Source organism: Lentzea sp. CC55 (assembly GCF_021056325.1).
Classification (GTDB): domain Bacteria; phylum Actinomycetota; class Actinomycetes; order Mycobacteriales; family Pseudonocardiaceae; genus Lentzea; species Lentzea jiangxiensis.
In genome coordinates this window covers 1-42112 of sequence record NZ_JAJCXE010000025.1, presented here as the reverse complement: position 1 = coordinate 42112, position 42112 = coordinate 1, and the positions used below count along the sequence as shown (strand labels likewise).

At 71.6% G+C, this 42112-nt stretch carries 43 protein-coding genes; 23 read left to right on the top strand and 20 right to left on the bottom strand.

What is annotated here, in order from left to right:
• Positions 1–1243: glycohydrolase toxin TNT-related protein (locus tag L6E10_RS22260; protein WP_236221468.1), on the top strand; the 1243-nt coding region annotated here is incomplete at its 5' end.
• The gene (locus tag L6E10_RS22255) at positions 1240–1500 is read left to right on the top strand and encodes a hypothetical protein (RefSeq protein ID WP_236221467.1); all 261 of its coding nucleotides are present in this window, start codon (positions 1240–1242) and stop codon (positions 1498–1500) included. The genes L6E10_RS22260 and L6E10_RS22255, both read left to right, overlap by 4 nt.
• On the opposite strand, the gene hisN is transcribed toward L6E10_RS22255, so the two are convergent.
• Positions 1481–2260, bottom strand: a complete 780-nt coding sequence (hisN, locus tag L6E10_RS22250; protein WP_236221466.1) for a histidinol-phosphatase — start codon at positions 2258–2260, stop codon at positions 1481–1483. The genes L6E10_RS22255 and hisN overlap by 20 nt on opposite strands.
• Before the next feature lie 31 nt (positions 2261–2291).
• Here hisN and L6E10_RS22245 point away from each other — a divergent pair, with 31 nt between their 5' ends.
• Positions 2292–2966, top strand: a complete 675-nt coding sequence (locus tag L6E10_RS22245; RefSeq protein WP_236221465.1) for a response regulator transcription factor — start codon at positions 2292–2294, stop codon at positions 2964–2966.
• Positions 2966–4240, top strand: a complete 1275-nt coding sequence (locus L6E10_RS22240) for an ATP-binding protein (protein ID WP_236221464.1) — start codon at positions 2966–2968, stop codon at positions 4238–4240. The genes L6E10_RS22245 and L6E10_RS22240 overlap by 1 nt, the downstream gene beginning before the upstream one ends.
• An 18-nt stretch (positions 4241–4258) precedes the next feature.
• Here L6E10_RS22240 and L6E10_RS22235 read toward each other — a convergent pair whose 3' ends face one another.
• From L6E10_RS22235 to L6E10_RS22225, 3 genes are all read right to left on the bottom strand, one after another.
• Complete coding sequence (locus L6E10_RS22235; RefSeq protein ID WP_236221463.1) at positions 4259–4795, bottom strand: GtrA family protein; 537 nt, start codon at positions 4793–4795, stop codon at positions 4259–4261.
• Entirely contained in the window at positions 4725–5324 is a 600-nt protein-coding gene (locus L6E10_RS22230) for a GtrA family protein (RefSeq protein ID WP_374237253.1), read from the bottom strand. The genes L6E10_RS22235 and L6E10_RS22230 overlap by 71 nt, the downstream gene beginning before the upstream one ends.
• A gap of 112 nt (positions 5325–5436) precedes the next feature.
• The gene (locus L6E10_RS22225; RefSeq protein ID WP_236221462.1) at positions 5437–7692 is read right to left on the bottom strand and encodes a sigma-70 family RNA polymerase sigma factor; all 2256 of its coding nucleotides are present in this window, start codon (positions 7690–7692) and stop codon (positions 5437–5439) included.
• A gap of 141 nt (positions 7693–7833) precedes the next feature.
• Between L6E10_RS22225 and L6E10_RS22220 the strand changes: the two genes are divergently transcribed.
• The 7 genes from L6E10_RS22220 to L6E10_RS22190 all read left to right on the top strand — a co-directional run bounded on the left by L6E10_RS22220 (position 7834) and on the right by L6E10_RS22190 (position 13789).
• On the top strand, positions 7834–8601 hold the full coding sequence (locus L6E10_RS22220; protein ID WP_236221461.1) for a GGDEF domain-containing protein: 768 nt from the start codon (positions 7834–7836) through the stop codon (positions 8599–8601).
• A gap of 112 nt (positions 8602–8713) precedes the next feature.
• Entirely contained in the window at positions 8714–9094 is a 381-nt protein-coding gene (locus L6E10_RS22215; protein WP_236221460.1) for a GntR family transcriptional regulator, read from the top strand.
• Positions 9091–9885, top strand: coding sequence for an ABC transporter ATP-binding protein (locus L6E10_RS22210; protein ID WP_236221459.1), 795 nt, complete (start codon positions 9091–9093; stop codon positions 9883–9885). The genes L6E10_RS22215 and L6E10_RS22210 overlap by 4 nt, the downstream gene beginning before the upstream one ends.
• A complete protein-coding gene (locus L6E10_RS22205; RefSeq protein WP_236221458.1) occupies positions 9882–10841 on the top strand; it encodes a hypothetical protein in 960 nt (319 codons plus the stop codon). The genes L6E10_RS22210 and L6E10_RS22205 overlap by 4 nt, the downstream gene beginning before the upstream one ends.
• A 24-nt stretch (positions 10842–10865) precedes the next feature.
• Positions 10866–12062, top strand: a complete 1197-nt coding sequence (locus tag L6E10_RS22200) for a 5-(carboxyamino)imidazole ribonucleotide synthase (protein WP_236221457.1) — start codon at positions 10866–10868, stop codon at positions 12060–12062.
• On the top strand, positions 12059–12547 hold the full coding sequence (gene purE / locus L6E10_RS22195; protein WP_308102846.1) for a 5-(carboxyamino)imidazole ribonucleotide mutase: 489 nt from the start codon (positions 12059–12061) through the stop codon (positions 12545–12547). Before L6E10_RS22200 ends, purE begins: the two co-directional genes overlap by 4 nt.
• Positions 12548–12625: 78 nt before the next feature.
• Entirely contained in the window at positions 12626–13789 is a 1164-nt protein-coding gene (locus tag L6E10_RS22190; protein ID WP_236221456.1) for an acyl-CoA dehydrogenase, read from the top strand.
• Positions 13790–14041: 252 nt separating this feature from the next.
• Here the strand turns inward: L6E10_RS22190 and L6E10_RS22185 are convergent, their stop codons facing one another.
• The 3 genes from L6E10_RS22185 to L6E10_RS22175 all read right to left on the bottom strand — a co-directional run bounded on the left by L6E10_RS22185 (position 14042) and on the right by L6E10_RS22175 (position 15388).
• Positions 14042–14398 carry a hypothetical protein gene (locus L6E10_RS22185; RefSeq protein WP_236221455.1) on the bottom strand — a complete coding sequence of 119 codons (357 nt, stop codon included), beginning with the start codon at positions 14396–14398 and terminating at the stop codon, positions 14042–14044.
• 184 nt (positions 14399–14582) lie between these two features.
• Positions 14583–15065, bottom strand: a complete 483-nt coding sequence (locus L6E10_RS22180) for an SRPBCC domain-containing protein (RefSeq protein WP_236221454.1) — start codon at positions 15063–15065, stop codon at positions 14583–14585.
• Positions 15062–15388 carry a helix-turn-helix transcriptional regulator gene (locus tag L6E10_RS22175; RefSeq protein WP_236221470.1) on the bottom strand — a complete coding sequence of 109 codons (327 nt, stop codon included), beginning with the start codon at positions 15386–15388 and terminating at the stop codon, positions 15062–15064. Before L6E10_RS22175 ends, L6E10_RS22180 begins: the two co-directional genes overlap by 4 nt.
• A gap of 109 nt (positions 15389–15497) precedes the next feature.
• Here L6E10_RS22175 and L6E10_RS22170 point away from each other — a divergent pair, with 109 nt between their 5' ends.
• The 3 genes from L6E10_RS22170 (at position 15498) to L6E10_RS22160 (ending at position 17154) form a co-directional block, all read left to right on the top strand.
• On the top strand, positions 15498–16256 hold the full coding sequence (locus L6E10_RS22170) for an META domain-containing protein (protein WP_236221453.1): 759 nt from the start codon (positions 15498–15500) through the stop codon (positions 16254–16256).
• A gap of 10 nt (positions 16257–16266) precedes the next feature.
• Positions 16267–16608, top strand: coding sequence for an META domain-containing protein (locus L6E10_RS22165; protein WP_236221452.1), 342 nt, complete (start codon positions 16267–16269; stop codon positions 16606–16608).
• 129 nt (positions 16609–16737) lie between these two features.
• Entirely contained in the window at positions 16738–17154 is a 417-nt protein-coding gene (locus L6E10_RS22160; RefSeq protein WP_236221451.1) for a DoxX family protein, read from the top strand.
• Here L6E10_RS22160 and L6E10_RS22155 read toward each other — a convergent pair.
• The 3 genes from L6E10_RS22155 to L6E10_RS22145 all read right to left on the bottom strand — a co-directional run bounded on the left by L6E10_RS22155 (position 17135) and on the right by L6E10_RS22145 (position 20644).
• Positions 17135–17818 carry a TIGR03089 family protein gene (locus tag L6E10_RS22155; RefSeq protein WP_236221450.1) on the bottom strand — a complete coding sequence of 228 codons (684 nt, stop codon included), beginning with the start codon at positions 17816–17818 and terminating at the stop codon, positions 17135–17137. The genes L6E10_RS22160 and L6E10_RS22155 overlap by 20 nt on opposite strands.
• 9 nt (positions 17819–17827) lie before the next feature.
• Complete coding sequence (locus L6E10_RS22150) at positions 17828–19030, bottom strand: LCP family protein (RefSeq protein ID WP_236221449.1); 1203 nt, start codon at positions 19028–19030, stop codon at positions 17828–17830.
• 66 nt (positions 19031–19096) lie between these two features.
• Positions 19097–20644: an LCP family protein gene (locus L6E10_RS22145; protein WP_236221448.1), complete on the bottom strand. Its 1548-nt coding sequence runs from the start codon at positions 20642–20644 to the stop codon at positions 19097–19099.
• 126 nt (positions 20645–20770) lie between these two features.
• On the opposite strand from L6E10_RS22145, the gene rfbB reads away from it, so the two are divergent.
• Positions 20771–21757 carry a dTDP-glucose 4,6-dehydratase gene (gene rfbB / locus L6E10_RS22140; RefSeq protein ID WP_236221447.1) on the top strand — a complete coding sequence of 329 codons (987 nt, stop codon included), beginning with the start codon at positions 20771–20773 and terminating at the stop codon, positions 21755–21757.
• Complete coding sequence (gene rfbD / locus L6E10_RS22135; protein WP_236221446.1) at positions 21715–22611, top strand: dTDP-4-dehydrorhamnose reductase; 897 nt, start codon at positions 21715–21717, stop codon at positions 22609–22611. The genes rfbB and rfbD overlap by 43 nt, the downstream gene beginning before the upstream one ends.
• Before the next feature lie 231 nt (positions 22612–22842).
• Here rfbD and L6E10_RS22130 read toward each other — a convergent pair whose 3' ends face one another.
• Genes L6E10_RS22130 through L6E10_RS22110 form a run of 5 tightly spaced genes read right to left on the bottom strand, consistent with a single transcriptional unit; the run spans position 22843 to position 28450 of the window.
• Positions 22843–23934 (bottom strand): glycosyltransferase family 1 protein, encoded by a 1092-nt coding sequence (locus L6E10_RS22130; RefSeq protein WP_236221445.1) that lies wholly within the window; start codon positions 23932–23934, stop codon positions 22843–22845.
• A complete protein-coding gene (locus L6E10_RS22125; RefSeq protein ID WP_236221444.1) occupies positions 23935–26421 on the bottom strand; it encodes a glycosyltransferase in 2487 nt (828 codons plus the stop codon). It abuts the gene before it with no gap.
• Positions 26422–26424: 3 nt separating this feature from the next.
• On the bottom strand, positions 26425–26976 hold the full coding sequence (locus L6E10_RS22120) for a hypothetical protein (RefSeq protein ID WP_236221443.1): 552 nt from the start codon (positions 26974–26976) through the stop codon (positions 26425–26427).
• Positions 26973–27548 (bottom strand): hypothetical protein, encoded by a 576-nt coding sequence (locus tag L6E10_RS22115; protein ID WP_236221442.1) that lies wholly within the window; start codon positions 27546–27548, stop codon positions 26973–26975. Before L6E10_RS22115 ends, L6E10_RS22120 begins: the two co-directional genes overlap by 4 nt.
• Positions 27548–28450, bottom strand: coding sequence for a glycosyltransferase family 2 protein (locus L6E10_RS22110; protein WP_236221441.1), 903 nt, complete (start codon positions 28448–28450; stop codon positions 27548–27550). The genes L6E10_RS22115 and L6E10_RS22110 overlap by 1 nt, the downstream gene beginning before the upstream one ends.
• Positions 28451–28470: 20 nt before the next feature.
• Between L6E10_RS22110 and L6E10_RS22105 the strand changes: the two genes are divergently transcribed.
• The 3 genes from L6E10_RS22105 (at position 28471) to L6E10_RS22095 (ending at position 31547) form a co-directional block, all read left to right on the top strand.
• The gene (locus L6E10_RS22105; RefSeq protein ID WP_236221440.1) at positions 28471–29457 is read left to right on the top strand and encodes a glycosyltransferase family 1 protein; all 987 of its coding nucleotides are present in this window, start codon (positions 28471–28473) and stop codon (positions 29455–29457) included.
• Positions 29458–29525: 68 nt separating this feature from the next.
• Positions 29526–30653, top strand: a complete 1128-nt coding sequence (locus L6E10_RS22100) for a glycosyltransferase family 1 protein (RefSeq protein WP_236221469.1) — start codon at positions 29526–29528, stop codon at positions 30651–30653.
• 48 nt (positions 30654–30701) lie between these two features.
• Positions 30702–31547 (top strand): glycosyltransferase family 2 protein, encoded by an 846-nt coding sequence (locus tag L6E10_RS22095; protein WP_236221439.1) that lies wholly within the window; start codon positions 30702–30704, stop codon positions 31545–31547.
• A gap of 455 nt (positions 31548–32002) precedes the next feature.
• Here the strand turns inward: L6E10_RS22095 and L6E10_RS22090 are convergent, their stop codons facing one another.
• Positions 32003–32407, bottom strand: coding sequence for a hypothetical protein (locus tag L6E10_RS22090; protein WP_236221438.1), 405 nt, complete (start codon positions 32405–32407; stop codon positions 32003–32005).
• Positions 32408–32508: 101 nt separating this feature from the next.
• On the opposite strand from L6E10_RS22090, the gene L6E10_RS22085 reads away from it, so the two are divergent.
• Positions 32509–33576, top strand: a complete 1068-nt coding sequence (locus tag L6E10_RS22085; RefSeq protein ID WP_236221437.1) for a sugar phosphate nucleotidyltransferase — start codon at positions 32509–32511, stop codon at positions 33574–33576.
• Positions 33569–34450 carry a DNA-3-methyladenine glycosylase gene (locus L6E10_RS22080; protein ID WP_236221436.1) on the top strand — a complete coding sequence of 294 codons (882 nt, stop codon included), beginning with the start codon at positions 33569–33571 and terminating at the stop codon, positions 34448–34450. Before L6E10_RS22085 ends, L6E10_RS22080 begins: the two co-directional genes overlap by 8 nt.
• Here the strand turns inward: L6E10_RS22080 and L6E10_RS22075 are convergent.
• Genes L6E10_RS22075 through L6E10_RS22060 form a run of 4 tightly spaced genes read right to left on the bottom strand, consistent with a single transcriptional unit; the run spans position 34447 to position 38028 of the window.
• Positions 34447–34974 (bottom strand): NUDIX hydrolase, encoded by a 528-nt coding sequence (locus L6E10_RS22075; RefSeq protein WP_236221435.1) that lies wholly within the window; start codon positions 34972–34974, stop codon positions 34447–34449. The two genes, L6E10_RS22080 and L6E10_RS22075, sit on opposite strands and share 4 nt — an antisense overlap.
• A complete protein-coding gene (locus L6E10_RS22070; protein WP_236221434.1) occupies positions 34971–36293 on the bottom strand; it encodes a coenzyme F420-0:L-glutamate ligase in 1323 nt (440 codons plus the stop codon). The genes L6E10_RS22075 and L6E10_RS22070 overlap by 4 nt, the downstream gene beginning before the upstream one ends.
• Positions 36286–37239: a 2-phospho-L-lactate transferase gene (gene cofD / locus L6E10_RS22065; protein WP_236221433.1), complete on the bottom strand. Its 954-nt coding sequence runs from the start codon at positions 37237–37239 to the stop codon at positions 36286–36288. Before cofD ends, L6E10_RS22070 begins: the two co-directional genes overlap by 8 nt.
• Positions 37240–37272: 33 nt before the next feature.
• The gene (locus tag L6E10_RS22060) at positions 37273–38028 is read right to left on the bottom strand and encodes a site-2 protease family protein (RefSeq protein WP_236221432.1); all 756 of its coding nucleotides are present in this window, start codon (positions 38026–38028) and stop codon (positions 37273–37275) included.
• 245 nt (positions 38029–38273) lie between these two features.
• On the opposite strand from L6E10_RS22060, the gene L6E10_RS22055 reads away from it, so the two are divergent.
• Positions 38274–38579, top strand: coding sequence for a WhiB family transcriptional regulator (locus tag L6E10_RS22055; protein WP_051784712.1), 306 nt, complete (start codon positions 38274–38276; stop codon positions 38577–38579).
• A 31-nt stretch (positions 38580–38610) separates the two neighbouring features.
• On the top strand, positions 38611–41781 hold the full coding sequence (locus tag L6E10_RS22050) for a glycosyltransferase family 2 protein (RefSeq protein WP_236221431.1): 3171 nt from the start codon (positions 38611–38613) through the stop codon (positions 41779–41781).
• Positions 41782–42112 lie beyond the last annotated feature (331 nt).

Below are 42112 nucleotides of genomic sequence, written 5' to 3'. Positions count from 1 at the left end.
CGGTCAGCAGGCCGGTGCGCAGCCCGGTCAGACCGCCCAGGGCCAGCAGGCGCAGCAGGCCGCCAAGGCCGCGGAGGCGAAGGCCGGCGAGGTCAAGGCCGGTGAGGCCAAGGCCGGTGAGGCCAAGGCGGGCGAGGCGAAGCCGGGCGCTCCGGCGTCCTCGGCGGCCAAGACGGGCCTGCCCGGTGCCGCACCGGCGCCGGGTGGCCAGGCGGGCGGCGCGCTGCCGGGTCAGACCGCGAGCCAGGTGCAGGCGCCTGCCCAGGGGCAGGGCGGCCAGGCTCCCGGCCAGGCCCAGCACGGTCAGCAGGGCCAGGTGTCCGGCAAGGAAGGCCTCGCCAAGGACGCCCACAAGGACCCGTGGAAGGACGCGCTGCACCGGGACGCCGAAGCGGGCGACTTCGGCACCGGCGGCTCGGCGTCCGCACCGCAGAAGCTCGGCGACACCATCGCCACGCCCGCGGTTCCGCTCGCGGGCGTCGACCTCGGTCCGGCGGGCGCCGACCTCGGCGGTGCGCGGCCGAGCGCCCTCACCGACCGGCTCGAAGGCCAGCAGAACCAGGCGCTGGCCGACGCCGGTCTGGCGGGAGACGTCCTCCGGCACACCTACACCGCCGCGGCCGCGGGCAGCTGGTTCATGGCGATCTTCCTCAGCGCCGGGCAGGCACCGCGCCGCGCGCCGAAGCCCGCCCGCCAGCTCCCGCCCCCGCCGCAGGAGCAGGAGCGGGTCGTGCCGAGGTTCGCGCCCGGCGACCACCCGCGGGCGAACCTGGTCGGCACGTCCGCGCCCCAGCCGTCGGCACCGTCCGAGGGGCTGCGCCGGGACCACCCGGTCGTGCGGGAACTGCTGAAGGACCACGACCCGCTCGCGGGCATGCACGAACGCGACTGGGACAGCCTGTTCCTGAACGAGGACGGCACCCCGCGCTGGCCCGTCGAACGAGAGGGCGGCTACGAGGACAGCCAGCCCGAGGTGCTGAAGGCGGGCGCCGAGATCGACCGGTTCGGCACCCCGGAGGGCCGCGTCCTGAGCACGGCCGGCACGCCGTTCCGGGAGCGCTCGCTGCCCCCGCAGGCGGCGGACGAGGGCTACCGCCGGTACCGGGTCTGCAAGGACCTGCCGGTCCACCGCACGATCAGCGCGCCCTGGTTCGGGCAGCCCGGCGGCGCAAGCCGTTACCGCACCACCCACCCGGTCGCGGACCTCGTCGCGCTCGGCTACCTCACGGAGATCACCGCATGAACGTCGAGTCGCTGCCCGAGTGGCTGACCAGGATCGGCGTGCCGGACGACGTCGTCAGCATCGGCGAGGAGGCGGACCAGCGCTGGTGCCTGCTCACCGACGACGACGGCAAGGGCCACGAGGTCTTCTGGCAGGAGCAGGGCAACCGCTACGACTGGGCCCGGTTCGACGACGAGAGCGTGGCGTGCCACTACCTCTTCGGACGGCTGGCCTGGGCCCAGGTCGCGCGCGGAAGTCTCACCGCGCCAACAGCTTGAGCGCTTCCTCGTGCAGGTGGCCGTTCGACGTCAGCACGCTGCCGCCGTCGTAGCGCTCCTCGCCGTCGAGCGAGGTGAAACGGCCACCTGCCTCCGGGACCAGGACCTGGAACGGGGCGATGTCCCACGGGTTCGCGACGCACTCGGGCGCGAGGTCGACGGCACCCTCGGCGACCAGGCAGTGCTGGTAGAAGTCGCCGAACGCGCGGCTCTCCCACGTCGCGTCCACCAGGCGCAGGTACGCCTCGCGGGAGTGGTGCTCGACCCACGACTTGATGTCCGTTGTGGACACGTAGGCGTCTTCGAGGGAACGCACCCCCGACACGGAGATGGCGCGCTCACCGGAGGCGTCCGACGCGTAGGCGCCGGCGCCGGTGGCAGCCCACCAACGGCGACCCAGCGCGGGCGCGGACACGACGCCCACGACCGGCGTGCCGTCGACGACCAGGGCGATCAGCGTCGCCCAGATCGGCACACCGCGCAGGAAGTTCTTGGTGCCGTCGATCGGGTCGAGCACCCAGACGCGTGCCGCGTCCAGCGTGCCGCCGCGCTCCTCGCCCATGATGACGTCGTCGGGGCGTTCGGAGGCCAGCACGGCCCGGACCGCGTCCTCGACGGCGACATCGGCATCGGTGACGGGTGTGCGGTCCGGCTTGCGCTCGACGGCGAGGTCGTGGGCGCGGAAGCGGGTCGCGGTGATCGCGTCGGCGGCGTCGGCGAGGCGGAGGGCGAGTTCGAGATCAGCATCGTGGCGTGACACGCGGCGATCGTTCCACGAATACGCTGGTGCCGTGAGCGTGGTGTTGCTGGCCGAGGACGACCCGGCCATCGCGGAACCCCTCTCCCGCGCGTTGACGCGGGAGGGGTATTCGGTGCAGGTCGTCGGGGACGGGCCGAGCGCCTTCGAGGCCGCCGTCACCGGGGGCGTCGACCTCCTGGTGCTGGACCTCGGCCTGCCGGAGATGGACGGGCTGGAGGTCTGCCGCAGGCTCCGGCAGAGCGGCAGGGGCATTCCCGTGCTGATGCTCACCGCCCGTGCCGACGAGGTCGACTTCGTGGTCGGGCTCGACGCCGGGGCGGACGACTACGTCGCCAAGCCGTTCCGGCTCGCCGAGCTGATGGCCCGCATCCGCGCCCTGCTGCGCCGCCGGGCGCCCGGCACGCTCGAGGTCAACGGCGTGCGCGTCGACCTGGCCGCCCGCCGCGTCACGGTCGACGGCAGCGAGATCCAGCTGGCGAACAAGGAGTTCGAGCTGCTCAAGGTGCTGATCCAGCGCGCGGGGCAGGTCGTGAGCCGCGACGAGATCCTCTCCGAGGTCTGGAACGACCCGGACCTCAAGGGCAGCAAGACGCTCGACATGCACATGTCGTGGTTGCGCCGGAAGCTCAGCGACGGCACCCCGAACTCCTCCGAGAAGCGCATCGCGACCGTGCGCGGCCGCGGCTTCCGCTTCAACGCCGACTGATGCGCCGCCGGATCCTGCGGGCCATCCTGCTCGCCGTCGCCGTCACGGGCTTCGTGCTCGGCATCCCGCTCGGCTACACCGCGCTGCAGCTCGTCGAGGACACCGCCCGCGGCGACCTCACCGAACGGGCCCAGCGCATCGCGACGACCCTCGACGACCAGATCGCGAACCGGCAGAGCATCGACGTCGAGGCGGTGAAGATCGCCATACCGACGGACGGCCGCCTCACGGTCGTGTCGGGAGGCGTCACCAGCACCACCGGTCCCTCGCCGGGCGACAACCCGCTGACCGTCGAGCTGCCGATAGCGCAGCAGGGCAGCGTCCGGCTGGAGGTCCCCTCCGGGCCGATGCACACCAGCCAGGCTCAGGTGGCGGGCCTCGTGCTGCTCCTGCTCGCGCTCTCGGTGGGCACCGGCACGGTCGTCGCCCTGGTGACGGCGCAAACGCTTGCCCGGCCGCTCGGCCACGTCGCCGCCCGCGCGTCCCGCCTGGGCGCCGGCGACTTCCGCGCGGACGACAAGCGCTACGACATCCCCGAGCTGGACGCGGTCTCCGAGGCGCTCGACACCTCGGCCACCGCGCTCGCCCGCCTGGTGCAGCGCGAACGCGAGCTGGTCGGCGACGTCTCCCACCAGCTCCGCAGCCGGCTCACGGCCCTGCAGCTGCGGTTGGAGGCCCTGGCGGAGCACCCCGAACCCGACACGGCCGCCGAGGCCCGTGCCGCGCTGGAACAGGCCGAACGCCTCGCCGCGGTGCTGGACGAGCTCCTCGCCGCCGCCCGCGCGGCCAGGGCCGTGGGCGCCGAGCCGCTGGAGATGCGGCCCGCGCTGACCGCGATCGCCGAGGAGTGGCGCGAACAGGTCAAGAGCCAGGGCCGGGCGCTGCGCGTGCGGGTGCCGGACGGCCTGCTGGCCCGCGCGACCCCGGCCCGCCTGCGCGAGGCCATCGGCGTGCTGCTCGACAACGCCCTGCGCCACGGCGAGGGCTCGGTCGTCGTCTCCGCCCGCGGCGAGGACGGCACGGTCGTGGTCGAGGTCAGCGACGGCGGTGCCGGCGTGCCGGACGAGCTTGCGGCGCACATCTTCGAGCGCGGCGTCTCCGGCGGCGGCTCGACCGGTGTGGGGCTGGCGCTCGCCCGTGCGCTGGTGGACGCGGACGGCGGCAGGCTCGAACTCTCGACGGCGCGGCCGGCGACGTTCGCCGTGTTCCTGCCGGTGCCGAAGGCCCAGGACGTGGTGGGGATCCCCTGGAAGACGCCGACCACCCCGCGGTAGTGGTGCGGCGACGCGCGACTAGGAGTGGCCGAGTTCCTTCTCGTCCTCGATCGACCGCTTGGCGCCTCGGGCGTTCTCCTCGGGGAACACCCAGTTCTTGTAGCCGTACCAGCGGAAGGCCATCGCGACGAGCGTGCCGACGATCTGCGCGCTCAGGAAGTCCGAGATCTCCTCGGTGAGGCGCGACACGTGCGGCTCCTGCAGGTGGAACGCGTACCGCGCGATGTAGAGCGGCGCCGAGTTCAGCACGATGCCGATGCCGTTGACCAAGAAGAACAGCGCGGCCTCGTGGTGGCGCTCACGGCCACCGCGGGTGCGGAACGACCACTCCCTGTTCAGGACGTACGACACGATCGTGGCGACCAGGGTGGCGATGATCTTCGCCGTCACCGGGTTGTTCGGCAGCACGACCGTCTTGATCCCGAAGAACAGGACCGTGTCGATCACGAAGCACGTGCCCCCGACGAGGGCGAACTTCACCAGCTCACGATGCTTCAGCGCGATCGACCGGATCGGCTCCGGGAACCGGGAGACCACTGTTTCGGCTAGGGACACGGGGCGAGTCTACGGAGATCGGGTGAACGCGCCGGTCAGGTCGGGCTCCGGCGTCCGGGAAGACCCAGCGGCGCATGGCCCAGAACTTGAAGCCGGTGGCGAGCAGCATGCCGATGATCGAGCCCGAGACGAAGTCCGCGATCTCCTCGGTCATGGCCGCGACGAACGGGGCCTGCAGGCCGAACAGGTGCCGCGACAGCCACAGCGGCAGGATGTTGATGCCGACGCCGATGCCGCTGACCAGGAAGAACAGCGCGGCTTCGTGGTGGCGTTCGCGGCCACCGCGGGTGTGGAACGACCACTCGCGCGAGAGCACGTACGAGGCGATGATCGCCACCAGGACGCCGATGACCTTCGCCGTGACGACCTTGTCGGTCAGCACGGTGAGCTTGAGCGCGTACCAGACGCCGTTGTCGATGAGGAACGTCGTGCCGCCGACCAGGGCGAAGCGGATCAGCTCGCGGTGCTTGTGCAACAGGAACTGGAGCGGTTCCGGCAGCCGGCTCATGGCGCGGCGAACGACTGGCAGCACCGCGCCAGCTTACGGATCAAGGTAACGGCGCCTGCCCTCGGGTGTTACCTTCCGCCACTCAGAGGCACGCCACCTGCACGTTCGGTGACGGCCGAAGATCAACAACTGCTCAGTCCCGCGGCGGTGCGCAGTCCGGCCACCCGATGATGCCGCCGATCAGCCCCGGGACCAGGCCGGGCGGCCCGCACGGCTCGGGACCCGGCGGCGTGGTCGTCGGCGGCGGGGTGGAGGGCGGCGGCGTCGGCGTCGGCTCGACCGGCAGCGACGGCAGCGTCGGGACCACCGGCGCCGAGGGCTCGACCGGGTCGACCGGCGCCACCGGCACGGTCGGCGACTCCGGGGCCTTCGGCTCGGCGGGCTTCGTCGGCCTGGTGGGCTCGGTGGGGCGCGTGGGCCGCGTGGTCGTCGGCGGGACCGTGGTCGACGTCGGCGGCTCCGGCTCTTCGGCGACCGGCGGGTGCCACGGCCAGCCCTTCACCGGCACGGTGACGGACTTCGCCGCGGTGCCCAGCGCGGCCCTGACGGTGATCTCGCCGCCGCGGTGCGGCCGCCCGAACACCCACAGCGACATCCGGAACTTGCCGCCCTTGTCGAGGTCGGCGACGCAGCGGATCGAGTTCTTGTCCGTGCGCCGGCATTCCGGGTACGCCGTGAAGAGCACGACGTTCTCCGACGCCGACACGTCGAGCTTCAGCGTGCCGGCGCGCGGGCCCTTGTTGCGGACCTGCACGTCCACGCGCGGGTCCCAGTGGAACTGCTGCCACGTCGACACGGTGAGGTCGATGTCGTCGTTCACCGGCGGCACGTCGACCGCGACGCTGACGTCGACCGAGATCGACGCGCCCGCGCTGATGGTGCCCGTGATCGTGCCGGGAACGGCGGCGTCGGTCGCGCGCAGCCGGAACAGGAACGTGGCCTGGCCGCCGGGCGCGATGCCCCGCGGGGTCGCGCACGTGATCATGCCCGTGCCGGCCGGGCAGGTGACGTTCTGCTCGGCCGAGCCGTCCGGCTGCAGCACCCTGGCGGTGAACGACGACGCCCCGCCGGTCGAGACCACGCCCGGCGGCAGGGTCAGCACCATGCTCGCGGGCGGTGCCGCGGTGCCGCCCGTGTTCCGGACGGTGATCGGGAAGTCCTTGGGGTCCTCGCCCGGCGTCAGCACGTACCCGCTCGGAGTCGTCGGCGTGAGCGACGGCGGAGCGGGTTCGGGCTCCGGTTCCGGCTCGGGTGCCGGCTCGGGCTCGGGAGCGGGAGCGGGAGCGGGGGGAGCCGGTGGTGGCGGCTCCGGCGAGGGTTCCTGGGACGCGGGCGGCGGAGGTGCCGGCGGCTGGGCAGGGGGGACGAGTGCCGGCGGCACCGGTCGCTGGGTCTGGACCTGGGTCTGCGCCGGGGGCGTGGGGACGGCCTGGACGGCGGGAACCTGCTGCTCACCGCCGCTCGCGGCCAGCGCGATCGCCACGGCGGCGGCGACCGCGGCGGCGGAACCGCCGACGGTGACGAGCTGGCGGGGGATCGCGGCACCGGCCGCGCCCGCGCCCCCCGCGGTCGCTCCGGCGCCGACGACGGCCGTGGTCGTGCCGGCCGCCACCAGGTACGTCGTGGCGCCGATGCCCAGCACCAGCGGGGCGACGAAGATCCGCAGCGCGCCGTTGACGTCCGCGAGCTCGGCGGCGAGCGCCCGGCACCGGCCGCACTCGTCGAGGTGCGTCTCGACCTGGGTCGACTCGCGCTTGGACAGGCCGCCGCGGGTCCAGGCGCCGAGCCGGTCGACCGTCGCCCGGCAGCGTTCGGCGTCGCTCTCGGTCAGGTGCATCTGCAGGTACTGCTGCTTGAGGCCCTCACGGGCGCGGTACGCGAGGGCGGACACGCCGTTGGCCGTCATCCCGAGCAGCGGGGCGACCTCGGCGGGCGACTGGCCCTCGATCTCGGTGTGCCACAGCACCATCTGCCAGCGCTCCGGCAGTGCCGCGAACGCGCGGGCGGCCAGCGACCGCTCGAGACCGGCGACGGCCGTGTCGGTGAACGCGACCGGCGGCGCGACCTCGGTCATGTCCTCGGTGAGGTCGACCCTCCGGTCGCGGCGGGTCTTGTCGTACGCGGTGTGGCGCAGGGCCGTGAGCAGGTAGGCGCGGAAGGCCGAGTCGGGGCCGCGGCCGGCGCGGAGCGTGTCCAGCACCTTCGCGAACGCCTCGGACACGAGGTCGTCGGCCTCGGCCTGCGACCGGGCCAGCTGGCGGGCGAGGTTGTAGGCCGCCGCGACGTGGCGTTCGTACAGCCGGCCGTAGGCGTCGATGGTGCCGCCGCGCACGGACTCGATGAGTTCCGCGTCGCTGGGCTCCTGGACGTCTGCAGGAACGATCGCCACAGTCTTCGTTTCCCTCCTCGCGGCGCTCAGTGTGACTTACGGCGCGTTGCGCAGTCATCTCAATCCCCCGCGCGGGTTGCGTCACGAACGGGCGACGGGTGCGTCTCCCACCTGGAATCGGGTGAGCTGAGAGGAGACCGGGTGGGTGTCGCACAAGCGGAACGCCTCCTGAAGTCGAGGTGGCGCACCGCCACCATGGCCGCAGGCTGGGCTTTCCCCGCGGACTGGCCGCTCGCCGAGGTCGACGACGTGTGCGCGGCGGTGCTGGAGGGCGCCGACCCCGGCGACGCGCTGGTCCGCCTGGGCCGGGCGAGAGCCGAGACAGGAGCGGGCCTCGGCGAGACGTTGCTCGACCTGGCCGCGCTGCACGCCGTGCTGACCGACTCGTCGCACGTGGTGTCGCCGGACGTCGACGCGCTCCCTTCGGGGATGCTGCGGATGACGGCGCTGGGCTGGGCGGACGTCGTGACGAGGCAGGCGGGCGACTGCGCGGCCGAGGACCCGCTGACCGGGCTCGCCACCTCCGCCTACCTGCGCACGCGCCTCGGCGAGGTGTACCGGGAGACACCGGTCGCGCCGCTGGACTACGTGCTCGTGCTGCTGCGCCTCGACGTGCACCGCGCCTCCGGCTGGTCGCGCGTCGTCGCCATGACCCTCGTGTCCGACGCGCTGCGCACGGTTTTCGACAACGGGGAGACGGTGGCAACCCTCGGGCCGAGCGTGGCCGCGGTGCTCGTCCGTCGTGACGAACTGCTCTCGCGCAAGGTGTCGAACCTGCGGGTGCTGGCGGCCGACCGCCTCGCCGACGACCCGGACGTCCGGCCGGCCGGACCCGCGAAGGTCTGGATCGAACGCCTTCCGGACTCGCACACCGAGGCGTGTGCGCTGCTCACCTCGCTCGGGCGCTGATCACCCCCTGTCCCGCGCCCGGGGGTTCTCCCCGTGTCCCCACCGGGCCGCTTCCCAACGCCCGCGAAAGTGTTCTATTGTCCTAGTCAACTAGAACAATCTGGGAGCGTGCGTGGTCGAGTTCCACGTTGACCGCGGCAGCGGATTTCCCGCGTACCTGCAGCTCGGGCAGCAGGTCAGGGAGGCACTGAGGCTCGGCTGGCTGAAGCCGGGCGACCGGCTGCCGACGGTCCGCGACGTCGTCGCCACGAGCGGCGTGAACGCGAACACCGTGCTCAAGGCCTACCGCGAGCTGGAGCTCGCCGGCCTCGTCGAGGCCCGCCAGGGCTCCGGCACCTTCGTCAAGGCGTCCCTGGGGTCCGCCGCCCCCGAGGACCTGGACCCGCTGCGCGAGAGCCTCGCCGGGTGGGTCGCGGAGGCACGCTCCGCCGGGTTGGAGGACGAGGACATCCACGCGCTGCTGCGCGAGGTGCTGAGTGGGGGAGCGCAATGAGCGTGGTCGCGGCCGGGCTGTCGAAGTGGGCGGTCCGCAACGTCTCGTTCGAGCTGCCGCCGGGAAGCGTCACGGCGGTGGTGGGGGCCAACGGCTCCGGCAAGTCGACGCTGCTGAACGTGCTGGCAGGGCACCTGCGGCCGGAGTCGGGGCACACCTCGATCGCGGGCAGGGTGGCCCACGTGCCGCAGCACAAGCCGATGTACCGCAGCTTCAAGGTGGCGGACGTGCTGGAGTTCGGGCGTCGCATGAACGACGTCTGGGACCACCGGCGCGCCGACGAGTGGCTCACCAGGTTCAAGGTCCCGCGCAAGCTCCAGGCGGAGGACCTGTCCGGCGGCCAGCGCACGCACGTGACGCTGGCGCTGGCGCTGGGCTCGCGCCCGGACGTGCTGCTGCTGGACGAACCGCTGTCCGAACTGGACCCGCTCGCGCGCCGCAAGGTCATGCGCGAGCTGCTGACCGAGGTCAGCGACAACGGCACGACGCTCGTCTTCTCCACGCACGTCGTCGCGGAGATCAGCGGCGTCGCCGACCGGCTGCTCCTGCTGTCCGGCGGGAAGGTGCTGATCGACGGGGACACCGACGAGCTGCTCGAAGAACACGTTCTCTACACAGGCCCGCACGCCTTGAAACCACCCGTGGAGGGACCCGTGGTCCTCGCGAAGCACGGTGAGTCGCAGTCGTCGTTCCTCGTGCGCTCCGGCGGCACGCCGATCGACGAGCCGTGGACCGCGCGGTTCGTGACGCTGGAGGAGCTCGTCGTGGCACACCTGGAGCGTGCGGCATGAGGCTCGAGTCACTCGCCTGGCTGACCTGGCGCCAGCACCGCTGGTCCGTCATCGGGGTCGTGGCGTTCGGGCTGCTCGCCGCCGCCGCCCTGTTCTCGACGGAGAACGGCCAGGCGGGCTCGCTGCTGATGGCCGGCTTCTACGGCCTCATGGCGCAGCTCGTGTTCGGTGGTGTGGTCGGCGTCTTCTGGGGTGCGCCGCTGATCGCCCGCGAGCTCGAGGAACGCACCTTCTTCGTCGCGTGGGGGCAGGACGTCACCCCGGTGGAGTGGTTGCGCGGCAAGGCTCTCGTGCTCGGATCGCCGGCCGTCGCGCTGGGTGCGCTGGTCGGGGCCGGCAACGGCTTCGGCGGCCGGGGGTGGGGGTGGGCGGGCTTCGAGTCGTCCCCGCTCGTGCAGGCCGGCTACGCGGCCCTCGGGTTCGCGCTCGGAGTGCTGATCGGCCTGCTGTCCCGGCACGTGATGACGGCGATGGCCGCGACGCTGGTGGTCTTCACGCTCGTCCGCGTGCTCCTGGCCGTGTACGCGCGGGACCACTACCTGCCTCCGAAGCGGTTGATCGCCACCTGGGGGGAGACCGCGACGCCGCCCGGCGGCAGCGTCGAGCTCGGCGGCGGCTTCGTCGGTGCCGACGCGGAACCCGTGTCCGTGGCGGAGGTGTGTCTGGGGGTCGACGCGGACACCTGCATGCGCGGCAAGAAGTTCGCGATAGGCACGTACGTCGACTACCAGCCGGTCGACCGGATCGGGCTGTTCCAGTTCTTCGAGTTCGGCGTCTGCGCGCTGCTCGCCGCCGGACTGTTCGCGCTGGCGTTCCGGAGGCTGCGCCGCGTCGGGACCTGGAAGCCCTCCCGTTCGCACCGCCGCATCACGCCCGAGGCGCCGGTCGTGGTGCTCACCGAGCCCGCCGCGGGCGGGGAGGACGCGCAGAAGGCCACCACGACCAAGGCCGAGTGAAGCCGCAGGTAGAATGCCTGAACCGTGGACTCTCGCACCCGTCTCCCCGTCGTCGGAATGATCGGCGGCGGCCAGCTCGCCCGCATGACGCACCAGGCCGCGATCCCGCTCGGGCAGTCGCTGCGCGTGCTCGCCGTCTCCGAGAACGACCCCGCCGCGCTCGTCGCGCGGGACGTGGTGCTCGGCACGCACACCGACCTGGACGCGTTGCGCGCGTTCTCGAAGGGCTGCGAGGTCGTCACGTTCGACCACGAGCACGTGCCCGGCGAGCACCTGCGCGCGCTCGTGGCCGAGGGCGTGAAGGTGCACCCCGGTCCGGATGCGCTGCAGTACGCGCAGGACAAGCTGAAGATGCGCGTGCGGCTCGCGGAGCTGGGGTTGCCGGTGCCGCCGTTCGCCGAGGTCCACGGCGTCCGCGACGTGCTGGAGTTCGGCGCCGAGCACGGCTGGCCGTGCGTGTTGAAGGCGGTCCGCGGCGGCTACGACGGCCGTGGCGTGTGGATGCTGAACACCCCGCAGAGCGCCGAGCGGGTCGTTCCCGAGCTGCTCGAGGCCGGGACGCCGTTGATGGTCGAGCAGTGCGTGCCGATGCGCCGAGAGCTGGCCGCCGTCGTGGCGCGCTCGCCGTTCGGCCAGGGCGCGGCGTGGCCGGTCGTCGAGACCGTGCAGTCCGACGGCATCTGCGTCGAGGTCCTCGCACCCGCTCCGGCGCTGGACGGCGACGAGGCCCAGGCGCTCGCGCTGAAGGTCGCCGACGCGCTGGGCGTCGTCGGCGTGCTGGCCGTCGAGCTGTTCGAGACCGCCGGCGGCGTGGTCGTCAACGAGCTCGCGATGCGCCCCCACAACTCCGGCCACTGGTCGATCGAGGGCGCCCGCACCTCGCAGTTCGAGCAGCACCTGCGGGCCGTCCTCGACTACCCGCTGGGCCGCACCGACCTGATGGCGCCGGCCGTCGTGATGGCGAACGTCCTCGGCGCCTCCGAGCCGCCCGCGATGGGGCCGGACGAGCGCGTGCACCACCTGTTCGCCCGGTTCCCGGACGCGCACGTGCACCTCTACGGCAAGGAGGAACGGCCGGGCCGCAAGGTCGGCCACGTGACGTTCCTCGGCAACGACATGGCCGACGTCCGCCACCGCGCCCGCCTGGCCGCGGACTGGCTCTCCACGGGCGTCTGGTCCGACGGGTACGACATCCACGGCGAAGAGCGGAGCGCGGAGTGACTCAGGTTGGCGTGATCATGGGCAGTGACTCGGACTGGCCGGTGATGAAGGCGGCCACCGAGGCCCTCGCCGAGTTCGACGTGCCGTTCGAGGTGAGCGTCGTCTCCGCCCACCGCACCCCGCAGCGCATGCTCGACTACGCGAACTCGGCCGCGGGCCGGGGCTTGCGCGTGATCATCGCGGGCGCCGGCGGTGCCGCCCACCTCCCCGGCATGGTCGCCTCGGCCACCGTGCTCCCGGTGATCGGCGTCCCCGTGCCGCTGAAGTACCTCGACGGCATGGACTCGTTGCTCTCGATCGTGCAGATGCCCGCGGGCGTCCCGGTGGCGACGGTGTCCGTGGGCGGCGCCCGCAACGCGGGCCTGCTGGCCGTCCGGATGCTGGCGTCCTCCGACGTGGCCCTGCAGCAGCGCATGGCCCGCTTCCAGGCGGAACTCGAGCAGCTCGTACTAGACAAGGACGCGGCTCTGCAGAAGTCCCTCTGAGTGCTCAACAGCACAGCGGCGCTCGACGTGAACGGGCGCTAACATCGTGCCGAGTACTCGCTACTGGGAGGTAACAAGGTGAACCCGAGCTTCGGCACCTATCAGCTCGCCGAGGAGCACGAGGCGCTGCGAGAGGCCGTCCGCTCGCTCGCCGAGAAGGAGATCAAGCCGTACGCGGCCGAGGTCGACGAGAACGAGCGCTTCCCGGTAGAGGCCCACAACGCCCTGGTCAAGGCGGGCTTCGCGGCCGTCCACGTCCCCGAGTCCTACGACGGCCAGGGCGCCGACTCCGTCGCCACCTGCATCGTCATCGAGGAAGTCGCCCGCGTCTGCGCCTCGTCCTCCCTGATCCCGGCCGTGAACAAGCTCGGCACGATGCCGATCCTGCTCTCGGCCTCCGAAGAGCTCAAGCAGCTCGTCATGCCGTCCATCGCCTCGGGCGAGGCCATGGCTTCCTACGCCCTGTCCGAGCGCGAGGCGGGCTCCGACACGGCGTCGATGCGCACGCGCGCGGTGCTGGACGGCGACCACTGGGTGCTCAACGGCACCAAGTGCTGGATCACCAACGCCGGCGAGTCCACCTGGTACACCGTCATGGCCGTGACGGACCCCAACGCAGCGAAGAAGTCCGCCGGCATCTCGGCGTTCGTCGTGCACAAGGACGACCCCGGCTTCTCGGTGGGCCCGAAGGAGCGCAAGCTCGGCATCAAGGGCTCGCCGACCCGCGAGATCTACTTCGAGAACTGCACGATCCCGGAGAACCGGATCATCGGTGAGCCGGGGACGGGTCTGAAGACCGCTCTGAAGACGTTGGACCACACGCGTCCGACGATCGGTGCGCAGGCCGTGGGCATCGCGCAGGGCGCGCTCGAGGCCGCGGTCGCGTACGTCAAGGACCGCAAGCAGTTCGGCAAGTCCATCTCGGACTTCCAGGGCGTGCAGTTCATGCTCGCCGACATGGCCATGAAGATCGAGGCCGCCCGCCACATGGTCTACGTCGCGGCCGCCAAGGCCGAGCGGGGCGAGGCGAACATCGGCTTCATCACCGCCGCCGCCAAGTGCTTCGCGTCGGACGTCGCCATGGAGGTCACGACCGACGCCGTGCAGCTGTTCGGCGGCGCCGGGTACACGCGCGACTTCCCGGTGGAGCGGATGATGCGCGACGCGAAGATCACGCAGATCTACGAGGGCACGAACCAGATCCAGCGCGTCGTGATGTCCCGCGCCGTCCTGAACGGCTGACACCTCCGGTAGCGGAGCGCACCGCGACCCTCTTCACGTCTCCTGAGTGCACGCGGGGGCCTTTCGTTCGCGCCACGCGAACGAAAGGCCCCCGCGTGCATCCGGAAAGCCGGGGGTGGGGAGGCTTTGTGGTGACGGACAAGGCTTCGGCCGGCAGCTCAGCGGAGTCGATCTGCTGACGGAGATCGGTCTCGATGTCCCGGCCCGCGGTTCTGCGTGGCGACCAAGCCCCCGGGAGAGGCGTGGCTTGGACTACGCGGCCACACAGGTGCCGATCGCCTCGCCGATCGCCCCCTTGGCTCCCGGCACGCAGGGCGACTCCGGCGTCAACGACCTGTCGGACGCTTGCTGTGCGAGGGCGATGGCCACGTTCATCATCCGCATGAGGCTGCCGCTGTCGCGGGCCGCCAGCACTGCCGCGTCACGTGCTTCCTCAGTCGTGCAGCTGATGTCCGTGCCGGCCCTGTCCTCGCGCGGCAGCCACAGGGCTTTGGTGCCTGCGGCGCAGGGTGTGATCTCCCACCGGGTGGGCTCCGCCGCGCCGGCGAGGGGAGGGGCGGACACGGTGAAGCCGAGTGCGAGGGCCAAAGCCACCAGGAAGCGTCCCATGCACCTCAACGTAATCACACGACGTGGCCCCTTCCGGGGGAACCGGTTCCCCCGGCCGGTGACTACGCTCCGCCCGGCCCCGGTGGAGGTACACCGGCCACTGTGGACTCACCGGGGATGTGCTCCGCGATCGGCAACCGGCCGCGGAGCACCGGGTCCCAGGTCGACCGTTCCCCCGCGCGGGTCACGACAGCGTGGCCAGGACCTCGCCCAACCGCTCGTACGACCGTCCGGCGCCGTCGGCCATCCCCGTGGCCAGCACCGCGTCACGCGCCTCCTGCGACACGAGCCGCATGGTGGTCGTCATGGTCGTCCGGCCGCCCTCCTCGACGAACTCGACCACGGTCCGCGCCGGCGGGTTGTCCTCGAAGATCTCGGTGTTCGCGATGCGCGAGTGCGGCACCACCTCGGTGTACTCCCCGTGCATCTCGAACGCCTGCGAGCCGTCCGGCAACGCCCAGCCGTAGCGCCACTTGCCGCCGACGCGGAGGTCGATCTCGCAGATCGGCATCTCCCAGCCGTCGGGGCCGAGCAGCCAGCGCCGCAGGAGCTCCGGTTCGGTGTACGCCTTCCACACCAGGGCGGCGGGCGCGTCGAACGTGCGCGTCATCGCGATCTCGGTGTCGGACGGCAGGGTGACCTCGGTGCCGAACTTGGTGGTGCTCATCGTTCGTTCTCCTTCATCTCGGTCAAGAGCGCGTCGAGGCGCGCGTAGCTCGCATCCCAGAAGCGGCGGTAGTTCTCAGCCCACACGGCGACTTCCTCCAGCGGTGTCGCGTCGAGCCGGCAGGGGCGCCACTGGGCCTCCCTGCCGCGGGTGATCAGGCCTGCCTTCTCCAGCACGCGCAGGTGCTTGGAGATCGCCGGGCCGCTGATGTCGAACGGCTCGGAGAGCTCCTTCACCGTCGCCGGGCCCTCGGTCAGCCGCGCGAGGATCGCCCGGCGGGTGGGGTCCGCCAGTGCGGCGAAGGTGGCGCTCAGCTGGTCCATCTCGTACCTAACCACTTGGTTATCTAACCTCTGGGTTAAGTAAGCCGCATCGACGTGCCGATGTCAACCCCCGGGCAACCGCGGAGCGTGCCGGTTCCGTCCTGGAACCATGAGCAGCCGAATCGCCCTCGCCGTCCTGGTGCTGGCCGTCGCCGGATGTGGTGACCGGGCCGCAGGTCAGGGCGCGGACCTGCGGGGCAAGGTCTACGTCTCGTCGTCGGTCACCGAGCAGGGCAAGTCCCGAGCCCTGGTCGAGGGCACGAACGTCGAGCTGAGCTTCACCGGCGACGGCAGGCTGATCGCCCGGGCGGGCTGCAACCAGATGCAGGGGCCGGTGAGCCTCGACGACGGCAAGCTCTCGGTGGCGGAGCTCAGCACCACCACGATGGGCTGCCCGGACCCCGAGCTGCACCGGCAGGACCAGTGGCTGTCGGACCTGCTCGGCGCGAAGCCCGCCTGGAAGCTCGACGGCGCGAACCTCGTGGTCACCGGTTCCGGCACGGAGATCGTCCTCGCGACCGAGCAGCCCGCCACCCTGGAGGGCACCTGGACCGTCGACGGACTCGTCACCCGTGACGCCGTCTCGTCGGTGCCGCAGGGCGCGAAGGCCACGCTCGTCTTCCGCGACGGCGTCATGAAGGTCGACACCGGCTGCAACTTCAACGGCGCCGACCTGCCGTACGAGCTGCGCGGCCAGGTGCTCGAGGTGCAGCTGGGGCCGACGACGCTGAAGTCGTGCGGGCCGGTGGACGAGGTCGAGAACGCCGTCCGGGCGGCGTTCGAGGGCGGGCAGGTCACCCACGAGATCAAGCGCAGCACGCTGACGCTGACGAACGCGTCCGGCGCCGGTTTGACGCTTCAGAAGTAGGAGGAACGGCATGCGGGAACTCGAAGGTGCGTGGACGGTCGACGGGCTCGTCTCGGGCGACGACGTGTCGCCGGTGCCGGCCGGGGTGAAGGCGACGATCTCCTTCGAGGACGGGCGGATCCACGTGCACGGCGGCTGCAACAGCGGTTCGGCCGACGGGTGGGAGGTGGACGGCCGGACGATCACGTTCGGACCCCTGGTCTCGACGTTGATGCTGTGCGGCCCGGACGAGATGGCGGTGGAGCACGCGGTGTTCACGGCGCTCGGACGAGGCGAGGTCACCTACCGGATCGACGGCGGGGCGGTGACGCTGACGAACGCCGAGGGCGCGGGACTGAGGCTCAGGAGGTAGCCCGACCTGCGAACCTGTGGAGTCGCTGTTGGCTTCCTGTCGAAATCATGAGGTCGTTCAAACCTGCACTACTTTTGGTTCGAGGTTGAACGACCTTCAGCGGAACGACAGGATCGGGGAGCAACGGACATGGTCAAGGACATCGCCGCACTCATCGGGCGCATCGCCGTCGGCGTCGTCTTCGTCGCGCACGGCTGGCAGAAGTTCACCGAGTACGGCATGGCCGGCACCGCCGCGTCGTTCGACAAGATGGGGGTGCCGCTGCCGACGCTGTCCGCGTGGTTCGCCGCGGTGGTCGAGCTCGTCGGTGGCCTCGCGCTGATCGCGGGTCTCGCGCTGCCGGTCGCCGGCGTGCTGCTCGCCGTCAACATGCTCGGAGCGTGGCTGATCGTGCACCTGCCGAACGGCCTGCTCGGCGAGGGTGGCGCCGAACTGGTCGTCGTGCTCGGCGCCGCGGCCCTCGCGCTCGGCTTCAACGGCGGCGCCTACGCGCTGGACCGCGTGCTGTTCAAGAACAACAGGGTGCTCAACCCAGCTGCAGCGTGACCTTCTCGCTCTCCCGGCGCGCGGCCACCAGGCCCGCGTCGGGATTGCTCACCTGCACCAGCGATCCACCGGCCGCCAGCACGGCCAGGAACCCTTCCACCACACCGGCGGGCACGTTCCACTCCACAGTGGACAGCACGCGCTGGTCGGCGCCCAGCTTCGCCCCCAGGTCGCGCGCCTCGGCCACCACTTCCTCCACAGTGGACCCGCACAGCGCCGGTGTCGTGCCGGGCGTCGGCTGCCACGGCGTGAAGTCGTCGCCGTGCACCCGCACGTCGTCCATGTAGTCGACGGGTGCGCCGGAGCCCCGGCCCCAGACGTCCAGCGAGGCGACGGCCACGACGTCCGCGTCCGCCGTGCCGCCGGGCGGGACGACGGCGACCTTGGCCTCCTCGCCCGCACCGACCACGTGGGCACCGCACCACCACGCGCCGAGCAGCAGGCCCGCCGTCTGCCAGTGCGCGGGCAGCAGCACCGCCACCGGGTCACCCGGCTCGACGTCGTGCTCGTCGCGCAGCCAGTTCGCGGTCTTCGCCGCCCAGTTCGCCGTCGTGGCGCGGGACAGCTCCATGCGCGTGCCGGCCGCGTCGTCGAAGTGCGTGATCAGCGGACGGCCGGGGTCGGCCTTCAGCAACGGCGTGAAGAGGATCTCGGTCACGCTCACGCGGCACTCCTAGTCGACGCAGGGCACATCCTGTTGGGCCTGGACGGCGTGCGCGCCGTCCAGCGAGAGCAGCTTTTCAGGACCGAACCGCGACGGGGCGGCCGGGGTCGCGGACGACGGTGCCGTGGAGGAGGGGGCGGGCGCCGGGGTCTCGCCGATCTGCTGCGCGACCCACGCCTTCACCGCCTCCCGGTCGACCGTGACCACGCTCTGGCCGCGCTCGTTGCGCGCGTCGATGCTCGTCACCGGGATCGTGGCGAACTCCACGTTGCCCGACGCGAGGCCCTGCGCCTGCGCCGCGAGCGTCGCGAGGTCGAGCTTCTGGTCCACGACGACGGACTTGGACACCGCGTCCAGCAGGCCGTTCATCTTCGCCGGGTCGGCGAACGTGCCCGCGGACAGCAGTTGCTTCATCGCCTGCGACATGAACACCTGCTGCCGCGCGATGCGACCCAGGTCACCGCCGGGCATGTTCCGCTGCCGCACGAACGACAACGCGTCGCCGCCCGAGACCAGCTGTTCGCCCGCGCGGAAGTTCGCGCCGGAGTTCGGGTCGGACGTGCCCGCCTTCAGGCACACCTTCACGCCGCCGATCACCTCGGTCAGCAGGTAGAACCCGTAGAGGTTGATCTCCGCGTAGTGGTCGACGCGCATCCCCGTCAGGTCCTGCACCACCTGCACCAGCGCCTTGCGCCCGGCCTCGTCCGACCGGCGCTCGCGCTCCTGCTGGTCGCTCACCCCTTCGGCCTGCAGCCGCTCGGCGGTGAGGAACTTCACCGCGCCGTACGCCGAGTTGATCTTGTCCTCGCGGAAGCCGGGGATCGGCACGGACGTGTCGCGCGGGATCGAGATCGCGCTCGCCTTGCCGCCGTTGCGCGGCACCCGCATGACGATGATCGTGTCCGTGTTCACCGTGTCCGTGCCCTCGGTGCGCAGCTTGCGCAGCACGTCGGCGGGAAGTGGCCTGCCCTGCGCGTCCGTCCGGCTGTCGCTGCCCACCAGCAGGATGTCGATCGCGCCGTCCTCGGCGGGCGGCGAGTTCGGAATGTCCTCCAGCACTTGGAGGATCTCCGTGGTGTTGGTGTTCTGCTTCACCAGGCGCAGAGCGGTCCAGAAGTAGCCGGAGAACGCCAACGTTGTCACCGCCGCGAGTGCGATGACCGTACGGCCCAGTACCCGTGCGGTCTTCTTCGCGCGTGCGGCAGTGCTCACCGTCGGTCCTCCGTGTGCTGGATTTGCGTGCTCAGCGTAACTATCGGAAGACCGTTACGCGGGGTTTCAGTTCACGCAGACCAGTCCGCCCGCCGTGATCGGCGGGGTGCTGCTCGAGGTCGCGGCGGACGAGGAGCCGGGGACGCCCTGCAGGTCGACGTCCTCGGAGTCGTCGGGCGGGGTGTAGTCGCTGCCGACGAAGACCTGCACCTGTCCCTTTCGGACGGACGCGTCCTCCTCGACCTTCGTGCTCGCGCCGAGCTCGGCCGCCACCCTGCGGGCGGAGCCCTCCTCGCCCGGCGCGTGCCGCACGACGGTGGTGTCGCTCGCCTGTGGCGCCGACGACACGGGTCCGCGCTGGAAGCCCTTGGCCGCCAACGCGTTCATCACCTCGGCCGCCAGGCCCTGCACGCCGGCGGCGTTGAGGACCTGCACGGTGATCGACGAGGCCGGCGGCGCGGGGAGCTGAGAAGTCGTCGTGACCGGGGGCGGGCTGCTCGCCGTCGTCCTGTCCGCGGCCAGGGTGGTGAGGAACTTCTTGACCTCGGCGGCGTTCACCGGCAGCACGTTGCCGTCGCTGTACGTGTCCGTCGGTTCGCCCACCGGGATCGTCTTGAACTCGATGTTGCCGCCCACGAGGCCCTGCATCTGCTCGGCGAACGTGGTGATGTCCCAGCCCGAGCTGAGGATCACCGACCTCTGCACGGCCTCGACCAGCCCGTTGAGCTTGGTCGGGTCCGTCAGCGTGCCGGTCGACAGCACCTTCTTCGCCAGCGCCCCGATGAACACCTGCTGGCGCACGACCCTGTCCAGGTCGCCGCCGGGCAGGCCCTTGCGCTGCCGCACGAACGACAGCGCCGACACGCCCTCGATCGTCTGCGGTCCCGCCTTGAAGTTCGCGCCGGAGTCGCGGTCGGCGGTGTCCTCCTTCAGGCACACCTCGACGCCGCCGATGGCCCTGGTGACCTCGTAGAAGCTCGCCAGGTTGACCTCGGCGTACCGGTCGATCCGCACCTGGTTGCCGGACAGGCCCTCGATGGTCTTGATCAGGGTCTTGCGGCCCGCGGCCATCGACTCGGTGCGGATGCGCGCCTCGTCGGTCACCCCCTGCGCCCGCAGCTCCTGGTCCACCGTGTTGCGCTGGCGGGCGAACGCCGAGTTGATCTTGTGCTTGCCGAAGCCGTCGGCGATCTCGACGTAGGAGTCGCGCGGGAACGAGATGGCGACCGCGCGCGTGCCGTCGACCGGGATGTGCACGAGGATCACCGTGTCGGTGTTCTGCTCGCCGTCGGGGATGCCGCCGTTGAGCAGGGCCAGCGCCTCCTGGGACAGCGGGTTGCCCTGCGCGTCCGTGCGGCTGTCCATGCCGACCAGCAGGATGTCGACCGCGCCGTCGAGCGGCTTGGGACCCTGCTTGGTGAGCTCGTCGGAGATGACCTCGGTCTTGACGATGCCGTCGTTCGCCGTCCGCAGCCTGTTCCAGCCGTAGGACGTGACGACGAGCACAGCCGACGACACGAGCGCCACGAAGATCTTCCCCGCCACCAGGAAAGCGCGGAAAGCCGCCGACGGCCGGGCTCCCGTCACCCCGACCGGCAGACTTCTGCCTTCCACAGCCGTTCCCTCCCCCACAACCACCAGTCTAGTTCTTTATAGGTCAGACGACGTGACGTTGCTGTGGGTTGCAGCGATTGCGTACGTGGAAGACTGCGAGCGGGGAACTCCACGGGAGGAAATGGCATGCGCGTACTGGTGACAGGTGGGGCCGGGTTCATCGGCTCGCACTACGTGCGGGAGTTGGTGAGCGGGTCCTACCCGGCGTTCGCCGGTGCCGAAGTGGTGGTGCTCGACAAGCTCACCTACGCGGGCAGCGAGACGAACCTCGCGCCGGTCGCGGGCAAGTTCGAGTTCGTCCGGGGCGACATCTGCGACGCCGCCGTGGTCGCCGAGCAGATGCGCGGCACCGACGTCGTCGTGCACTTCGCGGCCGAGTCGCACGTCGACAGGTCCATCACGGGGTCGGCCGACTTCGTCCTCACCAACGTCCTCGGCACCCAGACGCTGCTCCAAGGCGCCCTCGACGCGGGCGTCGGCCGGTTCGTGCACGTCTCGACGGACGAGGTCTACGGCTCGATCGAGGAAGGCTCCTGGACCGAGACGCACGTCCTCGAGCCCAACTCGCCGTACTCGGCCTCCAAGGCCTCCTCGGACCTGCTGGCCCGCGCGTTCCACCGCACCCACGGGCTGCCGGTGAGCATCACGCGGTGCTCGAACAACTACGGTCCGTACCAGTTCCCGGAAAAGGTGATCCCGCTCTTCGTCACCAATCTGATCGACGGCGAGAAGGTGCCTCTCTACGGCGACGGTCTGAACGTCCGCGACTGGCTGCACGTCGACGACCACTGCCGCGGCATCCAGCTCGTCGCCGAGGGCGGCCGGCCCGGTGAGATCTACAACATCGGCGGCGGCACCGAACTCACCAACCGCGAGCTGACCGAACGGCTGCTGGCCGCGACGGGCCGCGACTGGTCGGCCGTCGAACCGGTGCAGGACCGCTTGGGCCATGACCGCCGCTACTCGGTCGACATCTCCAAGATCTCCTCCGAGCTGGGCTACGCGCCGCGGGTGGACTTCACCGCGGGCCTCGCGGACACCGTCGAGTGGTACCGCGAGAACCGCGCCTGGTGGGAGCCGCTCAAGCGCCGCGCCGCGCCGGCGAGGGGCTGAGGGCGTTGATCCTCGTTCCCGGAGGTCGTGGCCAGCTCGGCCACGACCTCGCCGCACTGTCCGCCGACGTCCGGGCGGTGTCCTCCGCCGAGCTGGACGTCACCGCGGTGACGGCCGCCGACCTGGCCGGCGCCTCCGCGGTGGTCAACTGCGCCGCCTACACCGCCGTCGACGCCGCCGAGACCGACGAGGAGCGCGCGTTCGCCGTCAACGCCATCGGCGCCGGGCTCCTCGCCGAGGCGTGCGCCACCGCGGGCATCCCGATGGTCCACGTGTCGACGGACTACGTCTTCTCCGGTGACGGCACGCGACCCTACGAGCCGTCCGACCCGGTGGGCCCGAAGTCCGCCTACGGCCGCACGAAGCTCGAAGGCGAACGCCGCGTGCTGGAGGCCGGCGGGTACGTCGTGCGCACCGCGTGGGTGTACGGCGTGCACGGCTCGAACTTCGTGAAGACCATGGCGGCACTGGAGTCCTCGCGACCGACTCTGTCCGTTGTGGACGACCAGGTCGGCTCGCCGACGTGGTCGCGCGACCTCGCGGCCGGTCTCCTCGAACTGGTGTCGGTGCTGCCCTCGGAGCGCCTGCTGCACGCGACGGGCGGCGGTGAGACGACGTGGTTCCGCTTCGCGCAGGCGATCTTCGAGGAGCTGGGCGCCGACCCCTCGCGCATCCGGCCCTGCACCACGGCCGAGTTCCCGCGACCCGCCCCGCGACCCGCCTACTCGGTGCTGTCGGGGAACTCGTGGGCGAAGTCGGGACTGCGCCCGTTGCCGCAGTGGCGCAGCGCCCTTTCGGAGGCGTTCCGGGCCGGCGTCGTAGCTCCTCGTGCCGGTGCTGCGCCATTGGGGTGACCGGTCTGGCACGGCTGTTGCCGGTGCGGCAGCCTGTCGGCATGTTCGATTCCGGGCGCACACCTCAGCGTCCCGCGACAGAGGATTCCGAACGGCAGCGCTTCCTCAAGTGCGTTGCCGTCGTCACGGACTCGCGACAGGTGTCGATGAGCCAGCTCGACAAGCGTTCGCCGAGGCCGCACTCCCGGTGAAGGACGGGGGCGCCGGGGTTTCCGGCGCCCTGCGGCGAGTTCAGGAACGGCTGCGCCGGTACGCCTCGACGGTCTTCTCCGCGCACCGCCGCCAGGTGAACCCGGACGCGTGCGCCCGGCGTCCGGACTGGGCCTCGGGGGTGGCAGGAGCCGCCACGGCCCTGGCGAGCCCGTCGGCGAGCGCCTCGACGTCCCCGACCGGCACGTGCAGCGCGTGCCCACCGGCGACCTCGCGCAGGGCGGGCACGTCCGAGCACACCACGGGAACGTTGCAGGCCAGCGCTTCCAGCACCGGCAGGCCGAAGCCCTCGTCCCGCGACGGCAGCACCAGCGCCGTCGCCCCGGCCACCACCGACCGCAGGTGCACGTCCGAGAGGTACCCGGTGCGCAGCACCCGTCCGTCCACACCGGACCGGCCGGGTCCGACGATCACCAGCGGTGGCAGCGACGGGTCGGAGGCGTGCGCCTCGGCCAGGTACCCGAGGCCCTTGCGCGGTCCGTCCGCACCCACGAACAGCAGGTACTCCGACGGCAGGCCGAGCCGGCCGCGCAACGTCGTGGACGGCGGCCGTGCGGCGAACCAGGCGGGGTCGACGCCCAGCGGCGTCACGACGATCTTCTCCAGGGGCACCGAGAACCGGTCCGCGACCACGGAGGCCACGGCCGCGGTGGGCGTGCAGATCACGTCCGCGCGCTGGGCCGAGAGCCGGACCAGCTCCGGCAGCCGGCGGTCCGACGGCGGCAGGTCGCCGGGGGCGTCGAGGAACGCCAGGTCGTGGATCGTGACGACCTTGCCCGCCCGGATCGTCGGTGGCAGCACGAAGTTCGTGGCGTGCATGACGTCGGTGAACCCGGCCAGCACCTCGACCGGCGGGAACGGGGCGTTGAGCCACATCTGGCGCAACGCCCGTGCCGCGACGGGCAGGCCGCGCGCCGTCACGTCGTGCGGCAGCACTGTTCGCAACGCGCGCCAGCCGCGCAGGGTGAACGCCACCGCCCGGACGTCGACCTCCTCCGGCATGGACGCCAGTTCTTCGGCCAACGCCGCTGTGTAGCGGCCGATTCCGGTGCGGTGCCCGAGCAGAGGGGTGCCGTCGAGCAGCACCTTGAGGGGTTTGCGGGATCTCGCCATTTACCTGCCACCACGCGCGATCTTGCGCAGACGCCCCGTCGCCCGCTTGGCCAACTCGGTCGGGCCGCCCGCGTCCAGGTACTCGCGCACCAGTTGCAGGTCCCGCTTCACCTTGTCCGCCGTGCTCAGCTCCGGTGTGCGCACCATCGGTGCGGAGCCGGGCAGACGGTCCGCGGCGGGCCTGGGGTTGCGGCAGAACTCCGCCAGCGGCGCGAGCGCCGTCTCCCAGGTGAACCGCTCACGGACAACGGCGATGCGCTCGCGGCACGCGGCCGCGAACTCCTCGTCGTAGAGCACCTTCTCCAGCGCGTCGGCCAGCGCCTCCGGGTCCTCCGGTGGCACGACGACGCCCAAACCCTCGCGCAGCACCAGGTCCGCGAACGAGTCGCCGGACGTGGTGACGATCGGCAGACCCGCCCACAGGTAGTCGAGCACCCGCGTGCGGAACGCGAACGTGGTCTCCACGTGCTCGTAGTGCGTGGTGACACCGCAGTTCGCGTCGAGCAGCCAGTTCTGCCGCTCGGTGTAGGGCACCCAGCCGTCGTTGAAGAACACCGTCTCGCCGGTCAGCCCCAGCTGGGCGGACAGGGCCCGCGTCCGGCCCGCGATGTCCATGTCCGGGACCTCGGGGTTCGGGTGCTTCATGCCGAGGAAGTAGAGCTTCGCGGACGGCTGCCGCTCGCGCAGGTGGCCCATCGCCTCGATCAGCGACAGCGGGTCGAACCAGCTGTAGACGCCACCGGCCCAGATCACGACCTTGTCGGAGTCGCTCACGCCGGGCACGACGCCCTTGATCGCCGGGCCGGTGCGCTGCGGCGGCTTGCCCGACAGTCCGAACGGGACGATCCCGAGCAGCGACTGCGTGGTCGGGTCGTTGTCGTACAGCGTCGGCGTCAGGCGGCCGAGCGCCGCCAGGTGGCCGAGCCAGAAGTGCCGCTGCCGCTCCGACGCGCACAGGAAGAAGTCGCCGCGTTCGAGCTGCGTGTTCAGGACCCTGGTGACGGTCTCCAGGTCGAGGGCGCGCTTCTCGTCCGTGTCGTCCTTGCCCTGCTCCAGCAGTTCCAGGTGCATCGGGTCGTACATGTCGCAGACCACGATCTTGGTCGACGACGCCTTCTTGAGCTCGCTGACCATCTCCAGGGCGTGGCCCTGCAGCACGACCACGTCCGCCCACTCGACGTGCGGCGGCAGCTCCTTCGGCCGGGCGCGCTCGACGGCGAACGGCGCGTCCGGCGGCGCGCACAGCGGGTTCGTCGTCACCAGGCGGACCTGGTGCTCGCCGGACAGCACGTCGGCCATGTGCCAGGCGCGGATCGCGGGACCCGCCATCCGGTCGGAGATCGCGTCCCCGGTGATCACGAGGATCTTGCGCGGCTTGCCGAACACGTCGTCGAGGCCGAGGACGTCGACGAGGATGTCGTGCGCCGCGAGGTAGCGCGGCAGCGGGTACGCGGGCTCCAGGGCCTTGCGCATCAACGGGACCAGGTCGGTGTCGGACAGCCGGCGCGCGGCCTGCTCGACCTTGCGCGACTCGGCGAGCGACGGCATCTGCTCGACGAACTGGTCGATCGCGAGGAACCCGGCGAGCGCCTGCCGCGACATCCCGACCGGCTCGCGGTCCTGCGCGGGGTCGGCCGGCCTGCGGGTGATCTCCAGCTGCGTCGGGTCGATCTCCCCGCGCGCGGTCGCCCGGCGCACGCACAGCGCGAGCGCGGCCGGCAGCACCTTCGCCAGCGTCTCGTCGGAGAAGTTCTTGTACAGCGACATGAGCGCGTTGCGCTCCAGCAGGTACAGCTCGCGGCTGTGGTCGATCGTGCTCATCGACGCGTGGTGGCGGTGGTACGTGAGCGACGCCGGTTCGTAGCGGACCCGCCAGCCGCGCAGGTTGAGCCGCCAGCCCAGGTCGACGTCCTCGTAGAACATGAAGAACCGCTCGTCGAACCCGCCGAGCTCGCGGTAGAGCTCCGCGCGCACGAACATCGCCGAGCCGGTGCCGAACAGCACGTCCTTCGCGCCGTCGTGCGAGCCGTCGTCGTCCTGGCCCGCGTGGCGCTTGTAGCCCATGCCGAACCAGGTCAGCCCGCCGTCGACGAAGTCGATCTTCTCGCCGTCCCAGTCGAGGACCTTGCTCGCGACCGAACCGACCGCGGGCTCCGCGTGGAACACCCTGATCGCGGCCTTGATCCAGTTCCGGTCCGCGCGGGCGTCGTTGTTGAGGAACGCGAGCACGCCGCCCCTGGCGTGCTCGACGCCGAGGTTGCAGCCGCCGGCGAAGCCGAGGTTGCGCTCGGAGGTGATGATCTCGGCACCGGGCAGGGCGGACCTGAGCCGTGCGGTGTCGTGCGCCTCGTTGTCGACGACGACCACCTGGAGCAGCTCGGCGGGGTAGTCCACCTCGGCCAGCCCGCGCACGCAGGTGATGGTGTCCTCCGCGCCGCGGTAGTTGACGACGACGACGGACACGACGGGCAGTGAGGATCGATCCACGCGCTAAGCCTGCCTCATCACTCTGCGCGCCCGCAGTGTGGTTGCACAGATCAACAGCAGCAGGACGGCGGCGGGCACCCCGAAGACCCACTCGCCGGACCAGTCGTTGCGGTCGGCGAGCAGCGGCTTCATCAGCGGGTGGCGCAGGACGGTGGCCGGACCGGGCGGCATCCTCTTGTCCTGCTCACCCCGCACCACGATCCGCAGCTCGGCGCCGTCGGGGCAGGTGACGTGGTGGGCGAACACCGGGTTGTCCGGTCCGGGGACCTCCTCCACGCTGGTGATGACGCACGTCTGCCGCGTGGCCAGGACGTCCATCAACGCGCGGTGACCGTCGCCGACGAGCACCGCGGTGCCGGGGATCACGACCATGAACGCGGGCAGCACCAGCCACGCCGGGCCGAGCTTGCCGACGCCCCACGCGAACGCGAACGACAGCAGGCACGCCGGTACCAGCACCACGAGCTGGTACTCCTCGGGCACGACGGCACCCAGCACGACCGCGGCGGCGATCGCGGCGAGCCCGACCACGACGAGCGGCACCGGCCGCCTCACGGCCGCTTCCTGATCAGCCAGGCGACGGGAACGAGAAGAATCATCGCTACGGGGACGCCTGTGACCGGTAGGAGGTTCCACCGCAAGTCGTCGGCCCACACCGGCCGCAGCGGCGGCCCGACGAGCACCTCGGCCTCGCGCACCGCCAGGCGGTCGTCCCAGTCGCGGTCCAGCTCGACCTCGCCGCTGCGGCACGTCAGCACGTAGTCGACCGACGGGTACTTGGCGGACGGGTGCTCGTCGGTCCCGGCGACGACGCAGCGCTCGGCGTGCCCGATCCGCTGCATCAGCACGCTGTGCACGCCGAACGTCAGCAGGAACGGCGCCAGCAGGCCGAGGACGAACGCGGGCAGGGCGACCCACCTGTTCTCGGCGAGCCCGCTCACGCCGAGGGCGTAGGCGAGGCCGCCGACTAGGGCGACGAACACGAGGCCGCAGGTCAGCGTGACGCTGAGCCCGACGCCGGCCGCCAGCGCGACCAGACCGCCGCTGACCAGCAGCAGGGCGAACCGTCGCGGCACCGGCGAGGTGTCCGGCCGGTGGAGCGCGCGGGGCTCGCGGCCGCGTGGCATCAGCGGCCCGCCCAGTCCTGCCAGACGCGGCGGCGGGGGACCTCGGTGGTGATCCTCACCCTCTGGAGGAGCGTGGCCGGGAGCCGCAGCAGGACCTCCCCGACCACGCGGGCGCGCAGGCCCGGGCGGAAGTTGGCCGCGTCCGGGACGCCCTTGCGGAACGGCAGCAGCACCGTGATCGCGACGAACCGGGCGAGCTGGGTGGCCGCGACGCCCGCGGGGGCGCAGCGCAGCAGCATCAGCAGGCGGTTGCGCTCGTTCCAGCGGTGGAAGAGCACCGAGCCGGGACGCGTGCTGGCGCCGTGCCTGTGGCGGACGCGCGCCGGCCCGACGGAGATCACGCGGTGCCCGGCCAGCCGCAACCGCCAGGCCGTGTCGGTGTCCTCGTAGTAGCAGAAGAAGCTCGCCGGCACGCCGCCCACGGCCCTGAGCACGTCCGTCCGGAGCAGTGCCGCGCCTCCGCAGAACCCGAACACCTCGCGTCCGGCCAGCACGACGTCCCTGCCGTGGCCGTCCGCGGTCAGCGCCACGCCGACGGACTGCGTCGAGCCGTCCAGGAGCAGGATCGACGAGGTGGCGGCCGCTGCCAGGGGGTCGGCTTCGAGAGCGCTCTCCAGCTCGGCCAGCCACGACCGGTCCGGCGCCGCGTCGTCGTTGAGCCACGCGACGTACGGGGTGTCCACCCTGTCCAGGACGGCCGCGAGCCCGCCCGCGTAGCCGAGGTTGCGCGGCAGCCGGACGACCTCGTGCCCGCCGAGCAGCTCGGCCGTGCCGTCGTCGGAGGCGTTGTCCACGATGATCGTCCTGTGTGGACTCTTCTGGGCGGCGAGGGCGTCCAGGCACGCCTTGACGTGGTCACGGCCGCGCCACGTCACGACCACCACGGTGCTGAGAGCGGACACGGCGTGAGACGGTACGCGACGTGCCCGAGCTAGTAGTGCTGACCGAGCAGCTCAACGCCCCGGTCCCCGGCGGTACCGGCCGCTACACGGCGGAGCTGCTCCCGGCGTTGGCGAAGACCGCCCCGGACGGCTGGTCCGTGACGACCGCGGCGACGGCCCGCGCCGACCGCGTGATCAGGGTGCCGCGCCGGGTGCTCGTGGCGTTGTGGGAACGCGGGCTGCCACCTCGGCTCGGCCCGCACGTGCACGCCCCGACGCCACTCGCCCCGCTGCCGGGGGCCGTCGTCACCGTGCACGACGTGGTGCCGTGGACCCATCCGGAGACGTTGACCCCGCGTGGCGTCGCGTGGCACCGCAAGGTGATCTCCCGTGCGGCGCGTGAGGCCCGTGCGCTGGTCGTGCCCACTCAAGCGGTTGCGTCTCAATTGGCGGAGTGCGTTCGGGTCGAGGTGCCGGTGCACGTCGTGCCAAACGGCGTGACACGGCTCGTCAGCGCTTCACGGCCTGATGACCTGCCACCGTCGTACGTGCTCGCGGTGGGGACGATCGAGCCGCGCAAGGGCTTCGGGTTGCTGGTGCGGGCGACCGAACGGCTGCGGGTGCCGCTGGTCGTGGTCGGCCCGCAGGGCTGGGGCGACGTCGACCTGCGCGCGCCGCACGTGACGTTGCTGGGCAGGGTCTCCGACGAACGGCTCGCCTCGGTGCTGGCCGGTGCGACGGTGCTGGCCGCCCCCAGCCTGGCCGAGGGCTTCGGGCTGCCGCTGCTGGAGGCGATGGCCGCGGGCGTGCCCGTCGTGCACTCCGACGACCCGGCCCTGGTGGAGGTCGCGGGAGGTACCGGAACCGTCGTGCGGCGGGGCGACCTGGCGTCGTTGACGGAAGGATTGCGGGCCGTTCTGGCGGATCCTGGTCACACCGTCTCGGCCGGTCGCACCCGTGCGGGCGAGTTCACCTGGGAAAAGACGGCGGAGGGGGTCTGGGCGGCCCACGCTGTACGAGCGGATTAGCGCATTCTCGCTCGGCGCTTTCCCCGATGACATTACGCTAGCTGATCGTGCCGAGTGCCGAACCCAGCGTGCTGATCGACGCCACCGCGATCCCCGCAGACCGTGGTGGCGTCGGCCGTTACGTGGATTCGCTCGTCGCGGCGCTGGACGCGGACGGCACCAAGCTCTCCGTCGTCTGCCAATCACGGGACGAAGAGCTGTTCAGCAAGATCGCGCCGAACGCCCGCGTGATCCGCGCCGCCGACGCCGTCGCCACCAGGACGGCCCGCCTGGCCTGGGAGCAGACGACGCTGCCCCGCCTGGTCCGCGTGCTCGGCGTCGACGTCGTCCACTCGCCGCACTACACGCTTCCGCTGGCCAGCAAGGCCGCCTCGGTCGTGACGCTGCACGACGCCACCTTCTTCACCGACCCGGTGCTGCACTCGTCGGTCAAGGCGCGCTTCTTCCGCGCGTGGACCCGGGCCTCGCTGCGCCGCGCCGAACTCTGCGTCGTCCCGTCCCAGGCGACCGCCGACGAACTGGTCCGCGTCGCCGCGGCCGACCGCCGGGTGCTGCACATCGCGCAGCACGGCGTCGACACCGAACGCTTCCACCCGCCGTCGCCGGACGAGATCGCCGCCGTCCGCCGCACCCTGTCGCTGGCCGACACCCCGTACGTCGCGTTCCTCGGAGCCCTGGAACCGCGCAAGAACGTCCCGGCCCTGATCCGCGGCTTCGCGCAGGCGGTCGCCGGCCGCACCCACCCGCCCGCCCTGGTGCTCGCGGGCCAGCCCGGCTGGGACAGCCAGGTCGAACGGGCGCTCGACTCCGTCCCGCACCGCATCCGCGTGATCCGCGCGGGCTACCTGCCGTTCGAACAGCTCGCCGGCTTCCTCGGCGGCGCCGAGATGGTCGCGTACCCGTCGCTCGGCGAGGGCTTCGGCCTGCCGGTGCTGGAGGCGATGGCGTGCGGCGCGTGCGTGCTCACCACCCGGAGGCTGTCGCTGCCGGAGGTCGGCGGCGAGGCGGTCGCGTACTGCGGCGTAGGGGCGGGGGACATCGCGGCGGCGATCGCCGACCTGCTGGACGACCCGGCCCGCCGCGCGTCACTCGCGGCCTCGGGGCAGCAGCGCGCCAAGGACTTCTCGTGGGCCGTGAGCGCCGAGCGCCACCGGCTCGCCTACGACCGCGCCGCGGTGGTGCGCCGCCGCAAGTGACCCCGGTGCCGCACAGGGCCGTCGGCTGACGGCGCTACTGTGTCGCGCGTGAACTACGGCGACGGACTTGGTGTCGTGACGGTCACGTACTCGCCGGGCGAGACGCTGGCTCCGTTTGTGGACACCCTCGCGAAGGCCACTTCCCGCCCGGTGCGGGTGGTCCTCGCCGACAACGGCTCCACCGACGGCGTGCCGGAGGCGGTCGCGGCGTCCCGGGACAACGTGGAGTTCGTCCCGACCGGCGGCAACCTCGGCTACGGCGGCGGCGCCAACCGAGGCGTCGCGGCCCTGGGACCCGACATCGGCTGGGTGCTGATCTCCAACCCCGACATCGAGTTCGCTCCCGGCAGCGTCGACGCGCTGCTGGAAGCCGCCGAGCGGTGGCCCCGCGGAGGGATGTTCGGGCCGTTGATCCGGGAGCCCTCCGGGGAGGTCTACCCGTCCGCCCGGTTGCTGCCCTCGATCGGACGCGGGATCGGGCACGCCCTGTTCGGGTCCGTGTGGAAGTCCAACCCCTGGACGCGCGCCTACCGGCAGGAGTCGGAACCCGTCGAGCGGACGGCCGGGTGGTTGTCCGGGTCCTGCTTCCTGATGCGGCGCGAGGCTTTCGACGCCGTGGGCGGGTTCGACGAGAAGTACTTCATGTACTTCGAGGACGTCGACCTGGGGGAGCGGGTCGCCGCCGCCGGGTGGGACAACGTCTACGTGCCCGACGCCGAGGTCGTGCACATCGGGGGGCACTCGACCGCTCGGGCTTCCGCCCGGATGCTGAGGGAGCACCACCGGAGTGCTTACCGGTACCTGGCTGATCGGCATCCCGGGGTGCTCTGGGCTCCGTTCCGGGTGGCTTTGAAGGCCGGGTTGGCTTTGCGGGTGAAGATTCTCACCCGGTGAGTGGCTGTTCTACTGCTCGGGGCTCCGCCCCGGACCCCGCCGATCTGATCTGAAGCCGGGCCGGCGCCGGTCGCGGGTTGATGGCACGCCTGGTGCGTTGGGCGGCTTGCTGTTGCGTTGGTGGTTGCGTTGGTGGGGTGTCTTGGAAAGACGGCTCGCCTTCGGCATCGCGGGGTCGTCTGCGTGCGGCTGGGCGCTGGGTCTGACCGCTCGCCTACGGCGTCGCGGTGATTGCACGTGGCTGGGCGTCTGGTCTGACGGCTCGCCCACGGCATCGCGGTGGTTGCGTGCGGCGGCGCGCTGGGTCTGCCGGCGTCGGCGTTCTGTCGCGCCGGACTGTCAGACCTGCCGAGTACGTTGGGTCGCGGGGGGTCCTGATCCACAGGGGACGCCTGCGTCAGCTTGCGCGGCCGCGCCCGTCGTGCGCGTTCCGGCCTGCGCGGGTGCGGCAGAGCTCACATGTCGCCGCTGAGCCGTTTCGACAGCGAGTTGCGGTTCTGCTGGTGGTTCGAGACGGTCGGGATCATGCCCGGCTGGACGACCTGGGTGATCTCCGCGTCGTCCTTGTGCTGCGGCTGTGCGGGCATCGGCTGCGTGGGCATCTGGGGTTGCTGCGGCTTGTGCGGCTGCTGCTGGTGCGGGGGGCGCTGGGGGTGCTGGTGCTGACCCATCTGCGCTGGTTGCAGGATCATGGTGGAGTCCGGGTCCCGGCGCGGGTCCATGGCGTTGACCAGCGTTCGGGGGATCTGCTGGGTGTCGGACGCGTCCATGGGGGACGTCATGTTGTCCGGCGTCACGATGTTCCGCCCACGTGCGCGGGCGCGGGCGAGCATGGCGTCGGCCCGGTCGCGGGGGTCCATGTCGGATTTTGCTCCTTGCCGGGACCAGATCCCGTATGACGATCTGCTTCGTGTCAGAGTATTCCGTCGAACGGCTCGCTGTAACGCGGAGGAGGAAAAAGGTGCACGGCGTCGAAGCTGTGGTGCTGGTCGGGGGCAAGGGCACCCGTCTTCGCCCGCTGACCCTGTCCGCTCCCAAGCCCATGTTGCCGACCGCGGGGGTGCCGTTTCTGACGCACCTCCTGTCGCGGATCAAGGAGGCAGGCATCACGCACGTGGTGCTGGGGACCTCGTACAAGGCCGAGGTGTTCGAGGAGTACTTCGGGGACGGGTCCCGGCTCGGGCTGGAGCTCGAGTACGTGGTCGAGGAAGTGCCGCTGGACACGGCGGGGGCGATTCGCAACGTTGCGGACAAGCTGCTTGAGCCCGATGTGATGGTCTTCAACGGCGACATCCTCTCGGGGGTCGATCTGACGGGGATCGTGGACACGCATCGCCGGCACGAGGCCGATGTGACGCTGCACCTGGTGAAGGTGCAGGACCCCAGGGCTTTCGGGTGCGTGCCGACGGACGACGAGGGGCGTGTTCAGGCGTTCCTGGAGAAGACGGAGAACCCGCCGACGGACCAGATCAACGCCGGGTGCTACGTGTTCCGGCGTGAGGTGATCGACGCGATTCCCGCCGGGCGGCCGGTGTCGGTGGAGCGCGAGACGTTCCCCGGGCTGCTCGAGTCGGGCAAGCGGTTGCAGGGCCACGTGGACGCCACGTACTGGCTGGACCTCGGCAAGCCGGAGGCGTTCGTGCAGGGGTCCGCGGACCTCGTGCGCGGCGTTGCGCCGTCTGCCGCGGTTGCACAGCCCGGCGACTACCTGGTGCTGGAAGGCTCGGCGGTGCACGAGGGTGCCACGGTCAAGGGTGGCAGCACGGTCGGTTTGAACTGCACGGTCGCAGAGGGGGCCGTGCTCGACGGCGCGATCCTGTTCGACGGTGCGGTTGTCGGCGAGGGTGCCGTTGTGGAGCGTTCGATCGTGGGCGCCGGTGCGCTCGTGCAGGCCGGTGCGGTGCTGCGGGACGCCGTGGTCGGCGACAGCGCCGTGATCGGTGCCCGGTGTGAGCTGATCGGCGGGGCGCGCGTGTGGCCGGGTGTGGTGCTGCCCGAGGCCGGCGTGCGCTTCTCGACGGATGCCTAGCAGAGCCTGGACACCACCGTTCCCACTCGACCTGGGCGCGGTGCTCATGCCGCTGCGCCGCGGACCCGGCGACCCGTCCTTCAGCGCGGAGGGCGGCGTCTGGTTCGCGGCGAACACGCCGTGCGGTGCCGGAACGGTGCACATCAGGAGCGTCGGCGGCGAAGTGCTGGCGGAGGCCTGGGGTGAGGGCGGGCAGTGGCTGCTCGACGGGCTGCCCGCCCTGCTCGGCGCGGACGACCCGGTGGACGAGTTCGTCGCGCACCACCCGGTGGTCGCCGAGTCGAGGAGACGGCGTCCGGGACTGCGGCTCGGGTCCACCGGACGCGTCTGGGACCTGCTGTTCGCCTCGATCCTGGAGCAGAAGGTCACCGGCGTGGAGGCGTTCCGGACGTGGCGCGAGCTCGGCCGGCGGTTCGGTGAGAGCGCTCCCGGGCCGAAGCCGCTGAAGGTTCCGCCGACGCCGCAGCGGTTGCTGGCCCTGCACGACTGGGAGTGGCACCAGTGCGGCCTCGACGGCGCGCGCCGCCGGACGCTGGTCAAGGCGGCGCAGGTCGCGCACCGGCTGGAGAAGGCCGCCGAGATGCGCAGCCGCGAGCTGCTCGAGAAGGTGCCGGGAATCGGCGTGTGGACCTCCGCCGAGGTGGCGCAACGGTCCTGGGGCGACCCGGACGCGGTCAGCGTCGGCGACTACCACGTCGCCAAGAACGTCACGTGGGCGCTGACCGGCACGCCGGGGGACGACGACGCCATGATGGAGCTGCTGGCGCCGTACCAGCCGCAACGCCACCGCGCCGTCCGCTACCTGCTGGCGGCCGGGCTGACGAGGCCGCGGCGGGCACCGAGGTTCTCGCCGCGCGACTACCGCGGGTTCTAGCGCAGCCGCGCGAGAGCGCTCTCGATCAGCGGGTGCAGGTCGTCCACGTTGTCGGGCAACCCGTCCAGCGGCCACCACTGCAGGTCGACCGACTCCGCCGACCGCGCCGGCTGCGCGCCGACGGGGGCGCGGACCAGGAACCGCACGTCGAAGTGGCGCGTCGGCTTGCCGAGCGAGCACGTGATCGGGTGCACGTCGAGGTGGATCGGCGTCGGCTCGATGCGCAGGCCGCGCATGCCGGACTCCTCGGTGGCCTCGCGCAGGGCCGCGGCGGACAGCGACACGTCCTCCGGCTCGCAGTGGCCGCCGAGCTGGAGCCACCGGCCCACCCGCGGGTGCAGCGTCAGCAGCGCGTGCTCGGCGGTGGCGTCCAGGACCAGTGCCGAGGCCGTGAGGTGCCCTGGTTCGCAGGAGCGCAGGCAGGCGTCCTCGCGGGCCGCCAGGAAGCCCAGGTAGGCCTCGCGCAGGGCGTCCTGGCCGGAGAACCGGCTCAGCGTCGAGACGGCGTCGGCGTGCAGCGTCACAGTTCGACCAGCCCTTCCAGCGGCTCGCGCGGGACGAGCGGCTCGACCGGGTGGCCGACCGCTACCGCGCCCAGCGGTTCCCAGTCACCGGGGACACCCAGCACGGAACGCACCACGTCCGCGCAGAAGATCGTCGACGACACCCAGCACGAGCCGAGGCCCTCGGCGGCCAGCGCCACCAGCAGGCCCTGCACGGCGGCGCCGCCGGCGACCGTGAACATCGTCTTCTCGGCTTCAGCCCGGCGCTCGTCGGGGTAGCGGTGCGCCCCGTCGCGCACGAGGAACGGCACCACGACCTCGGGCGCCTCGACCAGCAGGTCGCCGCGGCGCACCCGGCGCGCGATCTGCTCGGGCGTGAACCCGTCGGCGCGCAGGTCGGTCTCCCACTGCTCGCGCATGGCCCGCAGCAGCTCGGCGCGCTTCTCCCGCACCAGGACGAACCGCAGGGGCTTCGTGTGGTGCGGCGCGGGCGCGGTCAGCGCCGCACCGACAGCACGCTTCAGGACGGCGAGATCGACAGGCTCGTCGGAGTAGAACCGCACGGACTTGCGCAGCAGCACGGCCTCCGCACGGCCCTGCGCCAGCGCCTCCTCCGTGCCGAGGCGGAACAGGTCCTCCTCGACGGGGCGGTTCAGGTCGCGCGCGGTGGAGCCGTCGTCGACCACGTCGAACCCGCGCAGCACCGCCACCGGAACCCCGCCGAGCTTGCCCTTCACGAGGTCGGCGGCCGCCGCGATCTCGTCGGCCACCGCGACCAGCGTCACCGCGAGCTGGTTGCCGTGCTCGTCCACCGAGCCCGCGTAGTCGTGCAGCACGCGGATGCCGGACGAGCCGATCGCGGCGTCGGTCTGGCCCATCCGCCACGCGCGGCCCATCGTGTCGGTGACCACCACGGCCACCTCGACACCCAGCGCGGCCTTCACCGCGGCGCGCAACGAGGCCGCGGAACCGTCCGGGTCGACCGGGAGCAGCGCGATCTCGTCGCCTGCCACGTTCGAGGCGTCGACGCCGGACGCGGCCTGCACGATGCCGAGCTTGTTCTCGGTGATGAGCGTCCGCATCTTGCGGGCGAGCACGCGCACCGACTCGGCGTCGACGTGCTCACGCCGGATCCTGTCGCGTTCCTCGGGATCGGCCGGCACGCGGACCAGCCGTCCTTCCACTTTGGACAGGACTTTGGAGGTGACGACCAGCACGTCGCCGTCGCGCAGCCAGGGCGCGGCGGTCACGATCGCGCCCGCCAGGTCGTCGCCGGGGCGGAACTCCGGCAACCCGGTGACCGGCAGCAGCTCCAGTGCCGCGGCGGCGTGGTCAGCCAACGTCGACCCCGGCCAGGTCCAGCGCGGCGCGGGCCATCTGCGCCGTGGCGTCCACATCGGACATCAGCAGCGGGACCGCGCGGACCGCGACACCGGGGACGTCGGCGCGGTCGCCGGTGTGCACCAGCCACGCGTCGAGGATGCCGTCCTCGGAGCACTTGCGGGAGCCGTAGTGCCGCCCGACCGCCTCGGCCGAGGTCTCGAGACCGATCGCGTCCAGACAAGCGTCGGCCATGCCCCGCAAGGGCTTCCCGCCGATGATCGGCGACAGGCCCACGACCCCGGCGTCGGTCTTGCGCAACGCGTCGCGCACCCCGGGCACGGTGAGGATCGTGCCGATGCTCACCACGGGGTTGGACGGGGCGAGGACCACGGCGTCGGCCTCGCCGATCGCGTCCAGCACGCCGGGACCGGCGGTGGCCGTCTCGGCGCCGACGAACGCGAACGACCTCGCGGGCACGGCGGCGCGGTGCTTGACCCACCACTCCTGGAAGTGGATCGCCTTCTGCTCGCCGTCCAGGTCGACGACGACGTGCGTCTCGACCCTGTCGTCCGACATCGGCAGCAGCCGCACGCCCGGCTGCCACCGGTCGCACAGGGCCTCCGTCACGGCGGACAGCGGGTACCCGGCGCGCAGCATGCGGGTGCGGACGAGGTGCGTCGCGATGTCGCGGTCGCCGAGGCCGAACCACGTCGGCTCGGCGCCGTACGCCGCGAGCTCCTCCTTGACGGTCCACGACTCGCCCTCGCGGCCCCAGCCGCGGTCGACGTCGATGCCGCCACCGAGCGTGTACATGCAGGTGTCGAGGTCAGGGGTGATGCGCAGCCCGTGCATCCACACGTCGTCACCGGTGTTCACCACGGCGGTGACGTCCGCTCCGAGTGCTTTGAGTCCCTGCAGGAACCTGGCGCCGCCGACCCCGCCGACGAGTGCTACGACCTTCACGCCCGCCCATGCTTCCACAGCGCCGGATCGCCCTCACAGGTAGCGCCAGAACGAGAACGTGTCGGACCCGACGTAGGCCGCGAAGGTGTCGCCGCCGACGAGCTCGAACACCCAGGCCGAGACCTGGAAGAAGAGCCGGCTGACCGCGCTGAAGCCGATCAGCACGGCGAACAGGACCAGCGGCGCCCACGGCCGGGCCTTGGCGCCGAACCGCTGCGCCTCGTAGGGCAGGAACGGCTCGATGGCGCCCCAGCCGTCGAGGCCGGGGATCGGCAGGATGTTGAGCACGAACGCGAACACCTGCAACAAAGCAAGGTACGAAATGGCGGCGGCGAGGGCGGCGGGCGGCGAGAAGATCGCCACGACGAGCGCGAGCAGGACGCCGATCACGAGGTTCGACAGCGGTCCCGCGAGTGAGACCAACGACTCGACCCGCTTGTTGCGCAGGGCGTGGTGGTTGATCCACACCGCACCGCCCGGCAGCGGGATCCCGCCCATGACCAGCAGCACCAGCGGCAGGACGATGCTGAGTACGGGGTCGGTGTAACGGCGGATGTCGAGGGTCAGATATCCCTTGTCGCGCACGGAGAAATCGCCGCCCTTGTACGCGACGGCGGCGTGCCCGAACTCGTGCAGGCACAGCGTCACCGCCCACCCGGCGAGGACGAAGAGGATCGTGCCCGAGATGACGGCCACTTCCCCTTCGAGCAGGGTGAGAACAGCTCCAGCGGCCGTCACCGCGAGCAGGCCGAGGAACAGCGGACTGGGGCGCACTGCTGATCGCTTCACCCCTCCAGTGTGGCGTGCCGGCCGGCCTTCTGGGCCGTTCGAGGACGGGTTGCGGCACATGGATCACTGTCTGTGCTGCACGTCAAGGTTTGAGCGGCCAATCGCGGGAATATCCCCCGACGTGTGGACTCCGCTTGACCGCCCGCTGTGACGCAGGTGTAATCACATCGGTGTCATTCGTCGTTGTGGGAGCGGCGTCTGGCGTCCGCCAACCGGGGAGAGCGGAAGGCGAGGAGGCGGACGAAATGCAGGAATTCGAAGAGCTCGAAGAAGATCACGTCACACAGCCGGTGGTGCAGGGCGAGCTGTCGTACCTGTTCGACCCTGCGGATGAGCAGGATTGGCAGGAGCGCGCGCTGTGCGCGCAGACCGATCCGGAGGCGTTCTTCCCCGAAAAGGGCGGATCGACTCGGGAGGCCAAGCGCATCTGCCTGGGCTGCGAGGTTCGTTCGGAGTGCCTCGAGTACGCACTCCAGCACGACGAACGCTTCGGCATCTGGGGCGGTCTCAGTGAACGGGAACGCCGCAAGCTGAAGAAGCGAGCTGTCTAGAAGCGTGATCTTCTTGCCTTAACTTGGGGATGTGACAAGTCCTCACCCGAGGCTCCGGACAGCGCCGGTGCTGTGCGTCCTGGTCTGCCACGACGGCGACCAGTGGCTCAGCACGGCGCTGTCGGCCTTGCGGCGCCAGCGAATTCGTCCCCGGCACGTGATCGCGGTCGACACCGGATCGACGGACCGGACGGCAAAAGTCCTGGCGGAGGCGGAAGATCTGCTGGACGGGGTGCTGACCGCGCCGCGCGGCACGGGCTTCGGCACCGCCGTGCGCATCGCGGTCGAGCACGCCGTCGAACGCTGGGGTGATCCCGGCAGGTGGCTGTGGCTGGTGCACGACGACAGCGCGCCCGAACCCGACTGCCTGGCCGCGCTGCTGACCGCGGCCGAGGTGTCCCCGTCGGCTGCCGTCCTCGGTCCGCTGTGCCTCGATTGGGTGGATTCCCGTCTGGTCGTCGAGGCCGGTCTGTCGACGGATTCTTCAGGACATCGACAGACGGGCCTGTCCTCGGCGGAACATTCCGCGACGTTTCAGCAGAGCACCGAGGTTCTCGCCGTCTCGTCTGCGGGATCGCTGGTCAAACGTGAGGTTTGGCACGCCCTCGGCGGTTATGACGAAGCGATGCCGCTGCTGCGCGACGACGTCGACTTCGGGTGGCGAGCCAATCGCGCGGGTCATTTGGTCCTGTGCGTACCCGTCGCACGCATGCGACATGCGCGCGCCGCAACCAAAGGCGCACGCCGTTTGGACGCGGCGATGGCGCGACCCGGTCCGTCATTTCGAGGCGTCGACCGGGCGCACGGCATGCGTACTTTCTTGGTCAATTGTTCCGGGCTGTCGTTCCTCGTCGGGCTTCCGCGGCTGCTGTTGTTGTCGTTGCTGCGCGCTTTGGGCTTCCTGCTCCTCCGGCGTTTCGCCGACGCACACGCCGAGGTCGGCGCCGCCCGCTACCTCCTGACGAGGGGCCGTTTGCTCGAAGGCCGCCGCGCCCGCCGCGGCTCCGCGGTCGTCCGCGGCCTCTTCACCAGCAGAATCACAAGACTGCGCAACGCGATCCGCGCCGGAGCCGCGTTCCTGGTCCGCCGCCGCCTCGAAGCCGACGCCGCCCTGGGTCGTTTGCCCGCAACCGATTCGAGCGCGACCTGGCTGGAACCGTCCGAAGTGGACCCGCGTCCCGTCGGTCCGCCGGCGTTGCCCGCCGGCGCGTCCCGCGGCCGTCCGCGCGTCGCCGGTCTGCGCCGCCCCCCGGTGGTCGTCCAGGTGGAGGCGGCCGTTCCCGGTGCGCTGCGACCTTCGCCGCGCCCGCGCCCGTCGCCGGGTCCGCGCGCCACGTCCGGGATGGTCTTCGTCGAGGTCGACCAGTCGCGGATGCTCCGCAAGCTGCTGCTCGCGCCTCCCGTGCTGCTCCTGCTCGGGCTTGCGGTGGTGGCCGTGGTGGCCAACTCCTCCCGCCTCGGTCTCGACCTCGCCGGTGGCCGCCTGCTGCCCGTCGGCTCGGTGGGCGAGGTCTGGTCGACGTACCTGGCGTCGTGGCACCCGGTCCACGGCGGCACCGCGGCCCCGGCCCCGGCAGCCTTGGCAGTCCTGGGACTGGTCCCCGGCGGCCCCTCGTTCGCCGTCGCACTGCTGTTGCTCGGCGACATCCCCCTCGCCGCGTTGTCCGCCTACATCGCGTCACGCGGCATGCGCGTACGGCGTTCCGTGCGCGCGGTGATCGCCGCCTTCTACGGCCTGCTGCCCGTCGCGACCACTGCCGTGTCCGAGGGTCGTCTGGACGTAGTCGTCGTCCACGTCGTGACGCCCGTTGTCTTCGCGGGCGTGTATGCGGTCTTGCGCGCGTCGTCCACCCACGCCTGGTTGCCCATGGCGTCCGGCACCGCCATCGGTGTCGCCGTGCTGGGCGCCTTCTCGCCGCTGACGCACGCGGTGGTGATCGTCGGCGCTCTCGCGGGCTTCATCGCCGTGACGGGTGGCGCACGCCGTATCGCGGCTTTGTTCGTGATCGTGCTTCTGCCGATGGCGTTGCTTCTGCCGTGGCCGGCCGTGCTGCTCCAGCACCCGGAGATGGTGCTGAACGGCCTCGGCGCGGCCTTCGACTCGCCGCCGCCGAACCTGATCGTGTGCTCGGTCTTCGTCGCGGCCGGGTTCGCGGCGGCCGTGCTGCGGCCGAACCTCTCGATGCTGCCCGGCCTGATGGTGATCGTGCTGGGCGTCGGGGCTCTCGCCGCCGTGGCCGCCGTGGGGGCGTGGCCGGGGACGCCGCTGGTGATCCTCGCCTGGGGACTCGTGTGCGTGGTGCTCGCCGGGTGCCAGCGCGGTGTGACGCCCGGTGTGGCCGGGCGAGCTCCGGTGCGCCGGGCCGTGTACGTCGTGGGCGTCGTCACGCTGGTCAGCCTCGGGATCGCCGGGGTCCTGGACCTCCGGACCGGGCCGTTGAAGGCGGACGGCGGGCTGGCCCTGAACGCGTCGCTGACCGCCGAGCTGGAGCGGAGCGGGCGGTCGGTGCTGGTCCTCGGCTCGCCCGCACGTCAGGTCGCGGGGCGGATGCCCGCGTTCGGGGACGACGACCTGGTGCCGACCGTGTCGTCGCCCGCCCGGCTGCGGCGGTGGAACTCGTCGTTGCTGGACGGGGCTCCACCTGCGGTGAAGGTCGCTTTGGCCCAGGCCGCGTCTTCCGGCGTGGCGTTCGTGGTGCTGCCCTCCCAGGAGGCCGCAGCGCGGGTCGCCTCCGCTGCCGGCGAACTGGTGTCGGTGGCGCCTCCGGCCTCGGACGGGCGCCCGGTTCTGCGCGTCCGCCTGGCCGCGGACACCGGCGTGCTGCTGGCGCCCGACCTGGCCCGGCGGGCCAGGACCGGCGGGGAGCCTCCCGCCGAGCCTGCCGCGAGCGGCGTGGCGCCGGTCAACGTGTCGCTGCCCGAGGTGGCTGTGCGGGTTTCGCCTGGTGGGGAGGGGCGGGTGCTCGTGCTGGCCGCTGAGGACGAGCCCGGGTGGCGGGTCTTCGTGGACGGGACCGAGGTGCCTGTCGTGCGGGCTTGGGGGCATCTGGTGGGGGTGCCGTTGCCCGCCGGTGGGGCTGAGGTCACTGCGTCGATGTCGACCGTTTTGAGGGATCTTCTGTTGTTGGGGCAGGGGGCGGCTGGGCTGTTCGCCTTGTTGACCGCTGTTCCTTCTCGGCGGCGGGGGGTTTCTGGGGTGTAGGGATGGCGGGTTTGTGGGTGGTTGCGTGGTGGTGGCGGGCGCCTGTTTACCGCTCGGGGCTCCGCCCCGGACCCCGCCGATCTGATCCGAAGCCTGGGCCTGCGCCGGTCGTGGGTAGATGGCACGCCTGGTGCGTTGGGCGGCTTGCTGTTGCGTTGGTGCTTGCGTTGGTGGGGTGGCTTCGTCACGAGCCGGGCCGGAGCGAGCCACACCCGAGGAGGGGTGTCAAACCGCCGAAGAGCGTGGAGTTGTCCCTGAGGTCCGGACATCTTGATCCCTGACAGCTGGGTTGTCGGGGGAGAGGATGTCGTTGTGCCTGGTGTGTCGAGTT

Bases quoted from the DNA above. Each gene is read 5' to 3' on its own strand.
- L6E10_RS22255 (WP_236221467.1), top strand. From the start codon at position 1,240: ATGAACGTCGAGTCGCTGCCCGAGTGGCTGACCAGGATCGGCGTGCCG.
- L6E10_RS22240 (WP_236221464.1), top strand. From the start codon at position 2,966: ATGCGCCGCCGGATCCTGCGGGCCATCCTGCTCGCCGTCGCCGTCACG.
- L6E10_RS22210 (WP_236221459.1), top strand. From the start codon at position 9,091: ATGAGCGTGGTCGCGGCCGGGCTGTCGAAGTGGGCGGTCCGCAACGTC.
- L6E10_RS22205 (WP_236221458.1), top strand. From the start codon at position 9,882: ATGAGGCTCGAGTCACTCGCCTGGCTGACCTGGCGCCAGCACCGCTGG.
- L6E10_RS22185 (WP_236221455.1), bottom strand. From the start codon at position 14,398: ATGGGACGCTTCCTGGTGGCTTTGGCCCTCGCACTCGGCTTCACCGTG.
- L6E10_RS22180 (WP_236221454.1), bottom strand. From the start codon at position 15,065: ATGAGCACCACCAAGTTCGGCACCGAGGTCACCCTGCCGTCCGACACC.
- L6E10_RS22175 (WP_236221470.1), bottom strand. From the start codon at position 15,388: ATGGACCAGCTGAGCGCCACCTTCGCCGCACTGGCGGACCCCACCCGC.
- L6E10_RS22170 (WP_236221453.1), top strand. From the start codon at position 15,498: ATGAGCAGCCGAATCGCCCTCGCCGTCCTGGTGCTGGCCGTCGCCGGA.
- L6E10_RS22165 (WP_236221452.1), top strand. From the start codon at position 16,267: ATGCGGGAACTCGAAGGTGCGTGGACGGTCGACGGGCTCGTCTCGGGC.
- L6E10_RS22160 (WP_236221451.1), top strand. From the start codon at position 16,738: ATGGTCAAGGACATCGCCGCACTCATCGGGCGCATCGCCGTCGGCGTC.
- rfbB (WP_236221447.1), top strand. From the start codon at position 20,771: ATGCGCGTACTGGTGACAGGTGGGGCCGGGTTCATCGGCTCGCACTAC.
- L6E10_RS22130 (WP_236221445.1), bottom strand. From the start codon at position 23,934: ATGGCGAGATCCCGCAAACCCCTCAAGGTGCTGCTCGACGGCACCCCT.
- L6E10_RS22115 (WP_236221442.1), bottom strand. From the start codon at position 27,548: ATGCCACGCGGCCGCGAGCCCCGCGCGCTCCACCGGCCGGACACCTCG.
- L6E10_RS22090 (WP_236221438.1), bottom strand. From the start codon at position 32,407: ATGGACCCCCGCGACCGGGCCGACGCCATGCTCGCCCGCGCCCGCGCA.
- L6E10_RS22080 (WP_236221436.1), top strand. From the start codon at position 33,569: ATGCCTAGCAGAGCCTGGACACCACCGTTCCCACTCGACCTGGGCGCG.
- L6E10_RS22055 (WP_051784712.1), top strand. From the start codon at position 38,274: ATGCAGGAATTCGAAGAGCTCGAAGAAGATCACGTCACACAGCCGGTG.